The sequence below is a fragment of the Streptococcus taoyuanensis genome (assembly GCF_029589235.1).
GTDB classification, from domain to species: Bacteria; Bacillota; Bacilli; order Lactobacillales; family Streptococcaceae; genus Streptococcus; species Streptococcus taoyuanensis.
The window spans coordinates 115,344-173,014 of the sequence record NZ_JARQVW010000002.1; the positions used below are offsets into that span (position 1 = coordinate 115,344).

Genomic DNA, 57,671 nt, shown 5'->3' on the forward strand with positions numbered 1-57,671 from the left:
AAACTCAATAAGATTTTGTTCTGGATCATTGTGCTCCTCATTGCCTTGATCATTGCTATTTGGCGTCTATAAGGTCGTCACAAGGAGAGAAATGACATGAAAATTGGAATTATCGCAGCCATGCCTCAGGAGTTGAAGATCTTAGTTGAAGCCCTTGAGAATGGGGAAAAGCATCTGCGTCTTGGAAAAGTCTACTATACAGGATCGATTGGACGCCATGAGGTCGTTTTGGTTGAAAGTGGTATCGGAAAAGTCATGTCTGCTATGAGTGTAGCAGTCTTGGCCAATGATTTTAAGGTGGAAGCCATTATCAACACGGGTTCTGCAGGTGCCGTTGCCCCAGGGATGGCTGTTGGAGATATCGTTCTTGCCGACAAATTGGCCTATCATGATGTGGATGTAACAGCTTTTGGCTACAAGTACGGTCAAATGGCAGGCCAACCGCTTTACTTTGAATCCAGCCGCTATTTCGTATCAGAAATGAAAAAAGTTCTGGAAGAAGAAGCTGCAACCACACATGTAGGCTTGATTACAACAGGAGATAGCTTTATCGCGAGTGAAGAAAAAGTCGCAGCAATTCGGGAGCATTTCCCAGAAGTCTTGGCAGTTGAGATGGAAGGGGCAGCCATTGCCCAAGCCGCTCATGCAGCTGGACGTCCCTTTATGGTTATTCGAGCTATGAGTGATACGGCAGATCACGCAGCCAATATTTCTTTTGATGAATTTATCGTAGAGGCTGGTGAACGCTCTGCTCAAACCCTGATTACCTTCTTGAAGAGATTGGTGTAGAAAAAATATAGGGAGATGGACCATGTATCGTGAATCGTATTTTGATGGAGGCCTATTTTCATATATTGGCCATGTTTTATTAGCAACCTTTATTACAGTATTTACTTTCGGTATTTGTGCTCCTTGGGGCATGTGCATACTGTATAACTGGAAGATTAAGCATACCGTGATTGATGGTCATCGTCAGTACTTTGACGGCACAGCCATGCAATTGTTTGGAAATTGGATTAAGTGGTGGTTCTTTACCATCATTACACTTGGAATCTATGTGTTCTGGTTAAATATCAAGGTCACTCAATGGGTTACCAAGCATACTCATTTTATAGACTAATAGTAAAGGACTTGTCTACGGACTAGTCCTTTTCTGAAGCCGAATCTTTCAGAAATAGGGGACTTTCATGCTATAATAAAGACTAGTAATGTAAAGGAGAGAATATGGTTTTATCAAAGAAACGGGCACGCCATGTGATTGAAGAAATTATCGCCCTTTTTCCAGATGCTAAACCGAGTCTGGATTTTCGTAATCATTTTGAATTGTTAGTAGCGGTTATGCTCTCGGCTCAGACGACTGATGCGGCTGTTAACAAAGCGACACCAGGTTTGTTTGCGGCTTTTCCAACCCCTCAAGCCATGGCAGTGGCTAGTGAAGCAGATATCGCCAAGCACATTTCCAAATTAGGCCTCTATCGCAATAAGGCTAAGTTTCTCAAAAAATGTGCCCAACAATTGCTAGACAACTTTGATGGCCAAGTCCCTCAGACACGGGAGGAATTAGAGAGCTTAGCCGGAGTGGGACGGAAAACAGCTAATGTGGTTATGAGTGTGGGATTTGGGATCCCCGCCTTTGCTGTCGATACGCATGTGGAACGGATTTGCAAGCACCATGACATCGTCAAGAAATCCGCTACCCCATTAGAAGTGGAAAAACGGGTCATGGACGTTCTTCCTCCTGAACTCTGGCTCCCAGCTCATCAGGCGATGATCTATTTTGGACGGGCCATTTGCCATCCTAAAAATCCTGAATGTGATCAGTACCCACAGCTCTATCATTTTGATTAAACAGGAGACCCTCCGCATAGACTAGCGGGGGTCTTTTTTTACGTAAAACGTATAATTATTAAAAGGATGAAATAGGGAGGTCTTGGTTGACGATGGTGTTGGCTCTATAGGATCAAGTTTCCGGCTCGGTTGAAACTGTTTTTAGATCGATGTTTCTTGACATCTTATTATATTCATTCAGAAATAACGAACTTTTTTTTAAATAAATTTGGTTTTTTTTAAGAAATAGTGTATAATGGTAGAAAATCTAACATAAGGAGATAGTGATGAAAGCAAAAAAACTGTTAGCTCTTGCAGGAGTTTCCGTTGCAGGTGCCTTTCTCTTAGCAGCATGTAGCGGTGGTAGTAGCAATCAAGCAACCTACTCATTTGTCTATTCAGCCGACCCAAATACCTTGGATTATATCGCTGCAACTCGTACAACAACTTCAGATATCACAAGTAACCTTGTAGATGGTCTTCTTGAAAATGACCGATACGGAAACTTTGTACCAAGTCTAGCAGAAGATTGGACTGTCTCTGAAGATGGATTAACCTATACTTACAAACTTCGTAAGGATGCCAAATGGTATACGAGTGAAGGGGAAGAATATGGTGCTGTAACTGCTCAAGACTTTGTGACAGGGATCAAACATGCGGTTGAATCGAAATCAGAAGGTCTCTTCCTGATTCAAAATTCGATCAAAGGTCTGGATGCCTATGTAAAAGGGGAAACCAAAGACTTTAACACGGTTGGAGTGAAAGCCTTAGACGATCACACCATCCAATATACCTTGGTCCGTCCAGAAAGCTTCTGGAACTCAAAAACAACCTCAGGCGTTCTTTTCCCAGTCAATGCGGATTTCTTGAAATCTCAAGGAAAAGACTTTGGTTCTTTGAAACCTAGCAGCATCTTATACAATGGTCCATTCTACTTGAAATCTTTGACTTCAAAATCTGAGATTGAATTGGTCAAGAACAAAGACTATTACGATGCGAAAAATGTTCATATCGATAATGTCAAATTGACCTTTAACGATGGATCTAATCCAGATTCTATCATTAAGAACTTTGAAAAAGGTCAATACTCCTTTGCATCTGTTATGCCAAATAGCTCAACTTATAAGAGTGTCAAGAAAAACTTTGGCGACAACATTGTCTACGGTTTGCAATTGGGAACATCCTACTATCTTGGATTCAACTTGGACCGTCAAAAGTATGACCATACAGCCAAAACAACGGATGAACAAAAAGCTTATACCAAGAAAGCAATCTTGAACAAGGACTTCCGTCAAGCAGTGAACTTTGCCTTTGACCGCAAATCTTATGCGGCACAAGTATCTGGATCTGATGCGGCTGAAAATACCCTTCGTAGCACCTTGGTACCACCAACTTATGTCCAAGTCAATGGAGAAGATTTTGGTAAGGTCGTTGAAAAACAATTGGTTACCTATGGGGATCAATGGAAGGGTGTGAGCCTGGCCGATGGTCAAACTAGCCTTTACAACCCAGAAAAAGCCAAAGCTTCATTTGCGAAAGCCAAAGCTGAATTGCAAAAACAAGGCGTTCAATTCCCAATTCATTTGGACTACATTGTCAGCCAAGTGGACAACAGCATGGTCCAACAAGCTAGCTCCTTCAAACAATCTGTAGAGTCAGCGCTTGGTGCAGACAATGTCGTTGTAGACCTTCAAAAGGTTTCGGATGATGATTTCCAAAATATCACCTACTTCAGCGATACTGCTGCTGCGAGAGATTACGATATCTCAGGCGGTGGTTGGGCTCCTGACTACCAAGACCCATCGACTTACCTCGAAAGTATCAGCCCAGTAAATGGTTCTGTCTTCTACTATCTTGGTATTGATGCAGGTTCAAACAATCCAGCCATTGCAACAGTTGGTTTGGATCAATACGCTAACATGTTGAAAGACGCCGATGCTGAATTGTTGGATCAAGCTAAACGCTATGAAAAATATGCAGCAGCGCAAGCATGGTTGACAGATAGCTCGATTACGCTTCCAACTGTTTCAAATGGTGGTGCTCCAATGCTTCAACGGACCGTACCATACAGCCGTGCTGCTTCATGGGTTGGTACAAAAGGAACAGGAACCTTCTACAAATACCTTGAAATGTCCAAAGATGTTGTCACAACAAAAGACTTTAACAAGGCCAAAGAAGAATGGTTGAAGAAAAAAGCAGAATCCAATAAAAAAGCTCAAGAAGATCTCAAAGATCACATCGAAAAGAAAAAATAAATCAATCATTGTTCCATCAATGAGGATAAAAAAAGTCGGAACCTTCATGTGAGGGTTCCGGTTTTTTAGGTATCGAATGTTAGTCCATCTCGTTCTTTTAGATGAAAGATAGATCAACCACTGCATCTTGCTCGGCAATCCAAAAACAGTTAAGAGGCTAGGACTTTTGGCCCAGCCTCTTAACTATAGACGGGTGATCATCATTCTATTCACTAAATCTTAAAAAATAGCCATCTGGATCTAAAACTGCAAATTCATGGGGATAGATATAATGGTCGCCAACAAGAAATTCTCTTTTGTTGTACCCTATGCTTTTTAGCGAAAACGTTTCCTATTTAAATAAACTCTAAAAAATGATAAAATATTTGTAAGTCAACCACTTAAGGAGGTTAAGCATTGTGAAAAACAAAATCTTATTAGGTTCTATGACGCTCCTATCTGCATTTATACTAGCAGCATGCGGAAATAGAGAAAAGAAAACAAACGAAACTACAGCAGCACCAACAACTGAAGTCACTAAAGAAACTACGGATGCACCAACGACAACAACTCAAACAACAACTCCTGGGTCTTCTTCTGGGGCAAAAGAAATATCCCTTGCAGATACTCAACGTATCGGAAATGAAAAATATGGTTATATCAATATCCCTAAAGATTGGGTCGTACGCACTACTCGAAGTAGCAAAGCGCTCGAATATTTATCACCAGATAAACACAATGCGTTAATAATGGATTCAAACACTAAAGATACTGTTAAACTTGGCCCCAACGAAACCTTTGACGCAGAGTTACTTGCGAACCGTTTATATAGCTCATTCGGAAAACACAAAAATCGAACTAGTATAGAAGGTGTAAAAGCTATATTTGCCGGTGGGGACGCTTTCTTAATAAAAGTAACAGTTAAAGATGGGAGTACTTTATACGTATGGGTATTCCAAAAAGGAGATAAAGTATACACAATCATAATCCAAGGTTCAGAAGATATGATTAAATCCTTAAGATCTGTTCTCGAGCAATCTTGGGGCCTAGATCCGAATACTCCGGGGAAATAATCCTTAAAAAACTAAAAGAGACTAATCAATGTGATTAGTCTCTTTCTTTTTTTGTTTCTTTTTCTACTCTAGTGATCTATTTTCTTATTCACTAAATCTTAAAAAATAGCCATCTGGATCCAGAATTGCAAATTCATGAGGATAGATATAATGGTCGTCAACACGAAATTTTCTTTTAATTAATGGGCGATGAATAGGATAGTTGGCTTCTAACAATTTCTGATAGAGCCTAGGGACATCCTCTATACCAAAGGAGATGTTAATTCCTTGGCCAAATGGGTAGGTTAGTTCAGCTAATTCTTCAACTGTCCCCTCCTCTAGCATGAGCTGGCAATCTTCAAGAGACAGGAAGAGAAATTTTTCTTCTGGGCGCTCGTATTCGATGGTGAAACCGAGCAAATTACAGTAGAAGGAACGGGACTGTTCTATATTCGAAACCATAAACTCGGGAATTACTGCATTGTAGTTCATAAAGAAAATCCTTATAATTCAATTTCCAAGACAATCGGTGTGTGGTCTTGGCGTGCGCCTGAGTCAATCATGTCTGATTTAGTAACCTTATCTGCAATGCGGTTTGAGGTTAACCAATAGTCGATTCTCCAGCCTGTATTGTTGATTTTTGAAGTCTTGCTACGTTGTGCCCACCAAGTATAGCGCTCAGGAACATCACCATGTAGGTGACGAAAGGTATCTGTAAATCCTTTGGCCAAAAGATTTGTAAATCCTTCACGTTCTTCGTCTGTGAATCCTGGTGAACGGCGGTTGCTGGCTGGGTTGGCAAGGTCAATTTCCTTGTGGGCAACGTTGTAGTCCCCAGTTGCAAGGACGGTTTTTTCTTTGTCTAATTCAGCCAAATATTCAGCATACTTAACGTCCCAAATTTGACGTTCTTCCAAACGTTTGAGTCCATCACCAGCGTTAGGCGTGTAGACCTGAGTCACGAAAAATTCATCAAATTCCAAAGTAATGATCCGACCTTCCAAGTCCATGGTCGAAGGAGCTCCGATTTCTGGGAAAGTCACAACTGGTGTGAGCTCTTTTTTATAGAGGAACATGGTTCCAGCGTAGCCTTTACGAGCCGGTTCTTGAGAAGAGCGCCAGGTGTTTTCGTAGCCAGGGAAGAGCTCCTCAAGGATTTCGAGGTGTTTTTTAGTAGGACCTTTGGCGGATAACTTGGTTTCTTGAATGGCAATGATATCCGCATCCTCAGCAACCAAGGTTTGGAGGACTTCTTGAGAGAGTTTGGCGCGTGCTGAATCACTAGTTAATGCAGCATTAAGCGAGTCGATATTCCATGAAATGAGTTTCATTGTATTTCCTTTTCTTGACATAATTGATAGTTTTATTATAACAAAATTTTAATGATTTTCTGATCACAATGCCTTGAAATCTCTTGTGAAATCTATTATAATAGCTTGAATTCATTTGGAAAAAGGGAGTTGTTTATGAAATTTTACTCTTATAACTATGTGTTGGGTCAGATCAGCCAGCAAAACTGGGTGACCATTGGGATATCTGGCTTGCTTGTTCTTCTGACTGGTTTTTTTGCGGTGAAAGCCTATCGGGAGAAGCACGATAGCAAATTCCGCGAATTATCTATTATCTCCATTTTAACTCTGGTGGCAGTGGTCTTGATCAGTATCAGCAATTTCCAAAATAGCCAAAGTAATAATGACCAATTCCAACGTTCTCTGCGTTTTATTGAGGTTATCTCAAAGGAGTTGGATGTCAAAAAAGAAGATGTCTATGTCAATACTTCAGCAGCCACAGATGGGGCGATCCTGAAGGTTGGAGAGGTTTATTACCGAGCTATCGCAGGCTCTGACCCAGATAGCTACCTATTAGAAAAGATGGATCTGTATAAAACAGACGTGGAACTTGTGGAGGTGAACAAATGACAGTAGATTTTTTAGCCATTTTGATTAAATTAGCTCTCGGCTTGATTTCCTTGGTATTTGTAATCAATGTGACCGGGAAAGGAAACTTAGCACCAAGTTCTGCAGTAGACCAGATACAGAACTTTGTTCTTGGGGGAATTATTGGTGGGGTCATCTACAATAGCTCCATTACCATTCTTCAATACATTGTGATTCTCTTGATGTGGACTATTTTGATCTTACTCTTAAAATGGCTCAATACCAATGTCCGTTTTATGAAGCACTTGATCGATGGCAAACCAACTGTCATTATTAAAAATGGGAAACTGGATCCGGAAGCTTGTCGTTCCAAAGGACTTTCTGCTTCAGATGTTGCTTTGAAACTACGTGGACAAGGGATTTTTCAATTAAAAGATGTGAAGCGCGCCGTTATTGAACAAAATGGTCAATTGATTATTGTCCGTGCGGGGAATGAAAATCCTAAATATCCGATCATTACGGATGGAGTGGTTCAGCTTGAAATTTTGGAAACAATTGGAAAAAGCGAAGAGTGGTTGCTGGCTGAATTGGAAAAAGAAGGCTATGACAATGTTTTGGATATTTTCATTGCCGAGTATGACAAAGGAAAAATCAATGTTGTGACTTATTAGAAGAAGAGATTGGGCGAGCCTGTCCAATCTCAAATTGAATACAAAATAGTCTTAAAAACTTTCCTTAGGTGAGTACGGACGTCAGCGAACTTCTACGAAGTTCCATGACTTAGTTTTGAACCTAAAGTTTCAAAACTCCCGAGTTCCTGAAACAATTGTGTTTCAGGAACTTTTCTCACGGCGGAAAGTTTCGACATATGCTTGAATAAGCCTAAAAATTAAAAATCAATATTTTTTTCAACCACCTTACCTAGGGTTGTACATGTAAAAAAGTTTGTGTTAATTTCAAGATTGGACGAGCCTGTCCAATCTTTTTTCTTTGTAAAATTCCAGGAAAGGGCTCTTCCTTTTCTTGAGATACTCTTGGAAAAATAGTAAAATGGAAGATAAGTGTTGATTAGAAAAGAAGGATAGAACATTTCATGAAGAAGAAAATACGGAAGTTTGAGAATCATTCGATCACACGCAGACTCTACCTGCTGTTTAGTTTGATTTGCCTTCTTTTTTTGGTTCTGATCGCCCGACTTGGCTATATGCAGATCTCTCACCAAGCCTACTATACGGATAAATTGGCAAAAGCTACCAAAAAGACGGTCAAACAAGGGAGTGTGCGAGGGCAAATTTATGATGCTTCTGGTAAGCCCTTGGTGGAAAATGTGGGAAAGCAAGTCTTGACCTTTACGCGGGATCGTAAAATGACGGCCCAAGAAATGCGAGAGACAGCTGGAAAACTCTTGCAGTATGTTGATGTAGAAAATCCTCAAGTGACCGAACGGCAAGAAGTGGATTACTATCTGGCCAATACCAAAGTCTACCAAGAGGTCGTAGAGCACCTGCCTGAGAAAAAGAAATTTGATACTGATGGCAATCGTCTGCCAGAAGCTAAAATCTATCAAGCGGCAGTGGACAGCATTGACCCTTCAAAACTTGGTTACACAGATGATGAGAAAAAGATTATCTATCTTTATAGCCAAATGAATGCGGTAGAGAATTTTGCGACGGGGATTATTTCGACGCAAGCACTAGGAGCTGAGCAGATTGCGACCATCGCGGCTGACAGTCAGGACCTTCCTGGAATTGCGATCACGACCAGTTGGGACCGCAAGGTTTTGGATACTCCTTTAGCTTCTATCATCGGAACGGTTTCGACTGAGCAGGCGGGACTTCCAGCAGAAGAAGTCGAGGACTATGTCAAAAAAGGCTATGCCCTCAATGACCGGGTTGGAACGTCTTATCTCGAAAAGGAATACGAAAACGTCCTTCAAGGAAAACGCAGTGAAAAAGAAATTCTTCTGGATAAAAATGGCAATATGGATAAAGTGGTAGACATTTCAAAAGGAGCTAAGGGGGAAAACCTCAAGCTCTCGATTGACTTGGATTTCCAAAAAGGGGTGGAAGATATCCTTCGCTCCGCCTTTAGTGCAGAGTTGCAAGCTGGAAATGCGACCTACTCCGAAGGTGTCTATGCCGTAGCTCTGGAGCCCGATACAGGGAAGGTCCTTGCCATGGCGGGGATCAAACACCAGGCTGGTAGTCAAGATCTATCAGCAGATGCTTTAGGAACAGTGACCAACGTCTTCGTTCCAGGATCTGTAGTCAAAGGAGCGACCTTGACTTCTGGATGGGAAAATGGAGCCATTTCTGGGAATCAGGTTCTGACTGATCAGCCGATTGTTTTTGCAGGATCAGCTCCTATCAATTCTTGGTTTACCCAATACGGTAGTCGTTCCATCAATGCGGTGGAAGCATTGGAATACTCTTCCAATACCTATATGGTCCAAATTGCCCTTAAGATGATGGGGCAACCTTACACTCCCAACATGACCTTACAAGTGGATCAGGTTGAACCTGCCATGAAAAAACTGCGCTCTACTTTTGCAGAGTATGGTCTTGGAACATCAACGGGGATTGACCTTCCCAATGAATCGACTGGTTTTATCCCGAAAGAGTATACAGTCGGCAATTATTTGACCAATGCCTTTGGTCAGTTTGACAACTATACGCCGATGCAATTGGCCCAGTATGCGGCAACCGTTGCAAATGATGGGAAGAGGGTGAGTCCTCATGTCGTCGAAGGCATCTATGACAATAATGATCAAGGGGGCCTTGGTCAGTTGAAAAAAGCGATCGAAACCAAGGAGCTCAATCAGGTCCATATCTCAGCGGAGGACATGGCTTTGATCAAGCAAGGGTTCTATCAGGTTGCGAATGGTACGAGTGGGTTGACGACAGGGAAAACTGTTGGTCAAGGTGCCAGTGTCTCCATTAGTGCCAAGACAGGTACGGCCGAAACCACAGTCGATGGAGGCAAACAAGCCATTAATACCAATGTGGTGGCTTATGCACCGTCAAACAATCCAAAGATTGCGGTAGCGGTGGTCTTTCCACATAATACCAATCTACAAGCGACAGTCAGTCATTCCATTACGCGTGACATTATTAACTTATACAATCAGAAACACCCCATGAATTAGAAAGGAAACTATGCTTTATCCAGCACCTATTGCAAAATTAATTGACAGCTATTCCAAGTTGCCAGGAATTGGGATCAAAACAGCGACCCGTCTTGCTTTTTACACTATTGGCATGTCAGATGATGATGTTAATGAATTTGCCAAGAACTTACTAAATGCCAAGCGTGAGCTAGGGTATTGCAGTATTTGTGGCAATTTGACTGATGAAGAAACCTGCGAGATTTGTCGAGATGAAACGCGGGATCCATCCCTCATTCTTGTTGTAGAAGATAGCCGGGATGTCTCTGCTATGGAAAATATCCAGGAATACCACGGTCGCTATCATGTCTTGCATGGCTTGATCTCACCCATGAATGGCGTGGGACCCGATGATATCAATCTCAAGAGTTTGCTCAGTCGCTTGATGGATGGAACAGTTACTGAGGTCATTGTTGCGACCAATGCGACGGCAGACGGGGAAGCGACTTCTATGTATATCTCACGCGTGCTCAAACCAGCAGGCATCAAAGTGACCCGTTTGGCACGGGGGCTAGCAGTTGGAGCCGATATCGAGTATGCGGACGAAGTGACCCTTCTTCGCGCGATCGAAAATCGGACAGAATTATAAGAGAAGTTCTTTCGAAAGGGCTATCATTGTGGTATACTATCAAGTAAGAAATCAAGGGAACAATTAGGGAGAAACTATGAGTAAACAAGACTTAATCCTGTTATATGGTGGACGTAGTGCAGAACGTGAAGTATCTGTTCTTTCAGCAGAAAGCGTGATGCGCGCGATTGATTACCAAGCATTTTCGGTTCAAACCTATTTTATTACGCAGTCAGGAGATTTCATCCAGACGCAAGATTTTGAAGAGAAACCAGCGGATGATGAGAAATTGATGACCAACGATACAGTGGACTGGTCTAAAAAAGTCGCACCATCAGCGATTTACAAGGAAGGAGCAGTGGTCTTTCCAGTGCTTCATGGACCGATGGGAGAAGATGGTTCCATCCAAGGCTTCTTAGAAGTCTTGAAAATGCCTTATGTCGGCTGTGGCATCTTGGCTTCTAGTGTCGCGATGGACAAGATCACGACCAAACGGGTCTTGGAGTCTGCAGGGATTCCACAAGTTCCTTATGTAGCTGTAGTGGAAGGCGATGATATAGATGAGAAAATTGCTGCAATTGAAGCTACTCTCTCTTATCCTGTCTTTACTAAACCATCCAATATGGGTTCTAGCGTAGGGATTTCAAAATCTGAAAACCAAACAGAGCTTCGGACTGCTCTCGAATTGGCCTTCAAATACGATAGCCGTGTCTTGGTAGAGCAAGGAGTCAATGCGCGTGAGATCGAAGTTGGACTGCTTGGAAACTATGATGTGAAGAGTACCTTGCCAGGTGAAGTTGTGAAAGATGTGGCCTTCTATGATTATGATGCCAAATACATCGACAACAAAATTACCATGGCGATTCCAGCTCAATTGGACCCTGAGGTTGTGAAAACCATGCGGACCAACGCAGAAAAAGCCTTTCGTGCAATCGGTGGTCTAGGTTTAGCGCGTTGTGATTTCTTCTATACCGATAAAGGAGAGATCTTCTTAAACGAACTCAATACCATGCCAGGATTTACCCAATGGTCTATGTATCCTCTGCTTTGGGACAATATGGGACTCAACTATACAGATTTGATCACCAAGTTAGTAGAGCTTGGAAAAGAAGTCTTCCAAAAACACGAAGCGCATTTGTTGTAAGAAAAGAGAGAGTGGGACAGAAATCGGTAATTCGTTAGAATTCGATTTCGTCGTCCCACCTCCGCACAGTTGAGTAGGGCATCTTTGAAACTTGAAAAGCGAACAACTACTTAGGAAACTTGCTTAGCAAGTCCTATCTACCACCTCAAAGCAGTGCTTTGAGCACTCAACCACTGCGTCTTGCTCGACAATCCAAAAACAATCAAGAGGCTAGGACTTCTGTCCCAGCCACTTTTTTTGTGGTCTAGAATATGGTATAATGAGAAGAATTTGATAGGAGCGTCCAAATTTTTGAAGACGCTACGGAGAACTGAGGAGTCGGATATGAATCTCACATTACATGAAGTTGCTCATCTAGTACACGCAAAAAATGATATCAGCCAATTTGAAGATGTGGCCCTCGTCAAGCCGGAATTTGACAGCCGATTGATTGGGCCTGGAGACCTGTTTGTTCCTTTAAAGGGAGCGCGTGATGGTCATGACTTTATTGAGACTGCTTTTGAAAATGGAGCCGTAGCCACTTTTTCAGAGAAAGTGGTAGAAGGCCACCCTTATATTTTGGTGGAAGATGTGCTGAGCGCTTTTCAAACACTTGCTGCAGCCTATCTTCAAAAGACAAAAGTAGATGTTTTTGCAGTGACGGGGTCAAATGGTAAAACCACCACAAAAGATATGTTGGCACAGCTTTTGTCCACCACCTACCTGACCTATAAAACACAAGGAAACTATAATAACGAAATTGGTCTTCCTTATACGGTTTTGCATATGCCAGAAGGGACGGACAAACTGGTCCTTGAAATGGGGCAAGACCATCTAGGAGATATCCATCTCTTGTCAGAACTGGCGCATCCAAAAGCTGCTATTGTCACCTTGATTGGGGAAGCCCATTTGGAATTCTTCAAAGATCGAAGTGAGATCGCAAAAGGAAAACTCCAGATTGCGGATGGGATGCCAGAAGGCGGTCTTCTGGTAGTTCCAGCTGATCCGATCGTGAATGCCTACCTCCCTGAAAATCAAACAGTCGTTCGCTTTGGGCCAGATGAGGAGATTTTTATTACCGAGTTAATCGAGCGAAAGGATAGCTTAACTTTCCGAGCTAATTTCTTAGAAGAAGCGATCGATCTTCCAGTAACAGGAAAATACAATGCGACCAATGCTATGATCGCAGCTTATGTTGCCCTGCAAGAAGGAGTGAGTGAGGCTGCGATTCGTGATAGTTTTGAAACCTTGCAATTAACACGCAACCGGACAGAATGGAAGAAAGCAGGTAATGGGGCGGATATCCTATCCGATGTCTACAATGCTAATCCGACGGCTATGCGCTTGATTTTAGAAACCTTCTCGACTATTCCTGCGAATCCAAATGGCCGAAAATTAGCCGTCCTTGCAGATATGAAAGAACTAGGGGAGCAATCTGTAGATCTGCACAACCAAATGATCCTCAGCCTCTCGCCGGATGTCTTGGATACCGTTATTTTCTATGGGCAAGACATTGCGGGCTTGGCTCAATTAGCGAGTCAGATGTTCCCACTTGGACATGTCTATTATTTCAAAAAAACAGCTGAGGAAGACCAGTTTGAGGACATGGTCAAACAAGTCAAGGAAAGCTTAAAAGAGCAGGACCAAATCCTCATCAAGGGAAGCAATTCCATGCATTTAGCCAAATTGGTAGAGGAATTGGAGAATGGTAAGTAATAATGTACTGAAGGACATTCAGCGCTTGATTTCAATCACCAATACAGGCTTAGCGTTCTCAAAAGATCCATTTGATCAAGAGCGCTACCAGGATATTCGTGAAATTTTACAGGATCTTGTGAGAGAAACGACTGATCTAAATTCACAAGAATTATCGGATTTGTTTCGACCGACAAACTATTATGACACCCCCTTGATTGATGTAAGGGCCTGGATTGTCAAAGATGACAAACTTTGTCTGGTGAAAGGTCAGGGAGAAGAGACCTGGGCCTTGCCGGGTGGTTTTGGTGAGGTTGGCTATTCTCCTAAAGAAAATATTTTAAAGGAAATCCAAGAAGAAACGGGCTATGTAGCACGTGTCAATCGGTTGTTGGCAGTATTTGATACCAATCGCTACCAATTGCAAAGCCGCCAATATGTGAAATTGGTATTTGAATGTGAATTGCTGGCTGGAAGTTTTCAACAGAATCAGGAAATTTCCGATCTTGCATTTTTTGAGAGAGAGAAGATGCCTGCTCTTTCTACCAAGCGCAATACAGAAGAACAATTGAATTTCCTTTGGGAGGTTTATGATGGGAAACGAGATTTGTATTGTGATTAAAAACGATCTATAAATTAAAGGGATATAAAAATGACACTTTGGGATTTATTGTTTACGAACCAAAAATCAGCCCCGCCTGAGTTTGGACTCTGGTACTTTTTCCTACCAGTTTCCTTGTTGGTGGTTGGCTACTTTTCTATCAAATATGCGCAGTCAAAAAGCTACCAGCGCTTTTGGTACTGGGCACAATTGATTCAAGTTTTGACCATCAATGCTTGGTATATTCTAGCCCACATGCCTTTGACAGATAATTTGCCTTTTTATCATTGTCGCTTGGCCATGTTTGCAATACTCTTTGCTCCGAGAGGAACCTATATCAAGCAATATTTTGCCTTGTTGGGAGTTCTAGGATCCATTGCGGCCTTAGTTTATCCAGCCTTTGACCCCTTCCCATTCCCCCATATTACCGTGCTCAATCTGATTTTTAGTCACTGGGCCTTGTTTGCCAATAGTTTGATTTACCTGCAAGATTTTTATCAGTCGGAAAAACAAGACAGCTTACGAATTGTTAAGATCACTTTTGGAATGAATGCAGTCATCTTTTTGGTCAACCTTTTGACCAGTGGAGATTACGGCTTCTTAAAGCGTCCACCAATCATTGGAGACCACGGTGCTCTTTTGAACTACCTCTTGGTCAGCATCGTGATGGTGGCCGGTATTTGCTTGGTCAATCAACGCTATAAATACAAATACAAGATGGTCGAAGAGAATATAGTTTCGCGTTCAGAATAAAAAGAGCAGATAAGGGAAAGAAATCATGACACTTTGGGACTTATTTTTCACCAGTCAACCAACGGCCCCTCCTCAATTGGGGGTCTGGTATTTCTTATTGCCGACTTCATTGGTGGTAGTGGGAGTTCTGTCCATTCGATTTGCTCATTCTAAAGGCTATCAAAACTTTTGGTATTGGGGGCAGTTGATCCAGTTGCTCATTATCAACTCTTGGTATCTAGCTGCTCGCTTGCCTCTTTCAGAGAGTCTTCCCTTCTATCATAGTCGGATGGCCATGTGGATCATTCTTTTGGCTCCCAAGGGCAGCTTCAAAAAATATTTTGCCCTCGTGGGAGTCTTTGGCTCCATTATGGCCTTGGTTCATCCTGTTTTTTATCCCTACCCTTTTCCTCACGTATCTTCGATCAACAATGTCTTTGGTCACTGGGCTCTCTTGGCCAACTGTTTGATCTATCTGGTTCAATCCTACCAGGTGGAAGAAGGGGCTGTTTGGAAAATCTGTCAGATGACTTTTGGGATCAATGCCATTATTCAGCTTGCGAATCTCGCAACAGGTGGAAACTACGGCTTTATGCGTCGGCCTCCTGTGATCGGTGACCATGGCCTTGTGTTCAACTATTTGATCGTGACAGTTCTCATGACGGGGACACTGATTTTCATCAATACGATCGTTCAGTACAGTAAGAAAAGAAGAATACCTGAATCTGTTTAAACTAAGGAGATTTTATGCATCATTTTTTCACTACAGAATCAACAGCACCACCAGCAATTTCAGCACTTTGGTATAGTGTGATGGTCTTGTTCGTTGTGACAGCGATTATGATGTCACTTCGCTATTATCAGAATGAGCAATTTCGCAAATGCTTTCAATATTTACAAGGCTTCCAGTTAATTTGCTTGTATCTTTGGTATTTTGCCTACCACATTCCTTGGTCCAATAGCTTACCATTTTATCATTGTCGCTTGGCCATGTTTGCGGTCTTGTTTTTACCAGACCGCTGGAAAAGCAAACAGTTCTTTGCCTTGATGGGAGTCAGTGGAGCCATCTTTGCTTTGGGCTATCCAGTCTTTGATCCCTATACTTTCCCTCATATTACGAGTTTTTCTTTCCTCCTCGGACATTACTGTCTCCTCATCAATTCCTTGATTTATCTCTTGAGATGGTATGATCGAAATCTCTTAAAAAATAGTCAGATTGTTCTCTATACCTTTGCCTTAGATTTATTCCTGGTTGGAGTCAATCAATTGACGGGAGGAAATTACGGCTTGATGGCCCGCCCTCCGATTATGAGAGGGGATAAGGTGTGGCTCAACTATCTGGTTGTATCCAGTATTTTAGCCCTTGCTTTATTACTCTTTAATCAGTTCTTCAGTCGCAAAAGTGAGCGGGTGAAAGTGAGAAAATAACAAGTAGGAAGGTTGGGACATCTCGGTCTCAACCCTGTTTTATATTAAAGGAGAATATATGAAGCGTTTCTTGCTAATGATTTCGCTCATTTGGAGTTTAGTTTGTACAATCACGATCGCACATGCAGATGATGAAGTTCGCTATTCGATTGAATCCTATGAAGGACACCTCCAATTGCAGGAAGATAGCCAAGCAACATTTACACAAGAGATTACCTATCAGTTTCAGACAGGCTATCATGGTCAATATGTGACCCTAGGAAGCGCAGAACCTCTTCCAAAAGGGTTTAAGATTCATCGTCATCCTGAGGTGGAAGCCTATGTGGATGGGGAAAAACGTGAGATTCGTGTAGAGGAGACAGACCTGGAAGATGGTCGGCAATTAAAAATATACAATGCCCGTATCGTCGGAGGAACGGTCAAGATCAAAGTAAAATGGAAGATTGATCATCTCTTGACTTTCTACAAGGATATTGCAGAACTGAATTGGTTTCCTATTTCAGATGGAGATGAGAAAGTCGCGAAATTAGATTTTTATGTGGATGGCTTGGATGCCAAGCAGGGAAAACTGTATGCCCATACTGGTTACTTTAATCCACCAGCCCAAGTCGAACGGACTGCAACTGGTTATCATATTTGGACAAAGGATTTTCCCAAAAATGGTAAGCTCGAACTGCATGCCTATTGGCCAATGACAGAGGCCTTGCGTCGAGACCAAGCAAATGAGATTAACAAGGGAAATGGAAAAGAGAAATTTCTCAAAAAAGAGAAATCCATTGAACAAAAAACATTCTTTTATCGGACCCTTCTACTCAAGGTCGTTCCAATTGTATCGATTCTTTTATTTATCTTAGCTTTCATTCCCTGGATCCGGTATTTTATCAGTACCAGAACTCGTCGAATTTCAAAAGGAGTACGATTATACGAACCACCACAGAATTTACCTCCTCTTGTCCTAGCTAAGGCACTATATCAACTTGATTTTGAACGGATGGTGATGTCTAGAGAGAAGGGGCAACTAAAATTTAATCATCTCATCCAGGCAACCATGTTAGATCTTATTGATCGAGGAAATCTTCGGTTGACTAGGGATGAAAATGGGGAAACCTTGACTTGTCTCCATTATGAAGGCTTGGCTGATTTTGAATTAAAGTTTATTGAAATGATTTTTGATCAAGAATCTAAAATCAATATCAGTGAGGTATTCTCAAAGTATAAAATTGATAAAGTAGCCCTAAAAAAAGACTTTCGAGCTGCTAAATCTGACACCCAACGAGACCGTATTCGAAAGGTCGGAAATGACGTTCAATCACTGTTAAAAAAGGATGCCCAGCAATTGTCAAAAGGTGTAGAGAAGGAAATTGTAAAATTAGGATTGCCTTCTTATTTTAGAGACTTATCTGAGAAAGAAGAAGCTCTTTCAAAAACAGGCTGTGCCTTACATTTTTGGCTCTTACTGATCTTATTTGTGAGCATGTGTTTCTTATCTTTTGGATTTGGTTCACACCTATCTTCCTTCTATTTTTGGATGATTGTATTGTTGGTCGTTCTCTTCATTCCATTTTATATTCTTGTGAAAATTCGCGAAGATCATCTCCAATCCTTAGAGAACTTGGATGCACAATTTGAATGGATGGCCTTTCGAAATATGATCGAAAGTATTCCAAATTTCAACCAAGCAGAACTGGAGAGTGTTGTCCTATGGAATCGTATCCTAGTCTATGCAACTATGTATGGTCAAGCTAAAAAAGTGAGTCAGGTACTCAAAAATCATCAGATTTCCTTGCCATACGAAAACTGGGACACTGTTGTTTGGCTAACGACCTCTTCAAATTCCTTCCTAGACGGCTCTACCTTGATGAGTTATGCTGATGATTCCTATAGCGTTTCAAGCTTTTCTACTAACTCCTCAGATGGCAGTGGCGGCTTTGACGGCGGTGGCTTTTCTGATGGTGGCGGTGGCGGAGGATTTGGAGCCTTCTAACAGTCATGATGAGAGGACTAGAATCTACGGATTTTAGTCTTTCTTTTTGCTCTCAAAGAAGAATCATCGTTGAAAAAAGTGCCTATTTTCGCTATAATAGGACAGATAGAGAAATTGAGGAGAGATCCGATGTAGAGATGAATTTGTAAATTTATCAAAAAATAAGAAGAGAAAGAATTAGGAACATGAACGTACAAGAAGAAATTAAAAAACGCCGTACCTTTGCCATTATCTCCCACCCGGATGCTGGTAAAACGACGATTACAGAGCAGTTGCTCTACTTTGGGGGAGAGATTCGGGAAGCCGGTACCGTAAAAGGGAAGAAAACAGGAAACTTTGCTAAGTCTGACTGGATGGATATCGAGAAGCAACGTGGGATTTCGGTAACCTCATCTGTTATGCAGTTCGACTATGATGGCAAACGGGTCAATATCCTTGATACGCCAGGGCACGAGGACTTCTCAGAAGATACTTACCGGACCTTGATGGCGGTGGACGCTGCCGTCATGGTGGTGGACTCTGCCAAAGGGATTGAGGCTCAAACCAAGAAATTGTTTGAGGTTGTGAAACACCGTGGCATTCCAGTCTTTACCTTTATGAATAAGCTAGACCGTGACGGTCGTGAGCCACTGGACCTCTTACAAGAATTAGAAGAAGTCTTGGGAATCGCCAGTTACCCAATGAACTGGCCGATCGGGATGGGGAAAGCCTTTGAGGGACTCTATGACCTTTATAACCAACGTTTGGAACTCTACAAAGGGGATGAACGTTTTGCTAGTCTAGAAGATGGAGACAAGCTTTTTGCTAACAACCCTTTCTACGAGCAAGTAAAAGACGATATCGAACTTTTGCAAGAGGCTGGAAATGACTTTTCAGAAGAAGCCATCCTTGCAGGTGAATTGACTCCCGTCTTCTTCGGCTCAGCCTTAACCAATTTTGGAGTACAGACTTTCTTGGAAACCTTCCTCAAGTTTGCTCCGGAACCACACGGCCACAAGAAGACAGATGGAGAACTTGTCGATCCTTATGATAAGGATTTCTCAGGATTTGTCTTTAAGATTCAGGCCAACATGGATCCTCGTCACCGCGACCGGATCGCCTTTGTGCGGATCGTATCTGGCGAATTTGAGCGTGGGATGAGCGTCAACCTGCCTCGTACTGGTAAGGGCGCTAAGTTATCTAACGTGACTCAATTTATGGCCGAAAGCCGTGAAAATGTCAGCAATGCTGTAGCAGGAGACATCATCGGGGTTTACGATACCGGGACTTATCAGGTTGGAGATACTTTGACAGTGGGCAAAAACAAGTTTGAATTTGAACCACTGCCAACCTTTACGCCTGAAATCTTCATGAAAGTGTCAGCTAAGAACGTCATGAAGCAAAAATCCTTCCACAAAGGGATTGAGCAATTGGTGCAAGAAGGAGCTATTCAGCTCTATACCAACTACCAAACAGGTGAATACATGCTTGGTGCTGTTGGTCAACTTCAGTTTGAAGTCTTTAAGCACCGGATGGAAAATGAATACAATGCCGAAGTGGTCATGAGCCCAATGGGCAAAAAGACGGTTCGCTGGATCAAACCTGAAGATCTGGATGAGCGTATGTCTTCAAGCCGAAACATCCTGGCCAAAGATCGCTTTGACCAGCCTGTTTTCCTCTTTGAAAACGACTTTGCCCTCCGTTGGTTTGCGGATAAGTATCCAGAGGTTGAGCTGGAAGAAAAAATGGGTTAAGAAACAATTCTAAATCTATCTTAGAAAATAGAAATACGAAAATGGAAACCTATCCGTTTTCGCTTGCAAAGGAGAAATGATGGGATTATTAAGTGGTTTGATGGGCAATGCCTCTCAAAAAAATGTCGATAAGGTAGAAAGAGATCTGGAAGATATCTTGGTGCCGGGAGAGCAAGTGACGCTTGCTTTTAGCTTGATTCGTGATTTAATCGTCTTTACTGAGTTTCGTTTGATCTTGGTAGATAAACAAGGAGTAACAGGGAAGAAAACGTCCTACAAATCCCTTCCTTATCGCTCGATCTCTCGATTTTCAGTCGAAACTTCCGGTCATTTTGATTTGGATGCCGAATTAAAAATCTGGGTCTCTTCTGCAGTCGAGCCTTCAGAAGTTTTACAATTCAAGAGTGACAGCAGCGTCATTGAAATCCAGCAAGCATTAGCCAGTGCAGTTTTTAAATAAAAATATCATTTTGATAGAGAACAGTTGAGAAAGGAGACGGAATGTTTATCGAAAAACAATTGGGTCAAGATCGGAAATGGATCAATATCGACTCGGATATGATTGCTGAAAACTCATATCTTTATAAAAAATACGAGATTGACAAAGAAACCATTGAGTACGCGATGGATAAGAACGAACGTGCCCATATGGATTATAATCGAGAAAACGGTACGATCACATTTATCTACAATGTATTGGATTTAGAAAAGGACAAGGAATACTACGAAACCATCCCTATGACCTTTATCGTTCAAGATACGCGACTCGTGACCATCAGTAACCAGGACAATGCCTATATCATTGAACAAATGGTTCGCTATTTGGAAAGCCATGGGGAGTTGTCGATCTATAAGTTGCTTTTTGCAGGTCTTGAAATGATCAGTAATGCTTATTATCCGATTATTGATCGCTTAGATAAGCACAAGGATGAACTCAATCGTTTGCTTCGAAAGACAACGACGACCAAGAATCTTTATGCCCTGTCTGACCTTGAGACCGGTATGGTCTATCTGGTCGCAGCAGCCAAGCAAAATCGGATGTTGCTAGAACATATTAAAGCGCATGCCATTTATCGCAGGATGAATGATGTTGAAAAAGAGCAGTTTGATGATGCCATGATCGAAGCGCGTCAGTTGGCTTCGATGACTGAGTTGATTTCCAATGTCTTGCAACAGTTGTCAGGATCTTACAACAATATCCTAAACAACAACTTGAATGACAACTTGACAACCCTAACCATCTTTGAAGCCTTGTTGGCGGTTTTAGCCGTTATCACCGGTTTCTTTGGAATGAATATCCCTCTTCCGATGACAAAGGATCCCAATGCTTGGATTTATGTATCCGTATGTAGCTTTATATTATGGCTCATTTTGGGAAAGGTTATGCGGTGGATTGTGAAACAAAGATAAAAAAGAGGCTTGGAGAAATCCGAGCCTCTTCGTATCTAGAATAATCTGAGAAATAGGAACCATCTAGACACCTGCCCTCCTCTCCAAAGAAGGGGCAGTGTGAATAGTTCATCGACTGTACAAAATCTTCTTGGAAATAGTAGGAGTAGATTTAATAGTACTGAGTGGTTCTAAATAAATCAGAACTTAGAATAAATCGTTGAATCAGATAAAATGATCCTATTTCTTTATACAGAAATATTTTAGATACTAACTGTATTATACATATTTATTTGTAAAAACGCAAGAACTACCAAAAAAAGTTTTTCCGAAGTTTTTATACTCCTATGATGAAGTATATGAAATGGTTACAAGAAGAAAACCAGTCCTGGAAAGGTTTAGGGGCGTTTTTATAATCTTAAGCTATCTAAGATTTTTTCCTAAAAAATAAAATTAGTCTCCTGTGACTATCATTTACCTCTTCATTGTGTTATACTAGATAAGTTGCAAACTTGTATGAGAGAAATGCTGGGGAGATGGAACAATTAGAAAAGGAATGTTGGTCAATCTCCCACAAGGAGGATCTTGGTGTCTTTTCGTTTGGAAAACGACTTTAATCAACCATATCCGCTAGTGCGAAAACATTTTTCGCAGAAGGGAATTCCATAAAAAAACGATTGGGTTTTTCTTTAGATGAGTCTTGCGACAGGTAACCGGGAAGGAGACTTCCTATGCAATCAGTGCGTTTTCGCATTGAAAGAAGTGTGATAAAGTGGCTTCGCACCACTTTTTAGAAAGAAGAAAGAATTGAAATTCAACGAATTTAACTTATCTGCTGAATTATTAGCAGAAATCGAAAAAGCTGGCTTTGTAGAAGCAAGCCCCATCCAAGAACAAACCATTCCTTTGGCCCTTGAAGGAAAAGATGTCATTGGTCAAGCGCAAACAGGGACCGGTAAAACGGCTGCTTTTGGTCTTCCAACTTTGGAGAAGATTGATGTCGATAACACAGTAATCCAAGCCCTTGTTATTGCTCCGACGCGTGAGTTGGCGGTTCAAAGTCAGGAAGAACTCTTCCGCTTTGGACGCAGTAAGGGTGTCAAAGTTCGCTCTGTCTATGGTGGATCAAGCATTGAAAAGCAAATTAAAGCTTTGAAGTCAGGTGCTCATATCGTAGTGGGAACCCCTGGACGCTTGCTAGATTTGATCAAGCGCAAGGCCTTGAAACTCGATCATATTGAAACCTTGATCTTGGATGAAGCAGATGAAATGCTCAACATGGGCTTTTTGGAAGATATCGAAGCAATCATTAGCCGTGTTCCAGAAACACGTCAAACCTTGCTCTTTTCAGCAACGATGCCAGAAGCCATCAAGCGTATCGGTGTTCAGTTTATGAAAGAGCCCGAACACGTTAAGATCGCAGCCAAAGAATTGACCACCGACTTGGTCGATCAATACTATATCCGTGTCAAAGAAGGCGAAAAGTTTGATACCATGACTCGATTGATGGATGTCGAGCAGCCTGAACTTGCCATCGTCTTTGGTCGGACAAAACGTCGGGTCGATGAATTGACGCGTGGCTTGAAGATCCGTGGTTTCCGAGCAGAAGGGATTCACGGAGATTTGGATCAAAACAAACGTCTTCGTGTCCTTCGTGACTTTAAAAATGGGAACTTGGACGTCTTGGTGGCAACGGACGTTGCGGCACGTGGTTTGGACATTTCAGGTGTGACCCATGTCTACAACTACGATATTCCACAAGATCCAGAAAGCTATGTTCACCGTATCGGACGGACAGGTCGTGCTGGGAAAACAGGGCAATCCATTACCTTTGTTTCGCCAAATGAAATGGGCTATTTGCAAATCATTGAGAACTTGACCAAAAAGCGGATGAAGGGAATGAAACCTGCAACAGCAGAAGAAGCCTTCCAAGCGAAAAAACAAGTAGCGCTGAAGAAAATTGAGCGAGACTTTGAAGATGAAAAAATCCGGACCAACTTTGAGAAGTTTGGCAAGGATGCTCGCAAATTGGCTGCAGAATTCACTCCTGAAGAATTGGCTATGTATATTTTGAGCTTGACCGTTCAAGATCCAGACAGTCTTCCAGAAGTTGAAATTGCGCGTGAAAAACCATTGCCATTCAAACCATCTGGTGGTGGCTTTGGTGGAAAAGGCAAAGGTGGCCGTGGAAATAGCCGTCGTGGAGACCAACGTCGTGACCGAAATCGCAGAGATGACCGTGAAGGTGGACGCCGTGATTTCAAACGCAAGTCCAATAAAAATAGCCGAGACTTTGAAGGCAAAGGCAACAAACGTCCCCATCGTACTTCTAATGAAAAGAAAAATGGATTTGTCATCCGCAATAAAGGGGATAAATAAGTCCGAAGGAACGGTCTAGCAATAGGCCGTTTTTTATAAGAAAAATAAAAAATACAAGGGTTAACCAGCTGTTAACCCTTGTATATTTATAAGGAGACCTAAATGATAACTGACTCTTTTAGAAAAAATGTATCATGATAAGGAGCATCCAAAAAAGTCAGACAACAGAAAGAATGAATTCCTAAAATGGAATATTTCTGTTAACATATTAAGTCTACAATTATTTCTAAGCCTTGTCAAGAATTTTTTCTTATTTTTTTAAAATTTTTGACTAGAAAAATAAAAATTGACAATCTCTTCTAAAAGGTTATAATGAATATAATAATTATACTAATTACAAAGAGGTGTCGCCCATGGTGATTGTATTAAAAAATGATGATCTAGAAGTACAATGTAAGACATTTGGAGGGGAATTGAGCTCCATTCGAAGTAAAGAAGGAATAGAATATCTCTGGCAAGGGGATCCAGAGTATTGGTCAGGACAAGCTCCCGTACTGTTTCCGATTTGCGGGAGCGTTCGTAATGGCCAAGTGCAGTATCATCTAAAAGATGGAGTGAAGACAGGCCAGCTTCCAAGACACGGTCTTATTCGCAAGAGAGAGTTTGAACTCAAAGAACAGACAGACCATCGTCTTGTCTTTGAAATCACCTCTAACGACGAAAGCTTACAAAATTATCCCTACCATTTTCGAGTGGAAATCGCTTATGAATTGAAAGGGAAAGAAATCACCATCACCTATCGCGTGCAAAATCTAGAGTCAGATCAAGTCATGCCTTATTTCATTGGAGGGCATCCAGCCTTTCGTTGTCCCCTTTTAGCAGATGAAGACTATGAAGACTACGAGTTGATTTTTGAAAAAGAAGAAAGCTGTAGCGTTCCTCTCTTGTTCACAGAAACTGGTTTGGTTGATCGCCTGCAGCGGACGCCATTTTTAGATCATAGTCGTAGCTTACCTTTGCGCCATGAACTGTTTGAAAAAGATGCCATTATTTTAGATCAATTAGCCTCTAAATCTGTGCAGCTCCTCTCGAAAAAATCTGGTAAAGGTTTGGAATTTGCCTTTGCAGATTTTGAGAATCTCGTCCTTTGGTCTACCAATAACAAGGGCCCTTTCATTGCTTTAGAGCCTTGGACGGGTATTTCCACATCTGCAGAAGAGGGCGATTTCTTCGAAGACAAAAAAGGTGTGATCCAGTTGGCTCCTCAAGAGACACGGAGTCACCAGTACCGTATCACCATTTTGTAAATGAAAAACCGTTGGACTATGGAGTCCGACGGTTCTTTTTGATATAGTTTAGCTTTGCTTGGCGTGATTTCTTTTTAAAGAGAGCCTCGGCAGACATAGCAGAGGGTTTATCTGGATAGGATTCTTGGTAAAGAAGTTTAACGGGGAGGCGAGCCCGTGTGTATTTGGCGCCTTTTCCAGCATTGTGCGTCTTCAAGCGTTTTTCGACATCCGTGGTGTAGCCAGTGTAGAGGGAGCCATCCGCACACTCTAGGACATACATGTAAGCCTTAGTTTCCATAGTAGATCTCATGAATCTCGTCTGTATAGCTGCCGTCTTCATTGTGAATAAAGAGGGGAGGTAGAATTTTTAAACCATCCAGTGAGCCATCCTTGATCGCCTCAATCAATAACATATTCGCCTCTTTGGTCATTTTGGGATAGACAAACTGGATCCGCTTGGGTGCAAGATTGTATCGTTTCATAGTTTCGATGATATCTAAAAAGCGATCTGGACGATGGACCATCGCTAAGCGACCATTTGATTTGAGAACCCGCTGAGCCACATGGCAAATCTCATCTAAGTTGGTCGTAATTTCATGCCGAGCTAAGAGGTAGTGTTCACTCTCATTGAGATTGGAATGCTCATCCACCTTGAAATAAGGAGGATTGCAGAGGATAATATCCACCTTACTGCCCTTGATATGTTGAGGCAAATGCTTGAGGTCATCGGTGATCATGGACATTTGCTGGTTCAAGTCATTGAGGGCAATGGAGCGGGTAGCCATATCCGCCAGACGTTCCTGAATTTCAACACCAATAATCTGAGCTTCTGTCCGAGTGCTCGCAAAGAGTCCCACAGCCCCATTTCCCGCGCAGAGATCTACGATCAAGCCCCGCTTGGGCAATTTTGGAAAGCGTGAGAGCAGGACGCTATCCACGGAGTAACTAAAAACTTCCCGATTTTGTATGATTTTTACATCACTTGAAAAGAGTTGGTTGACGCGCTCGCCGTCTTTTAATTCGATATCTGTCATGGCTCTATTATAGCATGAAAAGAAGCTTGGGAAAAGATGATAATTTTCAATATATTAAAATGATATATTTTTATAAAAACGCTTTCTTTTCTTGTTTAAATATGTTACTATATATTAAAAAAATGGGAGGTTTTGTAAATGAACAAAACGAAAAAATGGTTTGGCTTGGGGGTAACATTGCTTTCAGCAAGTATACTAGTAGCCTGTGGAAATTCTAGTAGTAAGTCTGATGATACTTCAAAAGAAGCTAAAACAGAGAAAAAGGCATCTACGGAGAAGAGTAGTGAAAAGAAATCAACCTATGCAATTGGTGATAAGATTGTTTTTGATAAACAAGCTGAGTACACTATTACAAATGTTGAATGGACTGATGAACGGAATGATTTTGATAAAACAAATCCCGATAAAGTATTAAAAGTGACCTATAATGTGAAAAATCTATCAGATAGTGATCTAGCAGTTGGGGTTGACATTGATCTATTTGTTGGTGGAAATAAAATGGAGACTTATCCTAATACAAATACAATGGGGTCAATTTCACCGGGTCGATCAATGGAAGGTGCTGTACAACATTTTGGTGTAAAAGGGGATGGCAAATTAGAACTGGAAATAAAACCATTTGCTGCATTTAATGAAAAACCTGCGATTGTTGCTTTTGATGCACCGTAAAAAAAGTTGAGAGTAAAACTCTCAACTTTTTTTAATCAAATTCATATTTTTGGAGAATCGTAGTGAGGATAAAGACTCCTGTAAAGATAGCCATCAATGCCAGATAAACTGGGAAAGTAGTGGCTGTAAGGAGGGAAATCTCGATCAAGTTTTTTAACACGACCGCAGATGCGTAGAATCCTACAACAGAGAAGAGGATGAGGAGGGCCCGCCAGATATTTAGTGGCAGGCAAGCACGGATAACGGATAGGAAACCGATGGATCCAAGTAAGTAGTAGGATACAGTAGACATATCGGCTGCAGACCAACCATGGCTTGCTCCCCAAAGGCGAATAAACAAGACACTAAAGACGACCATCAAGGCGCTTGGTAAGGCTAACAGAAGGGAACGTCTCAAGAAGTGTTTTTCAACCGGTTTGATATTGCGTTCAAAGGTCAAGACAAATGGTGGGAAGCCTTCGACGAATTGGTCAATCAGGGTGATTTGAATAGGAATGAAAGGGAAAATCAGCAAATAGTTGACGTTAAAGAAGAGAGCACTGGCAATACAGATGATAGCCAAGAGGAAGGAATAGATCGTTTTGATAAAGAAGATTGGAGCGATTCGTCCAATGTTATTCACCACACGACGGCCTTCAAAAAGAATTTCTGGAACGTCATTAAAGTCAGAGTTCAAAAGAACAATATTGGCAATTTGACGGGTTGCTGGATCTCCCTCAGCCATCACGATGGAGCAGTCTGCTTCGCGAAGAGCAAGGATATCATTGACCCCATCTCCTGTCATAGCAGTCGTCCGACCAGCTGCCTTCAAGGTTTGGATAAGCAGTTTTTTCTGGTGAGGAGACACGCGCCCAAAGATAGCTGTTTCTTCTGCTTGATCCACTAATTGATCATCAGAAATTTTTGAACAATCGACGTAGTTCTCATAATTTTTGAAGCCGGCTTGTTGAGCGATATAAGAGACCGTCACAGGGTTGTCACCGGAGATGATTTTGAGATCCACTCCTTGAGAGCGCAAATACTCAAGAGTTTCTGAAGCCCCTTCACGAATGGGGTCTGTAATCTCAATAACCGCAATCCCTTCAAGATTTTCAGGCAGTTTCAATTCCTGCATGCTGATCAGTTCTGAACTGTGAGCCAAGACGAGCACGCGCGATCCACGAGCTTGTGCTTCGACGACAGCAGCTGGATTTTCTTTAAGGAGCATTTCAGGAGCACCGAGAAAGACGGTTCCAAGGTTGGATAGGTGCATGGCTCCCCATTTTCGATCACTTGAGAAAGGAATAATGTTTTCAGCAGTATAAGCATGCTCCAACTCCCCATAAGCCTTGCGAATAGCTTGAGCAGTAGGATTGGTGTCCTCGCTATATTGCATGTAAGCAGAGAGGATGACCTGGATCGTCTGTTCAGAAAAATGATCCGATAAGCTATGGAGAGCTTCGACTGTCATCTTCCCTTGGGTGATGGTACCGGTCTTATCTAGACACAAGGTATCCACACGCGCCAGGGTTTCTACTGAGTACATTTCTTGGACAAGAACCTTGCGCATGCCGAGCTTAATAACCGCTGTCAAAAGAGACGTAACTGTCAGTAAGGCAATTCCTTTTGGCAACATTCCCAAGAGAGCTGTTGAAGAATTCACGACAGAATCCTTGATCGGCAGCATCTTGATCAACAATGCTTCAAAGAAGAGGGCAAGGCCAAATGGAATGATAATTTTACCAGTGAAGCTTGAAATTTTCGCTAAGTTATAAAGAATACGCGAATTGATAGGTTTCAAGGTCTTGGCTTCCATCATCAGTTTGTTGGCATAGTTGTTTGCTCCAACTCGCTTGACACGGGCATAGACTTGACCACTGGCAATATAACTACCAGAAAGCAGTTCATCGCCAACTTCTTTTAAGACCAGATCACTCTCACCAGTCAGCATAGCTTCATTGGCTTCAGCGATACCAGACATGACTTCAGCATCACTAGGGATCTGCTCACCCGAAGATAAAAGCATTAAATCACCCAGAACAAGCTTTTCGGGTGGAATCGCATCTTTTTCCCCATCTCGAATGACAGTCACTAGCTCACGACTCATGAGGTTGAGTTTATCAATCATCCGCTTGGCGCGCATCTCGGTCATGATCCCTGTGATGGCATTGAAGCAAATGACTGCAAAAAAGATCATATTGCTCCAGGCCTGTACAGCAGCCAAGGCCACGGCAATCACAAAGTTTAAGGTATTAAACAAGGTGAAGACGTTGCGCTTGATGATTTGCCAGGTGCTGGTACTTGTATTCGTTGTAAAATCATTGGTTTGTCCGCGATCCATTTTCTTGCGGACTTCACTGAGGGACAAGCCCTTTAAATCAATAGTTTCCATAGACAATATGATATCATTTTTTTGAGAAAAAGACTATCTAGAATCGGTCCGCTGAGACAATTTTTATCTAAAAAAGGTTTGCGGTCAAAATCAGGATACGGTATAATAAGAAAGAACCTTTTACAGGATGGAATATCTTGTAGAGAGACGAATGAAATGGATTTGAGGAACAACTATGTTTTATACCTATTTACGTGGCCTTGTTGCCTTTATTCTGTGGGTTTTAAATGGGAATGCCCATTACCATCATACGGATAATATTCCAGATCAAGATGAAAATTACATCTTGGTATCCCCTCACAGGACTTGGTGGGACCCAGTCTATATGGCCTTTGCGACCAAGCCAAAACAGTTTATCTTTATGGCGAAAAAAGAACTGTTTACCAACCGCATTTTTGGATGGTGGATTCGCATGTGTGGGGCATTCCCAATTGACCGTGAAAATCCGGGAGCTGAAGCCATTAAGTATCCCGTCAATATGTTAAAAAAGAGCAACCGCTCCTTGATCATGTTCCCAAGTGGAAGCCGGCATTCGCAAGATGTTAAGGGTGGTGTTGCCATCATTGCCAAAATGGCCAAGGTCCGTATCATGCCTGTGACGTATACTGGGCCAAGAGACTTGAAAGGTTTGGTGACAGGTGAGCGGATTGATATGAACTTTGGACATCCGATTGATATCTCAGATATCAAAAAGATGAATGACCAGGGCGTGGCAGAAGTTGCTCACCGGATCCAAGAGGAGTTTGACCGGTTGGATGCGGAAGCACAAGCTATCAATACCCCAACAAAACCGTTTATCTTGATTCGATTGTTAAAAATCCTTTTGCTTCCAGTCGTTTTAGTTGTTGGCATCTTGACCTTGCTCTTTAGTTACTTAGCAAGCTTTGTATGGGATCCAGACAAACATCGGAAAAACAAATAAAAAACTGAGAATGTTCTCAGTTTTTTTTATTTTTACGAATAATAAAAGTGAGAGGAGGCTTCTTATGGAAGATATGATTGAAAAAATCAAAGAATATAAGCTCTTTTTAGCGATTGCAGCGATTGGGCTCTTACTGGGAGGGTATTTTCTTTTTCATCGCCCCAACTCAAGTGCATCGACCGTTCCAGATCTTTATCCGACTTCCAGTTCAACTGCGAGTCCGGAAAAAGCGTCTGCTTCTCGCTCAAAAGAAGAAAAGCCAGCTCCTTCAATGGACGAGGAACCAAAAATCATTACCGTCGATGTCAAAGGGGCTGTCAAACAACCAGGGGTGTATGAATTACGCGTGGGCAGTCGGGTCCACGATGCTATCTATAAGGCGGGCGGGATGACAGTAGATGCCAATAGTCAATCGGTCAACTTGGCACAAAAGCTATCCGATGAAGCCGTGATCTATGTTGCAAAAGAAGGGGAGGAGGCTCCAGAGCTTGGAAGTTCAGAAAGCGCTGCAAAATCGTCAGCTTCAGCAGAAAAAACAGGCAAGGTCCATTTGAATCGAGCGACCGAGGCAGAGCTCCAGACGGTCTCTGGAATTGGGCAGAAACGAGCTCAGGACATCATTGCCTATCGAGAAGCAAATGGCCCCTTCCGATCGGTAGAGGATCTCAAAAATGTTTCAGGGATTGGTGAGAGAACACTGGAGAAACTCAAAGATGCTTTTACGGTGGATTAAAGACCTTCCTTTTTCGCTTGTTCATCTCGCTTTTTTACTTCTTTGGTTGTATTTTAGTGTTTATCAACCATCTTGGCTTTCCATCGGAGGTCTAGTGGTGGTGGTATTTTTAGTGCTCCATCAGTATAAAGAGAATCGCTCTAGTTTGCTAGGTGTAGGTTTGGTGACCTTATGTTTTGCCAGCTTCTTTGTTTTTCAAAGACTAGAGGAAGGCCAACCATCAAGTCAGAGGCAAGCTCCAGCCCACTTACGTCTGATCCCAGATACCATCAAGATCAATGGAGATGCCTTGTCATTTCGCGCTAAAGACCAGGGTAGGACCTACCAAGTTTTTTACACCTTGAAATCGGAAAAAGAAAAGGAGCAGTGGCAAGACCAAACTCATGTGATAGAGCTGACTTATAAGGGGGTCATAGAAGAGCCGGAAGGACAACGAAATTTTAGAGGATTTGACTATCGGGCTTATTTGGAAACACAGGGAATTCACTATCAAATAAAAATTGAAGCGATCCAATCTGCGGTTCCCATCCAAACGTGGAATGTTTTTGACTGGCTATCTCAATGGAGGCGCCAAGCCATTGTTTGGAGCAAGGAACACTTTCCACAGCCGATGAACCAGTATATGACCGGCCTTCTTTTTGGTTATTTAGATACGGATTTTGAAGAGATGGATCAGCTTTACACGAGTTTGGGCATCATCCATTTGTTCGCCTTATCTGGGATGCAGGTCGGCTTTTTCATCAATGGGATCCGGAAAGGTCTCTTACGTCTAGGAATCTTGCAAGAGACAGTCGATATCTGGATGCTTCCAATTTCTTTGGTCTATGCTGGCTTGACAGGTTTTTCAGTTTCAGTGGTTCGTAGTCTCTTGCAGAAGATCCTCTCTCAAAAGGGGATCCGAGGGATGGAGAATATGGCGATGACCTTGATGCTCTTAATGATTCTCATGCCCAAGTTTCTTCTGACAGCTGGAGGGGTCTTGAGTTGTGCCTACGCCTTTATTTTGACCTTGGTAGATACCAGTTCTTATTCAGGACTTAAAAAGCTACTAGTGGAAAGTTTCTGGATTAGCCTGGGAATTTTGCCCCTTTTGACCTATTACTTTAGTGTCTTTCAACCGTGGTCACTCCCTTTAACCTTCCTCTTTTCTTTCTTATTTGACCTTGTCCTTCTTCCAGGTTTAACGGTGCTATTTATCTTATCGATTCTAAAGCCCCTTACAATTTTTAACAGTTTCTTTCTTCTCATAGAGGAGTGTATTCGTTGGATTTCAAAGCTCACGTCGCTACCTTTGGTATTTGGTCAGCCGACGGGACCAGCTCTGATCGCTCTCTTCCTTCTTTTAGGGATCTTGTATGATCTTCGAAAGCAAAAAAAACGTCGTTTCCTGTTAATCGGTATGATTCTACTCATCTTTTGTTGGACCAAGCATCCTTTAGAAAATGAGATTACCATGGTGGATATCGGTCAAGGAGACAGTATCTTTTTACGCGATTGGAAAGGAAGAACCATATTGATTGATGTCGGAGGACGTGTCACTTTTAAAAGTGGAGGAAAGTGGCAAGAGCGCAGTCAATCTGCCAATGCGGATCAAACCTTGATTCCCTATCTCAAGAGTCGAGGTGTTGGAAAACTCGATGCTTTGGTCTTGACTCATACAGACCAGGACCATATGGGCGATATGGTGGAGGTTGCCAAACAAATCCCAGTTAAAAAAGTGTATGTCAGTCCAGGTAGTCTAACTAATTCTCAATTTCGAGAGAAATTGAAACAGCTTCATAGTCCGATTAAAGTAGTCCAGAGAGGAGATCAACTACCTATTTTTGATCATCATCTAGAAGTCTTATCCCCTGATGAAGTGGGGGATGGTAAAAATGATGATTCGATTGTCCTCTATGGGCAGTTCTTTCAGAAACGATTTTTGTTCACGGGTGATTTGGAAGAAGCTGGAGAGAAAAAACTATTGAAAAACGATCCACAATTACAAGTAGATGTCTTGAAAGTAGGCCACCACGGTTCTAAAGGTTCCTCTAGTGATGTGTTTTTAGATCAGTTACATCCTCAGTTGGCCTTGATCTCTGTTGGAAAGAAAAATCGCTACCAACATCCCCATAAAGAATTGCTCGATCGTCTAGAGGAACGCTCTATTTCTTATCTTCGTACCGATGAAAGGGGAGCAATTCGCTTGATTGGGTGGGACCATTGGAGGGTAGAAACGGTCCGCTAGAGACGAGGAGAGGTTTGCTTTCTATGCTGAAAATTGCTATTATAGAAAGTGAAATCAATGTAAAGGTAGAATCGTATGAACGCATTTAAGCAATTTTGGATACAGTATGCAGATTTTTCAAGTAAGACCAGTCGGGCCCATTTTTGGCTAGCTTTTTTCTGGAATTCCCTGATTTCTTTGCCTCTTTGGGTTTTTTATATCGTGGCCTCTTTATCCCATCAAAATGCTCAAGAAACGCTCAATTTTTCAGCTGTTCATTCTAAGACAGGTTTATGGGCGCTCGCTTTCTTAGCATTCTTTTACTTCCTCATTTTAGTACCGAGTCAAGCCATTTGTGTGCGTCGCTTGCGGGATGCAGGAATCCATTGGTCTTGGATCTTTTTGAACCTTGGTCCGGTTCTGCTCTATTTGTTGACGGGGCTAGATATTTTCCTATTTCTTTGGGGGATTACAGTTATTTCTCTCTTGATTCTCATGATGCTTCCAGGGAAAAACACCTTCCCACAACCAGTAGAAACTCCTATGGGAGTGGCTTCTGAACCACAGGTCACAGCGACAGGGGGGAGCTTTGGCGGCAACTCGTTTGAGCAAATTCCAAATTTTGTAGCAGCACCTGATTTGTCTGATGAAAAACCACCATTGGAACAAAAAATGGCTGCTGAACACGAAATCCACTAGACTGATAGAGATAAGAGAGTTTCATGCAAGCAATTACTGACATTAAACATCTGACGGTTCAAACTCTGCCTCCTATTCTTGTTTTGACAGGGGAGGATATAGGTCAATTTGAATGGTTAAAAAAAGACATTTTAAAAAAAATAGGCTATGATCCCTCAGATTTGAATTATTCTTATTTTGATATGAAGGAAGCCTCCTATGCTGAAGTCGAGCTGGATTTGGTTAGTCTTCCCTTTTTTGCAGATGAAAAAATCGTGATTTTGGATCACTTATTGGATTTGACCACTGCCAAAAAACGAAATTTAACCGATGAAGATCTGAAGCAATTTGAAAATTATCTGGAAAATCCTTCTGAATCAACCCGTTTGGTGATATTTGCAGAAGGAAAATTAGATAGTAAGCGTCGCTTAGTCAAACTCCTAAAACGGGATGCCCAGATCATTGAAGCAACAACACCTAAAGAGCAAGATTTAAAGCGTTATTTTGCAAGTCAGGCCCAAGAATTGGGCATACATTTTGTGGGCGATTCCTTGGACCAGCTACTCTTAAAATCTGGCTATGATTTTGGAGAGTTACAGAAGAATCTCGCTCTGTTGCAGGCTTATAAAGAAGATGGTCAGATTACCCTCCAAGATATCAAGGAGGTTGTTCCAAAGTCCTTGCAAGATAATATTTTTGATCTGACACAGATGATTCTCAAACGCCAAATCGATCAAGCCCGGAATTTGGTTAAGGATCTCCGCTTACAAGGAGAAGATGAAATAAAATTGATCGCTATTTTGTTGGGACAATTCCGAATGTTTTCTCAAGTTAAAATTTTCTCAGAAGAAGGCCAATCCGAAAGCCAAATTGTAGCGAGCTTGTCGGAGTTGTCAGGACGCAAGGTCAATCCTTATCAGGTGAAGTTTGCCTTACGGGATAGCCGCAGGCTTTCCTTGTCCTTTTTGAAGCAAGCTATGATGACCTTCATCGAGACGGATTATGCGATTAAAAGTGGAACATATGAAAAAGACTACTTATTTGATTTGGCCCTGTTGAAAGTAGCTAATAGCGTCTAACGATGAATGAAATCGCAAGCAGATTAGTTGAATAATTTAGCTGTTTACGTTATCATCAAGTCAGTAATAAAGAAAAGAGGACCATAAAATGGCTATCATTTTACCAGAATTACCATATGCTTATGATGCATTGGAACCTTATATCGATGAAGAAACCATGCATTTGCACCATGATAAACACCATCAAACATATGTAAACAATGTGAATGCAGCTCTTGAAAAACATCCTGAAATTGGAGAAGACCTTGAAAGCTTGTTAGCTGATGTTGAATCCATTCCAGCTGACATTCGCCAAGCTGTGATCAACAATGGTGGTGGTCATTTGAACCACGCTCTTTTCTGGGAATTGATGACTCCAGAACAAACAGCTCCTTCAGCAGAACTTGCTGCAGCGATTGATGCTACATTTGGTTCATTTGAAGACTTCAAAGCAGCCTTCACAGCAGCAGCAACGACACGTTTTGGTTCTGGCTGGGCATGGTTGGTTGTTAACAAAGAAGGCAAACTCGAAGTGACTTCAACAGCAAACCAAGATACACCAATCTCTGAAGGTAAAACACCAATCCTTGGTTTGGATGTTTGGGAACATGCCTACTACGTGAAATACCGTAACGTACGTCCTGACTACATCAAAGCTTTCTTCTCAGTGATCAACTGGAATAAAGTTAATGAATTGTTTGCAGCTGCAAAATAATAAAATGAAGGAATCTATAAGAGCAAGTATTGGCACTTATAGATTTTTTGTTTGCATCCGGAAAATCGGAGTATAATTTCTTGCGTTTGGTCAGGAAAATGATACACTAGTAGGAGTGTGTCTTACTTGTCTGAAGCCTGGTTTGAAGGGCCTAGGCAAGGAAAAGATAAACCTTAAAATGAAAACTGAAACATTCAGGGAGAAATGAAATGACTAGTATTACCATTACTAAAGGAGCCGTTGAGACGCCTATCTATTTGCGGATGTTGAATCGTCATGGCTTGATTGCAGGTGCAACTGGAACAGGAAAAACGGTTACGCTCAAGGTTCTAACAGAAAAATTAAGCAAAGAAGGCATTCCGGTCTTTCTAGCTGATATCAAGGGAGATTTATCTGGCTTAGCCAAAGCTGGGCAATGGACACCAAAATTGGAAGAACGCTACAAGCTTCTTGGGATCACAGATCCGTTTGAGCCACAAGCCTTCCCTGTTCGATTGTGGGATGTCTTTGGTCAAGCTGGTCATCCTGTTCGTGCGACTGTCGAAGGGATGGGGTCATTGCTTCTTTCTCGTCTGCTTGATTTGAATGAAACCCAATCAGGAATTCTCGCAATTGTCTTTAAAGTGGCCCAAGAGAAAGATTGGCCCTTGATTGATTTGAAGGACCTGCAAAGCCTTTTAAAGGAAGTCTATGAACACAGTTCAGACTATTCGGCCCAATATGGCAATATCACCAAACAATCTGTCGGAGCCATCCAAAGAAGTCTCTTGGTTCTTGAAGAAGAAGGAGCAGACCAGTTTTTCGGAGAGCCCGCACTTGATTTAAATGACTTCATGCAACTCGATGCATCTGGTCGTGGTTATATCAATATTCTTTCGGCTACAAAGCTCTTTCATTCACCAAAATTGTACTCAACCTTTTTGATTTGGATGCTGTCTCGTCTCTTTGAAACACTTCCAGAGGTTGGGGATCCTGAAAAGCCAAAACTGGTCTTCTTCTTTGATGAAGCGCATCTCCTCTTTAAGGATGCAAGCAAGCTCTTTCTTGAGAAGGTCGAGCAAGTGGTACGCCTGATTCGTTCGAAGGGTGTAGGGATTTACTTTATTACCCAGAATCCTCAAGATCTTCCAGAATCTGTTTTGGCACAGCTTGGAAATCGTGTTCAGCATGCGCTTCGAGCTTATACACCAAAAGAAATGAAGGCAATTAAGGTTGCTGCCCAAAGTTTTCGTCCGAATACAGATTTTGATACAGAAACAGTGATCACAGAATTAGGGACAGGGGAAGCCTTGGTTTCTTTCCTCAATGAAAAGGGACAGCCTAGTGTGGTTGAGCGTGCTTATATTCTCTCTCCTCAATCGAGTTTTGACCTCTTAAATGAGAGTGAACAATTGGCCTTGATCACAACATCGCCTTTCCATCAAAAGTATGCGACGACGATTGATCGGGAATCTGCCTATGAAAAATTAGCAGCTAAAGCAAGCAAGGAAGCACAAGAAGAAGAGCAAAAAGAAGCAGAAAAAGAACGAGCTGCGGCGGAAAAAGCAGAGCAAAAACGCAGTCCAGGTCGCCCAAGAAAATCCAGTCTTGAAAAAGCCAAGGATTCCTTCTTGAGTTCCTTATTCCGGACGATTGCGCGTGAGATTGCTAAGCTAATTATGGGCTCCTTTAAACGGAAATAAGCCTTTGATGAAAAGAAATAAACTTTTTAAAAAGAAACCGTTTTCTCCTTCTGATAATTCTTGTTATTTTCAGTAGAATCTTTTATAATTAATGTCGTATGAAAAAATATTTTAATCTACGCTCGATCATGATTGCGGTCAGTATTTTATTGTGCTTAGTGGGAACAAGCGCACTGGGCTACTTGCATCTTACGCAACCAACAGCATCAGCAATTGAAAAAAAAGCAAAGAAAACAAAAGAAGCAAAAGAACAAGATATCGAAAATTCTACCCCTGAGACGAAAAAACCGCGTGTCAAATCTCCTGAAGCTAAGCAAGCAGTAGTAGATGCAGACATGGAAACGATGAGTGCTTATGGCCTTGTCTATGATTATGCTAATAAAGGCCTGGTAGAGGTTGTTCAGGATTTCCTAGCGGAAAGTGGAATTGATCCGTCACAAGTTGCCTTCACGTATCGCAATGCCATTACAGGAGAGCAATTTGCCATGAATGATCTCCAACCAATGACGGCAGGTAGTACCTATAAGCTACCCTTGAACATGTTGGTGGTGGATGAAGTCGCAAAGGGCAAACTGAATTTAACAGACCGGTTTGACATTACCAATACTTACTATGAATATGTAGGAGAGCATGACAATTACGTTGCTGCCTTTGATGGAGCCATGTCTATTCCTGATATGCAGCGCTATTCATTGGTTTACTCTGAAAACACCCCAGCCTATGCTTTGGCAGATCGTTTAGGGGGGATGGAGCAAGCGCGTAAGTTGTTCAGTCGCTATGGTCAATCTCGTTCACCAGAGGTTAAAACCTTTAGCGAAGATAATAAAACGACAACGGATTATTACATCCATGTCTTGGAATATCTTTGGAATCATCAAGAAAAATATGCGGATTTACTAGAACTGATCGGGGAGTCTTTCCCAGGTGAGTACTATAAGAAATTCTTGCCAGATTTGGTGATTCAACAAAAACCAGGGTATGTTGCTGAAGCACTTAATGTGGATGCGATTGTCCGTGAATCGACTCCTTATTTGGTTGCCATTTACACTGCAGGACTTGGAGGTACGACTCCAGAAAGTTCTGAAATCAGTGGCGTTGGTCTTTATCAATTGGGACAATTGGCTTATGTTATCAATGAATGGCATCGTGTCAATATGAATGAATAATCGACAAAAGGTCTGAGTTTTGCTCAGACCTTTTCTTTTAACAAAGTATCATGAAAATGACTTGGTGTTTCGAATTACTTTTCTGTTCTAAAGAGACTTCTTTCCCTTTTCTATAAAAAGTATGTTATACTACTAATAGTAATAAGAGGAAGTATAGACATGATTACAAAGGAAGATTACCAGTTGCTCCGCTCGCATCCAGCCTTTTCTGAGCTACCAGTGGAGCTATTTGATAAATTAGCTGTTGAAATTCATGCCAGGGATATCCCTAAAGGACAAATTTTATTTTATGCAGGAGATAAGCGGGAGCGCATTTTTCTTCTGGCAAAAGGCTTTGCTCGTATTGAGCAATTTGATTCGTCGGACCAATTCTCCTATATGGATTATATAAAGAAGGGAGCTTTGTTCCCTTATGGTGGGATGTTCCAGGATGAGCGTTACCATTATACAGCTAGTGCGGTGACGGATTTGCGTTGTTTCGTGATCCCCGTCAATCTCTATGAATTATATGCCCAAGAGAGCAAGGAGCAGTTGCTCTTTATTACGAGAAAGCTATCCTCCATCCTAGAATTTCAAGAGTTGCGCTTGCGTAATGTCGTGACAGCTAGTGCCAGTGAGCGCGTGATTCAATCCTTAGCCATTCTGTGCAAGGATTATGAAAGTCTAGGAAATCAGCTTCCATTTCCAATTAGTATGAAGGAAATGGCCAAATTAGCAGCCACAACCCGAGAAACTGTCAATCAAGTTTTAAAGAAACTCATCGATTCTCATAAGATCCAGTATGAGAGAAAACAACTAACTTTTCTAGATACAGCCTACTTTTTAAAGAGTTTTGAAGAGATCAACTAATTTGTTGATCTTTTTTTATTTTTTAAAAAAAATATATATTCATAAAAATAATATAAAAGGCAAAATATGCAAAGAAAACGCTTCATATTAACTAAAAAATAGGAAAGATTCAAAAAAACGCCAAATTCTTTGCATTCAAAAAGTAGAATCCTTTGTGAAAGCGGTACCAATAAAGAATATAATAACAATTGTAATAAGCTTGTGAACAAGCTCAAAGAAAAAAGGAGGATGACAGATGTCAACTAAACCAATTCATGTTTTCTCAGAAATTGGAAAACTGAAAAAAGTAATGTTGCACCGTCCAGGTAAAGAGTTGGAAAACTTGATGCCTGACTATCTAGAGCGTCTTCTTTTTGATGATATTCCATTCTTGGAAGATGCACAAAAAGAACACGACAATTTTGCTCAAGCGCTTCGTAACGAAGGAATCGAAGTACTTTATCTTGAAAAATTGGCAGCTGAGTCATTGACTACTCCAGAAATTCGCGAACAATTCATCGAAGAATATCTTGATGAAGCAAACATTCGTGGACGCCAAACTAAAAACGCTATTCGCGAAATCCTTCGTGGTATTGAAGACAACCAAGAATTGGTTGAAAAAACAATGGCTGGTTTTCAAAAAGCTGAGCTTCCAGAAATTCCAGAAGCTGACAAAGGCTTGACTGACCTTGTTGAATCTGACTACCCATTTGCGATCGATCCAATGCCAAACTTGTACTTCACACGTGACCCATTTGCTACAATTGGGAATGCAGTATCATTGAACCACATGTATGCTGATACACGTAACCGTGAAACCTTGTATGGTAAATACATCTTCAAATATCACCCAGTATATGGTGGTAATGTAGATTTGGTATACAACCGTGAAGAAGATACTCGTATCGAAGGTGGGGACGAATTGGTCCTTTCTAAAGATGTCTTGGCAGTTGGTATCTCACAACGTACAGATGCTGCATCAATTGAAAAATTGTTGGTAAACATCTTCAAGAAGAACGTTGGCTTCAAGAAAGTATTGGCCTTCGAATTTGCGAACAACCGTAAATTCATGCACTTGGATACAGTATTCACAATGGTGGACTACGATAAATTCACCATCCACCCAGAAATCCAAGGCAACCTTCGCGTCTTCTCTGTAACATATGAAAATGAAGCATTGAAGATTGTTGAAGAAAAAGGTGATTTGGCTGAATTGCTTGCTGAAAACCTTGGTGTTGAAAAAGTTACATTGATTCCTTGTGGCGATGGCAATGTGGTTGCTGCTGCTCGTGAACAATGGAACGACGGTTCAAATACTCTTACAATCGCACCTGGTGTGGTAGTTGTATACGACCGTAACACAGTTACAAACAAGAAATTAGAAGAATACGGACTTCGTTTGATTAAGATCCGCGGAAGTGAATTGGTTCGCGGTCGTGGTGGACCTCGTTGTATGTCAATGCCATTTGAACGTGAAGAAATCTAATAGAGAAGACCGAGAGCTGGTCTTGAGGGATCAGCTCTTCCTTCTTACTGATCAATACTAGAAAGAAAATAGGAGACAATTAGAAATGACAGATTCAGTATTCCAAGGACGTAGCTTCTTGGCAGAAAAAGACTTTACACGTGCAGAGTTAGAATACCTTATCGGACTTTCAGCTCACTTGAAAGACCTTAAAAAACGCAACATTGAACACCACTATCTTGCTGGTAAAAACATTGCGCTTTTGTTTGAAAAAACTTCAACTCGTACTCGTGCTGCCTTCACAACAGCAGCTATCGACCTTGGTGCTCACCCAGAATACCTAGGTGCAAACGACATCCAACTTGGTAAAAAAGAATCTACAGAAGATACTGCTAAAGTTCTTGGACGTATGTTTGACGGTATTGAATTCCGTGGTTTCAGCCAACGTATGGTTGAAGAATTGGCTGAATTCTCAGGTGTTCCAGTATGGAATGGTTTGACTGACGAATGGCACCCAACTCAAATGCTTGCAGACTACTTGACAGTTCAAGAAAACTTTGGACGTTTGGAAGGTTTGACACTTGTATACTGTGGTGATGGACGTAACAACGTTGCGAACAGCCTTCTTGTAACAGGTGCTATCCTTGGTGTGAACGTACACATCTTCTCACCAAAAGAACTCTTCCCAGAAAAAGAAATCGTTGAATTGGCAGAAGGATTTGCAAAAGAAAGTGGCGCTCATATCTTGATCACTGAAGATGCTGACGAAGCAGTGAAAGGTGCAGACGTACTTTACACTGACGTTTGGGTATCAATGGGTGAAGAAGACAAATTTGCAGAACGTGTTGCCCTTTTGAAACCTTACCAAGTAAACATGGATTTGATTAAGAAAGCTGATAACGAAGACTTGATCTTCTTGCACTGCTTACCAGCCTTCCACGATACAAATACTGTTTACGGTAAAGATGTTGCTGAAAAATTCGGCGTAGAAGAAATGGAAGTTACTGACGAAGTGTTCCGCAGCAAATATGCTCGTCACTTTGACCAAGCTGAAAACCGTATGCACACCATCAAAGCGGTTATGGCAGCTACTCTTGGTAACTTGTACATTCCAAAAGTTTAAGACTTTATAACCGTATACCAACAGCTATAGGGGCTGGACTGCTAGCTTTAGTCCTGCCCCTATTTTTTATAGAAAGGGATAACTTATGTCAAGAAAAATCGTCGTTGCTTTGGGAGGAAATGCTATTCTCTCATCTGATCCTTCTGCTCAAGCTCAACAAGAAGCACTTGTAGAAACAGCAAAACACTTAGTCAAATTAATCAAAAATGGGGATGACTTGATCATCACTCACGGAAATGGTCCTCAAGTAGGGAACCTTTTGCTCCAACACTTGGCAGCAAACTCTGAAAAAAACCCTGCTTTCCCACTTGATTCATTAGTTGCTATGACCGAAGGAAGCATTGGCTACTGGCTTCAAAATGCTCTTCAAAATGCTCTTCTTGAAGAAGGAATCGAAAAAGACGTGGCTTCTGTTGTGACACAAGTCGTTGTTGATAAGAACGACCCAGCTTTTGTCAACCTCAGCAAACCAATCGGTCCATTCTACTCAGAAGAAGAAGCAAAAGCAGAAGCTGAAAAAACAGGAGCAACTTTCAAAGAAGATGCTGGTCGTGGCTGGCGTAAAGTCGTTGCTTCACCAAAACCAGTGGATATCAAAGAAATCAATACCATCCGTACTTTGTTGAACGACGGTCAAGTCGTTGTGGCAGCCGGTGGTGGCGGTATCCCAGTTGTGAAAGAAGCAGATGGTAGCTTATCTGGTGTTGAAGCGGTAATCGATAAAGACTTCGCCTCTCAACGTTTGGCTGAATTAGTAGAAGCAGACCTCTTCATCGTTTTGACTGGTGTCGATTATGTCTTTGTGAACTACAACAAACCAGACCAAGCAAAATTGGAACATGTGAATGTGGCTCAATTGGAAGAATATATCAAACAAGACCAATTTGCACCAGGAAGCATGCTTCCTAAAGTAGAAGCTGCGATTGCCTTCGTCAATGGTCGCCCAGAAGGAAAAGCAGTTATTACGTCACTTGAAAACCTTGGCGCTTTGATTGAGTCTGAAAGTGGAACAATCATCCAAAAAGACTAATGAAAAATTAGGAAAAAACTAGTATTTTAAAGCTTATTGTGATAGAATAAATCTATAGGTAAGCGTTTTACAAGAGACTCTTGTAAAACATCACTCACACTTTGTTGCGTTAGGAGGAAGACAAATGAGTGAAAAAACAAAAAAAGGATTTAAGATGCCTTCATCTTTTTCCGTATTGTTAATTATCATTGCTATTATGGCAGTGTTAACTTGGATTATTCCAGCTGGTCAATACAAGGTTGACGATGCAGGTGCTATCATTGCAGGTAGTTATGAATCTGTAAAAGCACATCCTCAAGGAATTTGGGATGTTTTGATGGCCCCAATCAATGCCATGCTTGGTAAAGCACCAACCAGTGCAGCGATTGACGTAGCCTTCTTCATCTTGATGGTCGGTGGTTTCCTTGGAGTTGTGAACGAAACAGGTACCCTTGATGTAGGGATTGCTTCTATCGTTCGTAAATACAAAGGCCGCGAAAAAATGTTGATTTTGATCTTGATGCCATTGTTTGCCCTTGGTGGTACAACTTATGGTATGGGTGAAGAAACCATGGCCTTCTATCCACTTCTTGTACCTGTTATGATGTCCGTTGGTTTTGACAGCTTGACAGGGGTAGCCATTATCCTTTTAGGATCACAAATCGGATGTTTGGCGTCAACATTGAACCCATTTGCGACAGTTATCGCATCTGATACTGCAGGTATCTCAAGTGCTTCAGGCCTCTTACTTCGTGTGATCTTCTGGATCGTATTGACAGGACTTAGCACATACTATGTATACCGTTATGCAGATAAGGTTCAAAAAGACCCAACCAAATCTCTCACCTATGCAACTCGTGAAGAAGATTTGAAACACTTCAACGTTGATAGTGGCGAAGAAATTCCTTCACAAATGAACAAGAAACAAAAACGTGTCTTGGTCGTCTTCATCTCAACATTCGTGATCATGGTTGCTGGATTTATCCCATTCAAAGATTTGGGTATTAAATTCTTTGAAACCTTCAACGAATCTCTCCATAAAATTCCAGTACTTGGTCAATTGATCGGTAACACAGATGCTCTTGGTACATGGTACTTCCCACAAACAGCTATGCTCTTTGCCTTCATGGGAATCCTCGTTGGTATCATTTATGGCTTGAAAGAAGATAAAATCATTTCATCTTTCATGAATGGTGCAGCTGACCTCTTGAGTGTTGCTCTTATCGTAGCGGTAGCACGTGGTATCCAAGTCATCATGAATGATGGTATGATCACTGCAACAATTCTTCACTGGGGTGAAGAAGGACTTAAAGGTCTTTCATCTCAATTGTTCATTGTCTTGACTTACATTTTCTACTTGCCAATGTCATTCTTGATCCCATCATCATCTGGTCTTGCCAGCGCAACAATGGGTATCATGGCACCTCTTGGTAAATTCGTCAATGTACCAGGTAGCTTGATTGTCACAGCTTACCAATCTGCATCTGGTGTCTTGAACTTGATCGCACCAACTTCAGGTATCGTAATGGGAGCTCTTGCTCTTGGACGTGTTGACTTGAGTGCATGGTGGAAATTCATGGGTAAATTAGTCGTAGCGATTGTTGTGATCACCATTGCCCTTCTTCTACTAGGAACTGTGGTTCCATTCTTGCAATAGAATAAAGTAGGTGTTTCATGAAAAATAGAATAAAGAACGATGTAAAAGAGCAGTTTTTAAACTCTCTTCAAACCATCATTTCTTACCCTTCTGTGTTAAATGAAGGGGAAAATGGAACACCGTTTGGACAAGCTATCCAAGATGTCCTAGAAAAAACCTTAGAGCTTGCTCAAGAATTAGGTTTTCAAACATATATAGATCCTGAAGGATACTATGGATATGCAGAGATCGGTCAGGGGGAAGAACTCCTGGCCGTTCTTTGTCACTTGGATGTTGTTCCAGCCGGTGATCTGAAAGATTGGCAAACGCCACCCTTTGAAGCGACCATTGTCGGTGACTATCTAGTAGGTCGTGGTGTGCAGGATGATAAGGGTCCGTCCCTCGCTGCCCTTTATGCAGTTAAGAGTTTGCTGGATGATGGCATTCAGTTTACCAAACGAATCCGGTTTATCTTTGGGACGGATGAAGAAACCTTGTGGCGCTGTATGAACCGCTACAATCAAATTGAAGAACAAGCAGATCTTGGGTTTGCGCCAGATTCTTCTTTCCCACTAACCTATGCTGAAAAAGGCTTGTTACAAGTGAAATTGCATGGCCCAGGTTGGGATGATCTTCCTTTACAGGCTGGTCAGGCCCTCAATGTTGTTCCAGATAAAGCGACCTATGCAGGTCATCGTTTAGAAGAATTGCTTCCTGTTTTGGATCAAAGTGGGGTTCAGTATAGCCAAACAGAAGATTCTGTAACGGTTATGGGTGTTTCCAAGCACTCGAAAGATGCAGCCGAAGGAGTGAATGCCATTGTCGGTTTAGCGGAAAGTCTGTCGCTCATCCAACCCCACCCAGCCTTGCTCTTTATTGCAGATGCTGTTGGTGAGGATGCAACTGGAGAAGCCCTATTTGGAAAAATTACAGATGAACCAAGTGGGGATCTTTCCTTCAATCTTGCGACCCTTGTGATCGATCAAGAGCAATCAGAAATCGGAATTGATATTCGAATTCCAGTCCTAGCAGATAAGGAGAATTTAGTGGCTCGTCTGCAAGAAATTGCGGCTAGCTATCAGTTAGAGTATGAAGAATTTGACTATTTGGCTCCTTTATATGTACCGCTAGATAGTCCTTTAGTCAGCTCTTTGATGGCCGTTTACCAGGAAGAAACTGGGGATAGGACACCAGCCATGTCTTCAGGTGGTGCGACATTTGCGCGAACTATGGAAAATTGTGTAGCTTTCGGCGCTCTTTTCCCAGGTGCAGAACAGACCGAGCACCAGGCCAATGAACGAGCAAAAATTGACGATCTCTACGCTGCGATGGAAATCTATCGAGAAGCCATTCAGCGCCTAGCGACAAAATAAAAAGTTTGGAAACTTAGTTTCTAAACTTTCAGATTGAAGACAAACTTATACTAAAAACTTTCCTTAGGTGAGTACGGACGTCAGCGAACTTCTACGAAGTTCCAAGACTAAATCAAGATACTAAGGGCGTCTGCGGATAAAGTCAAAATAGGAAGTTTGACGCGGAATCTTTCGATTCTAGGAGAACTTATCTTTTTGACACAATCCGCAGCCTGTGTTCAATTTGTATTGAGCTCCCTCGCTTTTTAATTTCTGGGCTCAGGCTAAAACAGTTTCCCAAACTGTTTTACTCTCAATAATTCCGAGTGCCTGAAACAATTTTGTTTCAGGCACTTTTCTCACGGCGGAAAGTTCAGTGTTTTCTTCATTCATTCAAAAAATTAGAACACATTTTAATTATTTTGCAGAATCGCTCACCTTATTTTAAGATAGTTTATCTACATTTTAAAAAGTTTGGAAACTTGGTTTCCAAACTTTTTATTTACTAAAGAAGAAGGGTGGGGTGAATTCTTTTAATTTTTCAAAACAATCCAAAGCTCCTTGGTTGTCTTCGCAGATAACCAAACAGACATCGTCTCCACAGATGGTGGCTACAATTTCTTGGAGTTCCAATGCATCTAAGATCGCTCCAAAAGATTGAGCGAGGCCTGGAAGAGTTTTTACAACGACCTGGTTTTGAACGGGGCGCAACATGACTAAGGCATCTTCCATATACATCCGCAGGCGCTTCTCCCAACGGGAAGGAGCGATGGTATTCATGGCATAGTAGGAACTATCCCCCTCGTTAATTTTTACTAGATTCAAGGATTTGACATCCCGTGAAAGGGTGGACTGGGTAACGAGAACGCCATTGGCTTCAAGGGCCTCTTGGAGTTCTTGTTGGGTATGAATCCTACGCTCAGAAATGATCGAGCGGATCAAGCGGTGGCGGCTTTCAATTTTATTCATGAGAGACTCCTTTACTTGATGAACATAGCATCCCCAAAACTGAAGAACCGGTAGCGTTCTTGAATCGCATGGTGGTATGCTTCGAGGGTTAATTCACGGCCGGCAAAGGCAGAAACCAACATGACCAGAGTTGATTTTGGAAGGTGGAAGTTGGTTGAAAAGGCATCGACGACTTTCCATTCATAACCTGGTTTGATAAAAATATTGGTCCAGCCTGAATCAGCTTGGATGTCTCCATCAAATTTGTTGCCAATCGTTTCAAGGGTCCGAATAGAAGTCGTTCCGACGGCCACGATGCGTTTTCCTGCAGCTTTTACCTGACGAAGGGTCGCGGCAGCTTCTTCAGAAAGTTGGTAAAATTCAGAGTGCATCTCATGGTCTTCAAGATTGTCCACAGATACTGGACGGAAGGTTCCCAGGCCCACATGAAGGGTCAAATAGACCAGGTGAACCCCTTTTGCTTCAATTTTCTGGAGCAATTCTTGGGTGAAATGAAGACCTGCCGTCGGAGCTGCAGCAGAACCATTTTCTTTGGCGTAAACGGTTTGGTAGCGTTCGCGATCAGCAAGCTTTTCGTGAATATAGGGAGGAAGTGGCATTTCACCAAGGCTTTCCAAGACTTCTAAAAAGATCCCTTGGTAGTGGAAGCGAACGATGCGCCCTCCATGTTCCAATTCTTCCTCGACGGTTGCGGTCAAACGACCATCTCCAAAGCTGACTGTAGCCCCTACCTTTAAGCGTTTTGCGGGTTTTGCCAAGACTTCCCAACAGTCATCTTGCGTATTTTTAAGGAGAAGGAATTCGACGTGACCACCTGTTTCTGGTTTGACCCCATGAAGACGGGCAGGTAGAACGCGCGTATTGTTCATGACAAGAGCATCTCCTGGCTCCAATTCATCCAAAATTGCATCAAAATGACGGTCTTGGAATTGCCCTGTTTTTCGATCGAGGATCAGGAGTTTAGAGGCATCTCGTTTTTCAAGAGGGGTTTGGGCAATCAGTTCTTCAGGCAAATCAAAGTCAAAGTCGTTGGTATTCATTTGCGCTCCTTTTATACTAAATTTGTGAGTAGATAGATGGTAGTCCCGACAGCTAAGAGCATCAGGCTGATTCCCATCAAAAAGATCAGGACCTTGAGAATCTTTCTTTGATGAATCAAGAAAGATAAGAGAAAGACAAGGAGTCCGATCAAAAAAATGATGAATAATAGTGATACAATCATACCTTTCATTATATCACGAATCGACTTGAAAATGAAAAAAATGCCAGAAAAAGATAGCGGTTTCACTTGACAAAAATTGGTCTATACCATATAATAAAAGCATAGAGAAATAGGAGGTCTATCCAATGAAAATTATTGAAGTAAAGGACCAAATTGAAGGTGGAAAAGTTGCCTTTGATATATTAAAAGAAACCTTAAAGGAAGGTGCTCAAACCTTAGGTCTTGCGACTGGAAGCAGTCCCCTTGAGTTTTATAAACAAATTCGTGAAAGTGATTTGGACTTATCTAATCTAATCAGTGTGAACTTAGATGAATACGTAGGGTTGACGGGAGATGATCCTCAATCTTATCGGTATTTCATGGAGAAAAACCTCTTTGATGCCAAACCATTCAAAGAAAGTTATCTCCCATCAGGTGTAGAAGAATCTGCCGATCAAGAAGTGATCCGTTATAACAAAATACTCGAAGACCATCCAGTGGACCTTCAGATCTTGGGAATCGGACGCAATGGGCATATCGGTTTTAATGAGCCAGGGACATCTTTTGATAGTCAGACCCACTTAGTTCAGTTGGATGACTCTACCATTGAGGCCAATTCTCGTTTCTTTGATAAGATCGAAGATGTACCAACCCAAGCCATTTCGATGGGGATTGCCAATATCTTAGCTGCGAAATCAATTGTCTTGTTTGCCTATGGGGAATCAAAAGCCCAAGCGATCAAAGGTACGGTAGAGGGTGAAAGGACAGAAAAAGTGCCAGCTAGTGCCCTTCAAGGACATCCAAATGTGACCATTATTGCGGATAAGGAAGCCTTGAGCTTGTTAAGTCGATAAAAAACAGGACCTATCGCCGATTTATTCGGGCCAGATAGGTTTTTTTCTGCTTCAAAATATGGTACAATACAAGTAATTATCTGCTGTGATTAGCTCTTTTTATCTACTGGGAGACAAGAGGAAAGGGCATGAGGGCTAGAAGCTTATTTTTAGCCTCCAGCTGATTAGTCTGTTATAAAGGAAAAGTTTATGATAAAAAAATATTTGATCCATATTTGCCTCCTTCTGAGTCTCTTATGCCAGCCAATTCTAGCGAGTGCGGATGAATTGGTGGATATGGCGCAAAAGATGTATCCAAATGACAATGTCCAAGCCATTAACCGTCCACATTCTTCGCTTATTATTGACGGAAATACGGGCAATGTTCTTTGGAAAGACAATATCGATGAAGTCAGAGATCCTGCCAGCATGAGTAAACTCATGACGCTCTATCTCTTATTTGAAGATATGGCAAATGGCAAGATCAGTAAGGATACAGTGATCAAGGCGACCGCTTCAGACCAAGCGATCGGAAAGATCTATGAGATCTCCAACAATAATATTGTTGCTGGGGTGGACTATACAATTCCTGAGTTGATTACCATGACAGTGGTTCCATCCTCAAATGTATCGACCCTCATGTTGGCCAATCTCATGTCCAACAATGATCCAGATGCCTTTATTGAGCGTATGAATGCCAAGGCTAAGGAATTGGGGATGACCAATACGGTCTGGAATAACCCGAGTGGAGCGGCCATCTCAACCTTGCAAGGTTACTATCAGGTAAACAATTATCCAAATGATGCGGCCAACCAGACAACTGCGCGTGATTTAGGGATTTTGGTCTATCATTTTATCAATCAATACCCGGATATTTTAAACTATACCAATCAAGCACAAGTCACGGTCAAAAAAGGGACCCCATATGAGGAAACCTTTGATACCTACAATTATTCATTGCCAGGAGCTAAGTATGCTTTGAAGGGTGTGGATGGTTTAAAAACTGGATCAAGTCCTCGTGGAGCTTTCAACTATATCGCGACCATCAAACGGGGCAATCAGCGCTTAATTGCTGTCATTATGGGCGTAGGAGATTGGGCAGACCAAGATGGGGAATATTACCGTCACCCATTTGGCAATGCCTTGATCGAAAAAGCCTATAAAGATTTTGGCTATAAAAAATTGTTAGATGCAGGTGTCCAGAAGATTGACGGCAAGACCTATACACTTGAAAAACCCTTCTATGCAACGGTTAAAAAAGGGGCTAAAGAACCGACCCTTGCGGTAAAAGATGGCTATCTGACAGTAGATAATGATCTCTACACCTTGTCTGAAGGTATCCGAGATGATATGAAGGTGGAAGAAGGAGCCAAGCCAGAGCTTGTCAAAGAAACAGCAAGTGGGAAAAAGACAACGGCTAAGCACAGTAAATGGCTTTCGCTAGATCACTTCCTGATCTTGATTCCCATTCTTATTCTTGTCATCATTCTCTCGATTGAAAAACAAAGTCGTGAGAGACGCAAAAAAGATGCTCAAAAGCGCTATAATAAAGAATAAAATAAAACCTAACTGATTGTCAGTTGGGTTTTGTCATTGTCTCATTCCGATATTTTTAGAAAGGATTTATATGAAAAAATTCCGAAATTCTTATGCGGCTTATATGCTACTCTATAGTTTTTATTTTATGTCCACATCTCTCTTTACGACCCTCATTTCCGTCTATTTGATGGGAAAGCACTATAGTGCAACTCAAGTGTCGACTTTGGTATCGGTTGCCTTTTTCTTATCCATGGTAGCCCAACCCTTCTTTGGGTATATCAATGAGCGATTTGGAATCGTAAAAATGACGACCCTCAGTCTGAGTGTGATCATTGGTGGTGTCTTAGGTTTTCTTTGGGCCCCCAATCTCTTTTGGCTGACTGTTTTTTATGGGATTGTTCTAGTCTGTTTGAATGGGACAGCTCCCATGATGGAAGTATTTGCAACGCAAAGTCCATACGCTTTTGGGAAGATTCGCGTTTGGGGAACCATTGGCTACTCGGTCGGTGTCCAAATAGCTGGCTGGGTCTATCATCAGTTTAGCCCCCAAGCAGTCTATTATACGGTTTTGATCACCATTGTACTCAGCATTTTCTGTCTAAGTGCCGTTCGGATGAAGACAAGAGAGAAAAAAGAAGAAAAGGTTAAAGAGCCGGTCTCTATTCGTCCTCTTCTTCACAATGGACCTTATCTCTTCTTTATTGTGTTGATTGGGTTGGCTTCAGGGGTTGGAAATATTGGTCATACCTATATTCCTGAGTTGCTCATGGATAGTGGTCTACCAGTCCATATTGCCTCTACGGTTGTAGCTATCTCCGTCGTAGTGGAAGCTCCCTTGATCTTTTTCTCTGATCGATTCATGGACCACTGGCCTTTACGGGTTTTGATCGCTCTTCCAATCGGAATTATTTTCGCTCAATATGCCGTCTACGCTCTTCCAAGTCCTGTCTTCTTAAAAGTGCTTTTAACTCTTTTAGCCAAGCATACAACAGGGATGGTGTTGATTATGGTCTCCTTACGGTTTATCGCCCAACAGGTAAATGGCAAAGACTTGGTTCTTGCTATGGCCATTGTCCAAGGAGCTCGTTATTTAGGAACCATTCTTTTACAACCCCTCGCAGCCCTCTGTATTGAAAGAGGCGGTTACCAAGTCATGAGTTTCTTTTTAGCAGGGGTTGTAGGGATCGTCTTTTTGCTGAGCTTTGCCTTAAAAATGCCCCAAGGGAAGGCTCACGGCCTTTTTGGTGGCAAAGTAGACTAATGAAATTGTTACTATTGTATGACTAATCATCGAAGAGTTGGACAGAAACACTGATTTCACAGTGTTTTGTCCAACTTTTTTGCTATTATTAAGAACTAGTGATTAATTTGACAATCAAAGTATTCGATGGTAGAATGAGGTAAAATAAATATAAAGGGGACCATTTTATGAAAAAAATGATCTTATCGACAGCTGCTCTTTTGACGATTGTTTCCCTAGCTGCTTGTTCAAACAAACAAGACACAAAGAAGGAAACTTCAAATAGTCAATCAACGACTAAAGTGACGAGCAAATCTGCCAACACTTCAAAAAGCAAGGATACTTCAACAGATTCAGAAGAGACTTCATCTTCTAGCCTCTTAACAGACGCTGAAATCAGCAAGGCTAAAACAGTTGGAGACTTCAAAAAGTTGTTTGCAAAATTAATGGATCAATCTGTTTCTATTACTGAAGAAGCAGGTACTTCTGTGACAGGTTCTGCAAAAGAACAATACGATGCAATGATTAGTACCTTAAAGCAAGGATTAGAAAACCAAAAAGATATCTTTAATGAAGGCTTGGAAAGCATCGGTTCAGATAGCACAGTCGTTCCTAAAGAAGACCGTGAAGCTTTGATCGAAATCTTGAAAGATGCTCGTGAAGAGTTGGAAAGTACTCGTAAAGAAATGAAAGATATGCAGAAAGAATTGAGTAAATCTCCTGTTGCAGATGACGACAGTGATGATTCAGATTCAGATTCTGAAGAATAAAAAGAAGAAAAGGTTGGAATTTCCAGCCTTTTTCCTATTTTTTTTCGAATGATATAGATGAGGAGGTGGGCCTATGTTTATTGCCATGGATAACAATCAAAAGCGGTGGAACTGTATGGAAGAGATCCCAGCTGTGACAGAAGGGCCCTTCTATTGCTTGGCTTGTCATAGTCCAGTGCGTCTAAAAAATGGCTCGGTTCTACGGGCTCATTTTGCTCATGTAAAATTACAGCATTGTCCCTATCATCACGAAGCGGAGAGCTTGGAGCACCTGGAACTAAAAGCCAGCCTTTATAACTGGGCATCTCAGGAATCTAAAACAGAAGTCGAAAGTTATTTAGCAGATTTTCAACAAATTGCGGATCTTCTAATAGTGGACAAGAAATTAGCTTTGGAGGTGCAATGTAGCTCCTTATCTTTAGAACGTTTGAAGGAGAGAAGCGATGCTTATCGAGCCCACGGTTATCAGGTCTATTGGTTACTGGGCAAAAAATTGTGGCTCAAGGAAAGATTAAGTAAACTGCAAGCTGGTTTTCTTTATTTTAGTCACAATCGAGGGTTTCATCTTTGGGAATTGGATCTCACCAAGAAAGAGCTCCGCTTGCAATACCTTATTCATGAAGATTTACGTGGACGTTTACATTATCAAACAGAAATTTTCCCTTTTGGCCAAAGGTCTTTACTGGAAGTCTTACGGACCCCTTATCTTTCGCAACCCATGCAGCAAATGGCAGTCGAGCTCGATCGTACATTTTTAACGTATATACAGCAGCAACTCTTTTATCGTCACCCAAAGTGGCTGAAGCTTCAGGAAGAACTCTATTTGCAGGGACAACATCTGATGGAACTGGGGCTAGATTTCTTTTATCCTCTTTGTCGTCCGATCCTTTCACAGAACTTGCTACAAATTAAAGAGAATGTAGAAGGTTACTACCAGCAGTTTATGACCTATTATCAGTCGCAAGGGATCCAACCCGTTCAGATCCTTTATCCCCCACGTTTTTATGCTCAACAGAAAAGCTAACTTTCTAAGATAGAAATCCTCCCGAAATGTTCATTTTTATGCTAAAATAGTACCATTGGAGGATTAATCGAAATGGTAAAACAACGTAATGAAATTGATGAAAAATACCAATGGGATTTGTCGACAATTTTTGCGACAGATCAAGCTTGGGAAGAAGAAGCAGCAAGCTTAGCTGCAGATATTAAAGCAGCAAGCCACTATGCTGGTCATTTGTTGGATTCAGCGCAAACACTGTTGGATACAACCAATGCATATTTGGAATTGAGCCGTCGTTTGGAAAAGGTCTATGTCTATGCTCATATGAAAAATGACCAAGACACACGAGTGGCTAAATACCAAGAATACCAATCAAAAGGGATGTCTCTTTATAGCTTGTTGGGTGAAACCTTTGCCTTCTATGAGCCTGAATTCATGGCCATTACGGATGAGCAATACAAGGACTTTGTGAGTGAGGTTCCAGCCTTGGAACAATATGGTCATTATTTTGATCGTTTGCTAGAGAAAAAGGAACATGTCTTGTCTCAAAAAGAAGAGGAATTACTTGCAGGAGCTGGTGAGATCTTTGCGGCTGGTGGGGAAACCTTTGAAATCTTGGACAATGCAGATATTGTTTTCCCAACTGTACATGATGACAAGGGCGAAGAAGTTCAATTAACCCATGGAAACTATATTTCTTTGGTAGAATCAAAAGATCGTGCCGTTCGTAAAGAAGCTTACGAAGGTCTCTACAAGGTTTATGAACAGTACCAACATACCTATGCTAAAACCTTGCAAACCAATGTGAAAGTTCACAACTTCAATGCCAAAGTTCGCAAATTCTCATCTGCCCGTGAAGCGGCCCTTTCTGAAAACTTTGTACCAGAAAGTGTTTATGATAGCTTGGTAGCAGCTGTGAATAAACACTTGCCACTCTTGCAACGATATGTGCAATTGCGTTCAAAAATTCTAGGAATCTCAGACTTGAAGATGTACGATATGTATACGCCATTATCCGATACAGACTACAAGTTTACCTATGAAGAATCGTTGGCCAAAGCAGAAGAAGTCTTGGCTGTTTTGGGTGAGGACTACCTTTCTCGTGTGAAACGGGCCTTTAGCGAACGGTGGATTGATGTGCATGTCAACCAAGGAAAACGCTCAGGTGCCTATTCAGGTGGTTCTTATGATACCAATGCCTTCATGTTGTTGAACTGGCAAGATACATTGGATAATCTCTTCACCTTGGTGCATGAAACTGGTCACAGTATGCATTCTAGCTATACCCGTGAAACCCAGCCTTATGTCTATGGGGACTATTCCATCTTCCTTGCCGAAATCGCCTCTACAACCAATGAAAATATCCTGACCGAACGTCTGTTAGAAGAAGTAGAAGACGATGCAACTCGTTTTGCTATTTTGAATCACTTCTTGGATGGCTTCCGTGGAACCGTCTTCCGTCAAACGCAGTTTGCTGAATTTGAGCATGCCATCCATAAAGCAGACCAAGAAGGTACCGTTTTGACTAGTGAGTTCTTGAACAACCTTTATGCAGAGCTCAATGAAAAATACTATGGTCTTTCAAAAGAAGACAACCCTGAGATCCAATATGAATGGGCTCGGATTCCTCACTTCTACTATAACTACTATGTCTTCCAATATTCAACAGGTTTTGCAGCAGCTTCAGCCTTAGCTGAAAAGATTGTTCATGGAACACAAGAAGATCGTGATAAATATATCGACTACTTGAAAGCTGGAAATTCTGATTATCCACTCAATGTCATCCGCAAAGCAGGTGTGGATATGGAAAAAGAAGACTACTTGGACGCAGCCTTTGCGGTCTTTGAACGTCGGTTGAATGAATTTGAAGCCCTAGTAGAAAAATTAGGACTCGCATAAGATGGTAGAGTCTTATAGTAAAAATGCCAACCACAATATGCGCCGGCCAGTGGTTAAAGACGAGATCGTTGACTTTATGCGCACGCGTCAAAAACCGGTAGCAGGTGCCTTGGAGGAGTTAGAAGCATTCGCCCGCAAGGAAAATATTCCGATTATTCCGCATGAAACGGTAGCTTACTTTAGACTACTCCTGCAAGCCCTACAACCAAAGAAAATCCTGGAAATTGGGACAGCAATTGGATTTTCAGCGCTCTTAATGGCCGAAAATGCTCCCGATGCACAAATTACCACTATTGATCGGAATGAAGAGATGATTGGCTTTGCTAAGGAAAATCTGGCTAAATACGATCAGAGAAAACAAATCACCTTGCTTGAAGGAGATGCAGTAGATGTCTTGCAGGATTTAACAGAGACCTATGACTTTGTCTTTATGGACTCTGCTAAGTCTAAGTACATCGTCTTTTTGCCACGAATTCTCGAACTCTTAGAGGTTGGGGGAGTCGTGGTATTGGATGATATTTTCCAAGGAGGAGATGTTGCCAAGGACATCATGGAAGTGCGTCGTGGGCAACGAACCATTTACCGGGGGCTTCAGAACCTCTTTCATGCGACTCTCAATCATCCAGATTTGACCGCTAGTTTGGTGCCACTTGGAGATGGTATTTTGATGATTCGGAAAAATACAGAGACGGTAACCTTGCCAGATCCTAGCTCTTTTTAGGTAAATTTAAGGTATTCTCTCTAATTTGTGGTAAAATAGAAGAAGTTTAAAAAGGAACGGAGAATAATTTTCATGAAGAAAAAACTTGTAGCAGGTGCTGTGACCTTGCTATCAGTCGTAACACTAGCAGCGTGTGCCAATGGCACAAACAAAGATATCGTGACCATGAAAGGGGACACGATTACAGTTTCTGATTTCTATAATGAAATCAAAAACAACCAAGGTGCTCAACAAGTTCTTTTCCAAATGACCATCAATAAAGTCTTTGAAAAAGAATATGGATCAAAAGTTTCTGATAAAGAAGTCGATAAAGAATTGGCTAAACAAAAGAAACAATTAGGCAAGCAATTCGATGCTTACTTGGCGCAACAAGGCTTGACGGAAGAAACAGCGAAGAAACAAATCCGTAGCAATATGTTGTTGGAATATGCAGTCAACCAAGCTGCTAAGAAAGATATCAAAGAGTCTGACTACAAGGCGGCTTTTGAATCTTACACACCAGAAGTAACAGCACAAATTATCAAGTTAGATTCAGAAGATAAAGCAAAAGAAGTGTTGGAAGCAGCTAAAGCGGAAGGTGCAGACTTTGCCCAAATCGCCAAAGACAATTCAACAGATACTGCTACAAAAGACAAAGGTGGCGAAGTCAAGTTTGATTCAGGAACAGCAGATATTCCATCTCAAGTCAAAGAAGCTGCCTTTAAGTTGGATGAAAATGGGATTTCAGATGTGATCACAGTTTCAGCAGGTCAAAACTATTCTGCTAGCTACTATATTGTCAAATTGAATAAGAAGACAGAAAAAGGCTCTGACTGGAAGAAATACGAAAAACGTTTGAAAGAGATCATTGTTGATGGTCGTAAGCAAGATACCAACTACATCCGTAGCATTATTGCAAAAGCGATGACCAATGCCAATATCAAGGTCAAAGATGATGCCTTCAAATCAACATTTAACCAATATTTGCAAAATATCGGTGTTCAAACGAGCGATAGCAGCTCATCATCTAAAAAATAGTTGACGGTTCCTTTTGGAACTTGTATAATGAAATAGTTGAGAATAAATCATTGTTACTCGGAATCAGAGAAGTGGCGGGGGTGCGAGCCATGGAAGAGAAATGATTTTGCTACTCGGCTGAGACAATTGCATATAAAATGAAGAATGACAAGTTCATTGAATGAAGGTGGTACCGCGGTTTTTCGCCCTTCGTTTAGTGGCTTGTTTTTTGTTTATGGGCAGTTGTCTGGAGCTTTTTAAAGGAGATCAAAAGATGCGAACCTATCAAGTGAAACAAAAATTTCGATTGGGTGGCGAGCGGTTCGATATCAAAGATGAGTTGGGAAATGTTGAGTACCAGGTTGAGGGATCTTTTCTTAAGATTCCCAAGACTTTTACCATCTACGATAAGAATGGACAAGAAGTGAGCCACATCGTTAAAAAAACAATCAGCCTTCTTCCTAAGTTTGTGGTTGAGTTGAAGGATGGGGACCGCTTTTTTATCCATAAAAAACTGACGCTCTTCAGGGATAAATACGATATCGAAGATTTGGGACTTCGGGTACAAGGAAATATCTGGGACCTAGAATTCAAATTATTCGATGATCGGGATCAAATCGTCGCTGAGATTAGCAAGGAACTCTTTCATCTAACCTCTACCTACCAAGTATCGGTCTATGAGGATGAATACGCTGATTTAGTCATCTCACTTTGTGTCGCCATCGATTATGTCGAAATGTTAGAAGCTGGCGCAAATTAAGCTTAAAAAAATTAGGAGAAAAATATGAAACAATTATCTAGTGCACAAGTCCGTCAAATGTGGCTTGATTTCTGGGCAAGCA

The 57,671-nt window shown here is 41.6% G+C and carries 55 protein-coding genes and 1 pseudogene (2 of these 56 cut by a window edge); 47 read left to right on the forward strand and 9 right to left on the reverse strand.

The window, feature by feature from the left end; translation table 11 throughout:
- From macP to P5Y91_RS02465, 5 genes are all read left to right on the forward strand, one after another.
- Positions 1–72, forward strand: the final stretch of a protein-coding gene (gene macP / locus P5Y91_RS02445) for a cell wall synthase accessory phosphoprotein MacP (protein WP_023917587.1). It extends 264 nt beyond the left edge of the window; the window shows 72 of its 336 coding nt (coding positions 265–336); its start codon lies beyond the left edge, outside the window; it ends in the stop codon at positions 70–72.
- Positions 73–96: 24 nt separating this feature from the next.
- Positions 97–789, forward strand: a complete 693-nt coding sequence (locus tag P5Y91_RS02450) for a 5'-methylthioadenosine/adenosylhomocysteine nucleosidase (protein WP_021152843.1) — start codon at positions 97–99, stop codon at positions 787–789.
- Positions 790–811: 22 nt separating this feature from the next.
- The gene (locus tag P5Y91_RS02455) at positions 812–1,120 is read left to right on the forward strand and encodes a YjgN family protein (RefSeq protein WP_118396983.1); all 309 of its coding nucleotides are present in this window, start codon (positions 812–814) and stop codon (positions 1,118–1,120) included.
- 104 nt (positions 1,121–1,224) lie between these two features.
- Positions 1,225–1,848 (forward strand): endonuclease III, encoded by a 624-nt coding sequence (gene nth, locus P5Y91_RS02460; protein ID WP_277838906.1) that lies wholly within the window; start codon positions 1,225–1,227, stop codon positions 1,846–1,848.
- Between the two features lie 266 nt (positions 1,849–2,114).
- Positions 2,115–4,082, forward strand: a complete 1,968-nt coding sequence (locus P5Y91_RS02465; protein ID WP_118396986.1) for a peptide ABC transporter substrate-binding protein — start codon at positions 2,115–2,117, stop codon at positions 4,080–4,082.
- Between the two features lie 205 nt (positions 4,083–4,287).
- On the opposite strand, the pseudogene P5Y91_RS02470 reads toward P5Y91_RS02465, so the two are convergent.
- Positions 4,288–4,380, reverse strand: a pseudogene (locus P5Y91_RS02470) (bleomycin resistance protein); the annotation flags it as partial.
- A 100-nt stretch (positions 4,381–4,480) separates the two neighbouring features.
- Between P5Y91_RS02470 and P5Y91_RS02475 the strand changes: the two are divergent.
- Positions 4,481–5,134, forward strand: coding sequence for a hypothetical protein (locus P5Y91_RS02475; RefSeq protein WP_118396989.1), 654 nt, complete (start codon positions 4,481–4,483; stop codon positions 5,132–5,134).
- An 84-nt stretch (positions 5,135–5,218) separates the two neighbouring features.
- Here the strand turns inward: P5Y91_RS02475 and P5Y91_RS02480 are convergent, their stop codons facing one another.
- Positions 5,219–5,605 carry a bleomycin resistance protein gene (locus tag P5Y91_RS02480; RefSeq protein WP_118396992.1) on the reverse strand — a complete coding sequence of 129 codons (387 nt, stop codon included), beginning with the start codon at positions 5,603–5,605 and terminating at the stop codon, positions 5,219–5,221.
- A gap of 11 nt (positions 5,606–5,616) precedes the next feature.
- A complete protein-coding gene (locus P5Y91_RS02485) occupies positions 5,617–6,444 on the reverse strand; it encodes an exodeoxyribonuclease III (RefSeq protein ID WP_118396995.1) in 828 nt (275 codons plus the stop codon).
- A 135-nt stretch (positions 6,445–6,579) separates the two neighbouring features.
- Here P5Y91_RS02485 and P5Y91_RS02490 point away from each other — a divergent pair, with 135 nt between their 5' ends.
- From P5Y91_RS02490 to P5Y91_RS02565, 16 genes are all read left to right on the forward strand, one after another.
- Positions 6,580–7,032, forward strand: coding sequence for a DUF3290 family protein (locus tag P5Y91_RS02490; protein WP_118396998.1), 453 nt, complete (start codon positions 6,580–6,582; stop codon positions 7,030–7,032).
- The gene (locus tag P5Y91_RS02495; RefSeq protein WP_118397001.1) at positions 7,029–7,661 is read left to right on the forward strand and encodes a DUF421 domain-containing protein; all 633 of its coding nucleotides are present in this window, start codon (positions 7,029–7,031) and stop codon (positions 7,659–7,661) included. Before P5Y91_RS02490 ends, P5Y91_RS02495 begins: the two co-directional genes overlap by 4 nt.
- 422 nt (positions 7,662–8,083) lie before the next feature.
- Positions 8,084–10,135 carry a penicillin-binding protein PBP2B gene (pbp2b, locus tag P5Y91_RS02500; RefSeq protein WP_118397004.1) on the forward strand — a complete coding sequence of 684 codons (2,052 nt, stop codon included), beginning with the start codon at positions 8,084–8,086 and terminating at the stop codon, positions 10,133–10,135.
- Between the two features lie 10 nt (positions 10,136–10,145).
- A complete protein-coding gene (gene recR, locus P5Y91_RS02505) occupies positions 10,146–10,742 on the forward strand; it encodes a recombination mediator RecR (RefSeq protein ID WP_021152853.1) in 597 nt (198 codons plus the stop codon).
- A 76-nt stretch (positions 10,743–10,818) separates the two neighbouring features.
- Positions 10,819–11,865, forward strand: a complete 1,047-nt coding sequence (locus tag P5Y91_RS02510) for a D-alanine--D-alanine ligase (protein ID WP_118397007.1) — start codon at positions 10,819–10,821, stop codon at positions 11,863–11,865.
- Positions 11,866–12,189: 324 nt separating this feature from the next.
- Positions 12,190–13,560 carry a UDP-N-acetylmuramoyl-tripeptide--D-alanyl-D-alanine ligase gene (locus P5Y91_RS02515; RefSeq protein WP_118397010.1) on the forward strand — a complete coding sequence of 457 codons (1,371 nt, stop codon included), beginning with the start codon at positions 12,190–12,192 and terminating at the stop codon, positions 13,558–13,560.
- A complete protein-coding gene (locus P5Y91_RS02520) occupies positions 13,550–14,161 on the forward strand; it encodes an NUDIX hydrolase (protein ID WP_118397013.1) in 612 nt (203 codons plus the stop codon). The genes P5Y91_RS02515 and P5Y91_RS02520 overlap by 11 nt, the downstream gene beginning before the upstream one ends.
- A gap of 30 nt (positions 14,162–14,191) precedes the next feature.
- On the forward strand, positions 14,192–14,893 hold the full coding sequence (locus tag P5Y91_RS02525) for a YwaF family protein (protein WP_118397016.1): 702 nt from the start codon (positions 14,192–14,194) through the stop codon (positions 14,891–14,893).
- A gap of 25 nt (positions 14,894–14,918) precedes the next feature.
- The gene (locus P5Y91_RS02530) at positions 14,919–15,605 is read left to right on the forward strand and encodes a YwaF family protein (protein WP_118397019.1); all 687 of its coding nucleotides are present in this window, start codon (positions 14,919–14,921) and stop codon (positions 15,603–15,605) included.
- 14 nt (positions 15,606–15,619) lie between these two features.
- Positions 15,620–16,300 carry a YwaF family protein gene (locus P5Y91_RS02535; protein WP_118397022.1) on the forward strand — a complete coding sequence of 227 codons (681 nt, stop codon included), beginning with the start codon at positions 15,620–15,622 and terminating at the stop codon, positions 16,298–16,300.
- A 58-nt stretch (positions 16,301–16,358) separates the two neighbouring features.
- Positions 16,359–18,284 carry a DUF2207 domain-containing protein gene (locus P5Y91_RS02540; protein ID WP_118397024.1) on the forward strand — a complete coding sequence of 642 codons (1,926 nt, stop codon included), beginning with the start codon at positions 16,359–16,361 and terminating at the stop codon, positions 18,282–18,284.
- 185 nt (positions 18,285–18,469) lie between these two features.
- Positions 18,470–20,017, forward strand: a complete 1,548-nt coding sequence (locus P5Y91_RS02545) for a peptide chain release factor 3 (RefSeq protein ID WP_049523013.1) — start codon at positions 18,470–18,472, stop codon at positions 20,015–20,017.
- Between the two features lie 79 nt (positions 20,018–20,096).
- A complete protein-coding gene (locus P5Y91_RS02550; RefSeq protein WP_004219989.1) occupies positions 20,097–20,477 on the forward strand; it encodes a PH domain-containing protein in 381 nt (126 codons plus the stop codon).
- Between the two features lie 41 nt (positions 20,478–20,518).
- Positions 20,519–21,427: a magnesium transporter CorA family protein gene (locus tag P5Y91_RS02555; RefSeq protein ID WP_003006305.1), complete on the forward strand. Its 909-nt coding sequence runs from the start codon at positions 20,519–20,521 to the stop codon at positions 21,425–21,427.
- A gap of 786 nt (positions 21,428–22,213) precedes the next feature.
- Positions 22,214–23,785: a degradosome RNA helicase CshA gene (gene cshA / locus P5Y91_RS02560; RefSeq protein ID WP_277838913.1), complete on the forward strand. Its 1,572-nt coding sequence runs from the start codon at positions 22,214–22,216 to the stop codon at positions 23,783–23,785.
- A 353-nt stretch (positions 23,786–24,138) separates the two neighbouring features.
- On the forward strand, positions 24,139–25,032 hold the full coding sequence (locus P5Y91_RS02565) for an aldose 1-epimerase family protein (protein ID WP_277838914.1): 894 nt from the start codon (positions 24,139–24,141) through the stop codon (positions 25,030–25,032).
- A gap of 16 nt (positions 25,033–25,048) precedes the next feature.
- On the opposite strand, the gene P5Y91_RS02570 is transcribed toward P5Y91_RS02565, so the two are convergent.
- Both P5Y91_RS02570 and P5Y91_RS02575 read right to left on the reverse strand, forming a co-directional pair.
- Positions 25,049–25,312 (reverse strand): GIY-YIG nuclease family protein, encoded by a 264-nt coding sequence (locus P5Y91_RS02570; RefSeq protein WP_004219743.1) that lies wholly within the window; start codon positions 25,310–25,312, stop codon positions 25,049–25,051.
- The gene (locus P5Y91_RS02575; RefSeq protein ID WP_049474290.1) at positions 25,302–26,048 is read right to left on the reverse strand and encodes a tRNA1(Val) (adenine(37)-N6)-methyltransferase; all 747 of its coding nucleotides are present in this window, start codon (positions 26,046–26,048) and stop codon (positions 25,302–25,304) included. Before P5Y91_RS02575 ends, P5Y91_RS02570 begins: the two co-directional genes overlap by 11 nt.
- 138 nt (positions 26,049–26,186) lie before the next feature.
- On the opposite strand from P5Y91_RS02575, the gene P5Y91_RS02580 reads away from it, so the two are divergent.
- Complete coding sequence (locus P5Y91_RS02580) at positions 26,187–26,717, forward strand: DUF4352 domain-containing protein (protein WP_021152864.1); 531 nt, start codon at positions 26,187–26,189, stop codon at positions 26,715–26,717.
- Positions 26,718–26,748: 31 nt separating this feature from the next.
- Here the strand turns inward: P5Y91_RS02580 and P5Y91_RS02585 are convergent, their stop codons facing one another.
- Positions 26,749–29,088, reverse strand: coding sequence for a cation-translocating P-type ATPase (locus P5Y91_RS02585; RefSeq protein WP_277838916.1), 2,340 nt, complete (start codon positions 29,086–29,088; stop codon positions 26,749–26,751).
- 175 nt (positions 29,089–29,263) lie between these two features.
- On the opposite strand from P5Y91_RS02585, the gene P5Y91_RS02590 reads away from it, so the two are divergent.
- The 14 genes from P5Y91_RS02590 (at position 29,264) to P5Y91_RS02655 (ending at position 45,682) form a co-directional block, all read left to right on the forward strand.
- The gene (locus P5Y91_RS02590; protein ID WP_277838917.1) at positions 29,264–30,010 is read left to right on the forward strand and encodes a lysophospholipid acyltransferase family protein; all 747 of its coding nucleotides are present in this window, start codon (positions 29,264–29,266) and stop codon (positions 30,008–30,010) included.
- A 64-nt stretch (positions 30,011–30,074) separates the two neighbouring features.
- Positions 30,075–30,743 (forward strand): helix-hairpin-helix domain-containing protein, encoded by a 669-nt coding sequence (locus P5Y91_RS02595; protein ID WP_277838918.1) that lies wholly within the window; start codon positions 30,075–30,077, stop codon positions 30,741–30,743.
- Positions 30,724–32,970 carry a DNA internalization-related competence protein ComEC/Rec2 gene (locus P5Y91_RS02600; RefSeq protein WP_277838919.1) on the forward strand — a complete coding sequence of 749 codons (2,247 nt, stop codon included), beginning with the start codon at positions 30,724–30,726 and terminating at the stop codon, positions 32,968–32,970. Before P5Y91_RS02595 ends, P5Y91_RS02600 begins: the two co-directional genes overlap by 20 nt.
- Before the next feature lie 75 nt (positions 32,971–33,045).
- Entirely contained in the window at positions 33,046–33,648 is a 603-nt protein-coding gene (locus tag P5Y91_RS02605; RefSeq protein ID WP_129824312.1) for a DUF805 domain-containing protein, read from the forward strand.
- 23 nt (positions 33,649–33,671) lie between these two features.
- Complete coding sequence (gene holA, locus P5Y91_RS02610; RefSeq protein WP_277838920.1) at positions 33,672–34,706, forward strand: DNA polymerase III subunit delta; 1,035 nt, start codon at positions 33,672–33,674, stop codon at positions 34,704–34,706.
- Positions 34,707–34,794: 88 nt separating this feature from the next.
- Positions 34,795–35,400, forward strand: coding sequence for a superoxide dismutase SodA (gene sodA / locus P5Y91_RS02615; protein ID WP_003006336.1), 606 nt, complete (start codon positions 34,795–34,797; stop codon positions 35,398–35,400).
- A gap of 209 nt (positions 35,401–35,609) precedes the next feature.
- Positions 35,610–37,082 (forward strand): helicase HerA-like domain-containing protein, encoded by a 1,473-nt coding sequence (locus P5Y91_RS02620; protein WP_049486409.1) that lies wholly within the window; start codon positions 35,610–35,612, stop codon positions 37,080–37,082.
- Positions 37,083–37,180: 98 nt separating this feature from the next.
- Positions 37,181–38,248, forward strand: coding sequence for a serine hydrolase (locus tag P5Y91_RS02625; RefSeq protein ID WP_223141219.1), 1,068 nt, complete (start codon positions 37,181–37,183; stop codon positions 38,246–38,248).
- Positions 38,249–38,407: 159 nt separating this feature from the next.
- Complete coding sequence (locus tag P5Y91_RS02630) at positions 38,408–39,097, forward strand: Crp/Fnr family transcriptional regulator (RefSeq protein ID WP_021152876.1); 690 nt, start codon at positions 38,408–38,410, stop codon at positions 39,095–39,097.
- A 235-nt stretch (positions 39,098–39,332) separates the two neighbouring features.
- Entirely contained in the window at positions 39,333–40,562 is a 1,230-nt protein-coding gene (arcA, locus tag P5Y91_RS02635; RefSeq protein WP_003017680.1) for an arginine deiminase, read from the forward strand.
- An 85-nt stretch (positions 40,563–40,647) separates the two neighbouring features.
- Positions 40,648–41,664, forward strand: coding sequence for an ornithine carbamoyltransferase (argF, locus tag P5Y91_RS02640; RefSeq protein WP_021152877.1), 1,017 nt, complete (start codon positions 40,648–40,650; stop codon positions 41,662–41,664).
- 85 nt (positions 41,665–41,749) lie between these two features.
- The gene (arcC, locus tag P5Y91_RS02645; protein WP_049523138.1) at positions 41,750–42,694 is read left to right on the forward strand and encodes a carbamate kinase; all 945 of its coding nucleotides are present in this window, start codon (positions 41,750–41,752) and stop codon (positions 42,692–42,694) included.
- A 124-nt stretch (positions 42,695–42,818) separates the two neighbouring features.
- On the forward strand, positions 42,819–44,330 hold the full coding sequence (locus P5Y91_RS02650; RefSeq protein WP_049497262.1) for a YfcC family protein: 1,512 nt from the start codon (positions 42,819–42,821) through the stop codon (positions 44,328–44,330).
- Positions 44,331–44,347: 17 nt separating this feature from the next.
- Positions 44,348–45,682: a dipeptidase gene (locus tag P5Y91_RS02655; RefSeq protein WP_277838922.1), complete on the forward strand. Its 1,335-nt coding sequence runs from the start codon at positions 44,348–44,350 to the stop codon at positions 45,680–45,682.
- 477 nt (positions 45,683–46,159) lie between these two features.
- Here P5Y91_RS02655 and P5Y91_RS02660 read toward each other — a convergent pair whose 3' ends face one another.
- The 3 genes from P5Y91_RS02660 to P5Y91_RS02670 are packed head-to-tail and all read right to left on the reverse strand — an operon-like array spanning position 46,160 to position 47,852.
- Entirely contained in the window at positions 46,160–46,630 is a 471-nt protein-coding gene (locus P5Y91_RS02660; protein WP_003006364.1) for an arginine repressor, read from the reverse strand.
- Positions 46,631–46,641: 11 nt separating this feature from the next.
- Positions 46,642–47,670 carry a tRNA preQ1(34) S-adenosylmethionine ribosyltransferase-isomerase QueA gene (queA, locus tag P5Y91_RS02665; RefSeq protein ID WP_003006367.1) on the reverse strand — a complete coding sequence of 343 codons (1,029 nt, stop codon included), beginning with the start codon at positions 47,668–47,670 and terminating at the stop codon, positions 46,642–46,644.
- A gap of 11 nt (positions 47,671–47,681) precedes the next feature.
- Positions 47,682–47,852 carry an NADH-quinone oxidoreductase subunit K gene (locus P5Y91_RS02670; protein ID WP_277838923.1) on the reverse strand — a complete coding sequence of 57 codons (171 nt, stop codon included), beginning with the start codon at positions 47,850–47,852 and terminating at the stop codon, positions 47,682–47,684.
- A 125-nt stretch (positions 47,853–47,977) separates the two neighbouring features.
- Here P5Y91_RS02670 and P5Y91_RS02675 point away from each other — a divergent pair, with 125 nt between their 5' ends.
- From P5Y91_RS02675 to alaS, 10 genes are all read left to right on the forward strand, one after another.
- Entirely contained in the window at positions 47,978–48,685 is a 708-nt protein-coding gene (locus tag P5Y91_RS02675; protein WP_004219627.1) for a glucosamine-6-phosphate deaminase, read from the forward strand.
- A 189-nt stretch (positions 48,686–48,874) separates the two neighbouring features.
- Complete coding sequence (locus tag P5Y91_RS02680; RefSeq protein WP_129299545.1) at positions 48,875–50,221, forward strand: DUF1958 domain-containing protein; 1,347 nt, start codon at positions 48,875–48,877, stop codon at positions 50,219–50,221.
- Between the two features lie 70 nt (positions 50,222–50,291).
- Entirely contained in the window at positions 50,292–51,464 is a 1,173-nt protein-coding gene (locus tag P5Y91_RS02685; RefSeq protein WP_223141215.1) for an MFS transporter, read from the forward strand.
- 167 nt (positions 51,465–51,631) lie between these two features.
- Positions 51,632–52,213 (forward strand): LptM family lipoprotein, encoded by a 582-nt coding sequence (locus P5Y91_RS02690; protein WP_070666260.1) that lies wholly within the window; start codon positions 51,632–51,634, stop codon positions 52,211–52,213.
- 73 nt (positions 52,214–52,286) lie between these two features.
- Positions 52,287–53,237 carry a competence protein CoiA gene (locus tag P5Y91_RS02695; RefSeq protein WP_277838924.1) on the forward strand — a complete coding sequence of 317 codons (951 nt, stop codon included), beginning with the start codon at positions 52,287–52,289 and terminating at the stop codon, positions 53,235–53,237.
- Positions 53,238–53,309: 72 nt separating this feature from the next.
- Positions 53,310–55,112 carry an oligoendopeptidase F gene (pepF, locus tag P5Y91_RS02700; protein WP_023917673.1) on the forward strand — a complete coding sequence of 601 codons (1,803 nt, stop codon included), beginning with the start codon at positions 53,310–53,312 and terminating at the stop codon, positions 55,110–55,112.
- Position 55,113: 1 nt separating this feature from the next.
- A complete protein-coding gene (locus tag P5Y91_RS02705) occupies positions 55,114–55,833 on the forward strand; it encodes an O-methyltransferase (protein WP_049496750.1) in 720 nt (239 codons plus the stop codon).
- 72 nt (positions 55,834–55,905) lie between these two features.
- Complete coding sequence (prsA, locus tag P5Y91_RS02710) at positions 55,906–56,850, forward strand: peptidylprolyl isomerase PrsA (RefSeq protein ID WP_049496749.1); 945 nt, start codon at positions 55,906–55,908, stop codon at positions 56,848–56,850.
- A gap of 253 nt (positions 56,851–57,103) precedes the next feature.
- Positions 57,104–57,589 carry an LURP-one-related/scramblase family protein gene (locus tag P5Y91_RS02715; RefSeq protein WP_070589439.1) on the forward strand — a complete coding sequence of 162 codons (486 nt, stop codon included), beginning with the start codon at positions 57,104–57,106 and terminating at the stop codon, positions 57,587–57,589.
- A gap of 24 nt (positions 57,590–57,613) precedes the next feature.
- A protein-coding gene (alaS, locus tag P5Y91_RS02720) for an alanine--tRNA ligase (RefSeq protein WP_277838925.1) crosses the window boundary here: on the forward strand, positions 57,614–57,671 show its 5' portion. Its footprint extends 2,561 nt past the window's final position; only the first 58 of its 2,619 coding nucleotides appear in the window; its start codon is at positions 57,614–57,616; the stop codon falls past the right edge of the window.

Coding starts and splice junctions, on each gene's coding strand:
- P5Y91_RS02450 (WP_021152843.1), top strand. CDS start 97: ATGAAAATTGGAATTATCGCAGCCATGCCTCAGGAGTTGAAGATCTTA.
- P5Y91_RS02455 (WP_118396983.1), top strand. CDS start 812: ATGTATCGTGAATCGTATTTTGATGGAGGCCTATTTTCATATATTGGC.
- nth (WP_277838906.1), top strand. CDS start 1,225: ATGGTTTTATCAAAGAAACGGGCACGCCATGTGATTGAAGAAATTATC.
- P5Y91_RS02465 (WP_118396986.1), top strand. CDS start 2,115: ATGAAAGCAAAAAAACTGTTAGCTCTTGCAGGAGTTTCCGTTGCAGGT.
- P5Y91_RS02480 (WP_118396992.1), bottom strand. CDS start 5,605: ATGAACTACAATGCAGTAATTCCCGAGTTTATGGTTTCGAATATAGAA.
- P5Y91_RS02485 (WP_118396995.1), bottom strand. CDS start 6,444: ATGAAACTCATTTCATGGAATATCGACTCGCTTAATGCTGCATTAACT.
- P5Y91_RS02490 (WP_118396998.1), top strand. CDS start 6,580: ATGAAATTTTACTCTTATAACTATGTGTTGGGTCAGATCAGCCAGCAA.
- P5Y91_RS02495 (WP_118397001.1), top strand. CDS start 7,029: ATGACAGTAGATTTTTTAGCCATTTTGATTAAATTAGCTCTCGGCTTG.
- pbp2b (WP_118397004.1), top strand. CDS start 8,084: ATGAAGAAGAAAATACGGAAGTTTGAGAATCATTCGATCACACGCAGA.
- recR (WP_021152853.1), top strand. CDS start 10,146: ATGCTTTATCCAGCACCTATTGCAAAATTAATTGACAGCTATTCCAAG.
- P5Y91_RS02510 (WP_118397007.1), top strand. CDS start 10,819: ATGAGTAAACAAGACTTAATCCTGTTATATGGTGGACGTAGTGCAGAA.
- P5Y91_RS02515 (WP_118397010.1), top strand. CDS start 12,190: ATGAATCTCACATTACATGAAGTTGCTCATCTAGTACACGCAAAAAAT.
- P5Y91_RS02520 (WP_118397013.1), top strand. CDS start 13,550: ATGGTAAGTAATAATGTACTGAAGGACATTCAGCGCTTGATTTCAATC.
- P5Y91_RS02525 (WP_118397016.1), top strand. CDS start 14,192: ATGACACTTTGGGATTTATTGTTTACGAACCAAAAATCAGCCCCGCCT.
- P5Y91_RS02530 (WP_118397019.1), top strand. CDS start 14,919: ATGACACTTTGGGACTTATTTTTCACCAGTCAACCAACGGCCCCTCCT.
- P5Y91_RS02535 (WP_118397022.1), top strand. CDS start 15,620: ATGCATCATTTTTTCACTACAGAATCAACAGCACCACCAGCAATTTCA.
- P5Y91_RS02540 (WP_118397024.1), top strand. CDS start 16,359: ATGAAGCGTTTCTTGCTAATGATTTCGCTCATTTGGAGTTTAGTTTGT.
- P5Y91_RS02545 (WP_049523013.1), top strand. CDS start 18,470: ATGAACGTACAAGAAGAAATTAAAAAACGCCGTACCTTTGCCATTATC.
- P5Y91_RS02550 (WP_004219989.1), top strand. CDS start 20,097: ATGGGATTATTAAGTGGTTTGATGGGCAATGCCTCTCAAAAAAATGTC.
- P5Y91_RS02555 (WP_003006305.1), top strand. CDS start 20,519: ATGTTTATCGAAAAACAATTGGGTCAAGATCGGAAATGGATCAATATC.
- P5Y91_RS02565 (WP_277838914.1), top strand. CDS start 24,139: ATGGTGATTGTATTAAAAAATGATGATCTAGAAGTACAATGTAAGACA.
- P5Y91_RS02570 (WP_004219743.1), bottom strand. CDS start 25,312: ATGGAAACTAAGGCTTACATGTATGTCCTAGAGTGTGCGGATGGCTCC.
- P5Y91_RS02575 (WP_049474290.1), bottom strand. CDS start 26,048: ATGACAGATATCGAATTAAAAGACGGCGAGCGCGTCAACCAACTCTTT.
- P5Y91_RS02580 (WP_021152864.1), top strand. CDS start 26,187: ATGAACAAAACGAAAAAATGGTTTGGCTTGGGGGTAACATTGCTTTCA.
- P5Y91_RS02585 (WP_277838916.1), bottom strand. CDS start 29,088: ATGGAAACTATTGATTTAAAGGGCTTGTCCCTCAGTGAAGTCCGCAAG.
- P5Y91_RS02590 (WP_277838917.1), top strand. CDS start 29,264: ATGTTTTATACCTATTTACGTGGCCTTGTTGCCTTTATTCTGTGGGTT.
- P5Y91_RS02595 (WP_277838918.1), top strand. CDS start 30,075: ATGGAAGATATGATTGAAAAAATCAAAGAATATAAGCTCTTTTTAGCG.
- P5Y91_RS02600 (WP_277838919.1), top strand. CDS start 30,724: ATGCTTTTACGGTGGATTAAAGACCTTCCTTTTTCGCTTGTTCATCTC.
- P5Y91_RS02605 (WP_129824312.1), top strand. CDS start 33,046: ATGAACGCATTTAAGCAATTTTGGATACAGTATGCAGATTTTTCAAGT.
- holA (WP_277838920.1), top strand. CDS start 33,672: ATGCAAGCAATTACTGACATTAAACATCTGACGGTTCAAACTCTGCCT.
- sodA (WP_003006336.1), top strand. CDS start 34,795: ATGGCTATCATTTTACCAGAATTACCATATGCTTATGATGCATTGGAA.
- P5Y91_RS02620 (WP_049486409.1), top strand. CDS start 35,610: ATGACTAGTATTACCATTACTAAAGGAGCCGTTGAGACGCCTATCTAT.
- P5Y91_RS02625 (WP_223141219.1), top strand. CDS start 37,181: ATGAAAAAATATTTTAATCTACGCTCGATCATGATTGCGGTCAGTATT.
- P5Y91_RS02630 (WP_021152876.1), top strand. CDS start 38,408: ATGATTACAAAGGAAGATTACCAGTTGCTCCGCTCGCATCCAGCCTTT.
- arcA (WP_003017680.1), top strand. CDS start 39,333: ATGTCAACTAAACCAATTCATGTTTTCTCAGAAATTGGAAAACTGAAA.
- argF (WP_021152877.1), top strand. CDS start 40,648: ATGACAGATTCAGTATTCCAAGGACGTAGCTTCTTGGCAGAAAAAGAC.
- arcC (WP_049523138.1), top strand. CDS start 41,750: ATGTCAAGAAAAATCGTCGTTGCTTTGGGAGGAAATGCTATTCTCTCA.
- P5Y91_RS02650 (WP_049497262.1), top strand. CDS start 42,819: ATGAGTGAAAAAACAAAAAAAGGATTTAAGATGCCTTCATCTTTTTCC.
- P5Y91_RS02655 (WP_277838922.1), top strand. CDS start 44,348: ATGAAAAATAGAATAAAGAACGATGTAAAAGAGCAGTTTTTAAACTCT.
- P5Y91_RS02660 (WP_003006364.1), bottom strand. CDS start 46,630: ATGAATAAAATTGAAAGCCGCCACCGCTTGATCCGCTCGATCATTTCT.
- queA (WP_003006367.1), bottom strand. CDS start 47,670: ATGAATACCAACGACTTTGACTTTGATTTGCCTGAAGAACTGATTGCC.
- P5Y91_RS02670 (WP_277838923.1), bottom strand. CDS start 47,852: ATGATTGTATCACTATTATTCATCATTTTTTTGATCGGACTCCTTGTC.
- P5Y91_RS02675 (WP_004219627.1), top strand. CDS start 47,978: ATGAAAATTATTGAAGTAAAGGACCAAATTGAAGGTGGAAAAGTTGCC.
- P5Y91_RS02680 (WP_129299545.1), top strand. CDS start 48,875: ATGATAAAAAAATATTTGATCCATATTTGCCTCCTTCTGAGTCTCTTA.
- P5Y91_RS02685 (WP_223141215.1), top strand. CDS start 50,292: ATGAAAAAATTCCGAAATTCTTATGCGGCTTATATGCTACTCTATAGT.
- P5Y91_RS02690 (WP_070666260.1), top strand. CDS start 51,632: ATGAAAAAAATGATCTTATCGACAGCTGCTCTTTTGACGATTGTTTCC.
- P5Y91_RS02695 (WP_277838924.1), top strand. CDS start 52,287: ATGTTTATTGCCATGGATAACAATCAAAAGCGGTGGAACTGTATGGAA.
- pepF (WP_023917673.1), top strand. CDS start 53,310: ATGGTAAAACAACGTAATGAAATTGATGAAAAATACCAATGGGATTTG.
- P5Y91_RS02705 (WP_049496750.1), top strand. CDS start 55,114: ATGGTAGAGTCTTATAGTAAAAATGCCAACCACAATATGCGCCGGCCA.
- prsA (WP_049496749.1), top strand. CDS start 55,906: ATGAAGAAAAAACTTGTAGCAGGTGCTGTGACCTTGCTATCAGTCGTA.
- P5Y91_RS02715 (WP_070589439.1), top strand. CDS start 57,104: ATGCGAACCTATCAAGTGAAACAAAAATTTCGATTGGGTGGCGAGCGG.